General features: G+C 72.5%; 56 protein-coding genes, 2 pseudogenes and 2 riboswitches (2 of these 60 running past the window's edge). Of the genes and pseudogenes, 24 read left to right on the top strand and 34 right to left on the bottom strand.

Annotated elements, in window-relative coordinates; translation table 11 throughout:
* On the top strand, positions 1-1,435 hold the 3' end of the coding sequence (locus RKD05_RS08315) for a choice-of-anchor I family protein (protein ID WP_424709313.1). Its footprint begins 2,057 nt before the window's first position; the window shows 1,435 of its 3,492 coding nt (coding positions 2,058-3,492); its start codon lies off the left edge, out of view; the stop codon is at positions 1,433-1,435.
* A 118-nt stretch (positions 1,436-1,553) separates the two neighbouring features.
* On the opposite strand, the gene RKD05_RS08310 is transcribed toward RKD05_RS08315, so the two are convergent.
* The gene (locus RKD05_RS08310) at positions 1,554-2,747 is read right to left on the bottom strand and encodes a thiolase family protein (RefSeq protein WP_424709311.1); all 1,194 of its coding nucleotides are present in this window, start codon (positions 2,745-2,747) and stop codon (positions 1,554-1,556) included.
* A 305-nt stretch (positions 2,748-3,052) separates the two neighbouring features.
* On the opposite strand from RKD05_RS08310, the gene RKD05_RS08305 reads away from it, so the two are divergent.
* From RKD05_RS08305 to RKD05_RS08295, 3 genes are read left to right on the top strand one after another with little or no spacing between them, the layout of a single operon-like run.
* The gene (locus tag RKD05_RS08305) at positions 3,053-3,946 is read left to right on the top strand and encodes an ATP-binding cassette domain-containing protein (protein ID WP_424709309.1); all 894 of its coding nucleotides are present in this window, start codon (positions 3,053-3,055) and stop codon (positions 3,944-3,946) included.
* A complete protein-coding gene (locus tag RKD05_RS08300; protein ID WP_424709307.1) occupies positions 3,943-5,070 on the top strand; it encodes a hypothetical protein in 1,128 nt (375 codons plus the stop codon). The genes RKD05_RS08305 and RKD05_RS08300 overlap by 4 nt, the downstream gene beginning before the upstream one ends.
* 22 nt (positions 5,071-5,092) lie before the next feature.
* Complete coding sequence (locus RKD05_RS08295; RefSeq protein WP_424709306.1) at positions 5,093-5,566, top strand: hypothetical protein; 474 nt, start codon at positions 5,093-5,095, stop codon at positions 5,564-5,566.
* A gap of 129 nt (positions 5,567-5,695) precedes the next feature.
* Here the strand turns inward: RKD05_RS08295 and RKD05_RS08290 are convergent, their stop codons facing one another.
* On the bottom strand, positions 5,696-6,274 hold the full coding sequence (locus RKD05_RS08290) for a TetR/AcrR family transcriptional regulator (protein WP_424709304.1): 579 nt from the start codon (positions 6,272-6,274) through the stop codon (positions 5,696-5,698).
* Positions 6,275-6,343: 69 nt separating this feature from the next.
* On the opposite strand from RKD05_RS08290, the gene RKD05_RS08285 reads away from it, so the two are divergent.
* Positions 6,344-7,318 carry a zinc-binding dehydrogenase gene (locus tag RKD05_RS08285; protein WP_424709303.1) on the top strand — a complete coding sequence of 325 codons (975 nt, stop codon included), beginning with the start codon at positions 6,344-6,346 and terminating at the stop codon, positions 7,316-7,318.
* A gap of 324 nt (positions 7,319-7,642) precedes the next feature.
* Here the strand turns inward: RKD05_RS08285 and RKD05_RS08280 are convergent, their stop codons facing one another.
* The 4 genes from RKD05_RS08280 to rlmN form a co-directional block, all read right to left on the bottom strand.
* A complete protein-coding gene (locus RKD05_RS08280; RefSeq protein WP_424709301.1) occupies positions 7,643-8,107 on the bottom strand; it encodes an NUDIX domain-containing protein in 465 nt (154 codons plus the stop codon).
* Positions 8,107-9,738 carry a DUF4407 domain-containing protein gene (locus tag RKD05_RS08275; protein ID WP_424709300.1) on the bottom strand — a complete coding sequence of 544 codons (1,632 nt, stop codon included), beginning with the start codon at positions 9,736-9,738 and terminating at the stop codon, positions 8,107-8,109. Before RKD05_RS08275 ends, RKD05_RS08280 begins: the two co-directional genes overlap by 1 nt.
* Positions 9,739-9,816: 78 nt before the next feature.
* Positions 9,817-10,830, bottom strand: coding sequence for an aldo/keto reductase family protein (locus RKD05_RS08270; RefSeq protein WP_424709298.1), 1,014 nt, complete (start codon positions 10,828-10,830; stop codon positions 9,817-9,819).
* Between the two features lie 75 nt (positions 10,831-10,905).
* Positions 10,906-12,204 (bottom strand): 23S rRNA (adenine(2503)-C(2))-methyltransferase RlmN, encoded by a 1,299-nt coding sequence (gene rlmN / locus RKD05_RS08265; protein WP_424709296.1) that lies wholly within the window; start codon positions 12,202-12,204, stop codon positions 10,906-10,908.
* Positions 12,205-12,546: 342 nt separating this feature from the next.
* On the opposite strand from rlmN, the gene RKD05_RS08260 reads away from it, so the two are divergent.
* On the top strand, positions 12,547-13,392 hold the full coding sequence (locus tag RKD05_RS08260; protein ID WP_424709294.1) for a Cof-type HAD-IIB family hydrolase: 846 nt from the start codon (positions 12,547-12,549) through the stop codon (positions 13,390-13,392).
* Between the two features lie 125 nt (positions 13,393-13,517).
* Here RKD05_RS08260 and RKD05_RS08255 read toward each other — a convergent pair whose 3' ends face one another.
* From RKD05_RS08255 to RKD05_RS08240, 4 genes are read right to left on the bottom strand one after another with little or no spacing between them, the layout of a single operon-like run.
* Positions 13,518-14,351 carry an SDR family oxidoreductase gene (locus RKD05_RS08255; RefSeq protein WP_424709292.1) on the bottom strand — a complete coding sequence of 278 codons (834 nt, stop codon included), beginning with the start codon at positions 14,349-14,351 and terminating at the stop codon, positions 13,518-13,520.
* The gene (locus RKD05_RS08250; protein ID WP_424709290.1) at positions 14,348-15,124 is read right to left on the bottom strand and encodes an enoyl-CoA hydratase/isomerase family protein; all 777 of its coding nucleotides are present in this window, start codon (positions 15,122-15,124) and stop codon (positions 14,348-14,350) included. The genes RKD05_RS08255 and RKD05_RS08250 overlap by 4 nt, the downstream gene beginning before the upstream one ends.
* Positions 15,121-15,882 carry an SDR family NAD(P)-dependent oxidoreductase gene (locus RKD05_RS08245; RefSeq protein WP_424709289.1) on the bottom strand — a complete coding sequence of 254 codons (762 nt, stop codon included), beginning with the start codon at positions 15,880-15,882 and terminating at the stop codon, positions 15,121-15,123. Before RKD05_RS08245 ends, RKD05_RS08250 begins: the two co-directional genes overlap by 4 nt.
* A 45-nt stretch (positions 15,883-15,927) precedes the next feature.
* On the bottom strand, positions 15,928-16,899 hold the full coding sequence (locus RKD05_RS08240; protein WP_424709287.1) for a hypothetical protein: 972 nt from the start codon (positions 16,897-16,899) through the stop codon (positions 15,928-15,930).
* Between the two features lie 114 nt (positions 16,900-17,013).
* Between RKD05_RS08240 and RKD05_RS08235 the strand changes: the two genes are divergently transcribed.
* The gene (locus RKD05_RS08235) at positions 17,014-17,508 is read left to right on the top strand and encodes a GNAT family N-acetyltransferase (protein WP_424709286.1); all 495 of its coding nucleotides are present in this window, start codon (positions 17,014-17,016) and stop codon (positions 17,506-17,508) included.
* Positions 17,509-17,529: 21 nt separating this feature from the next.
* On the opposite strand, the gene RKD05_RS08230 is transcribed toward RKD05_RS08235, so the two are convergent.
* From RKD05_RS08230 to RKD05_RS08220, 3 genes are all read right to left on the bottom strand, one after another.
* On the bottom strand, positions 17,530-18,318 hold the full coding sequence (locus RKD05_RS08230) for an energy-coupling factor transporter transmembrane component T family protein (protein ID WP_424709284.1): 789 nt from the start codon (positions 18,316-18,318) through the stop codon (positions 17,530-17,532).
* The gene (locus RKD05_RS08225) at positions 18,315-19,766 is read right to left on the bottom strand and encodes an ABC transporter ATP-binding protein (protein ID WP_424709282.1); all 1,452 of its coding nucleotides are present in this window, start codon (positions 19,764-19,766) and stop codon (positions 18,315-18,317) included. Before RKD05_RS08225 ends, RKD05_RS08230 begins: the two co-directional genes overlap by 4 nt.
* The gene (locus RKD05_RS08220; RefSeq protein WP_424709281.1) at positions 19,766-20,395 is read right to left on the bottom strand and encodes an ECF transporter S component; all 630 of its coding nucleotides are present in this window, start codon (positions 20,393-20,395) and stop codon (positions 19,766-19,768) included. Before RKD05_RS08220 ends, RKD05_RS08225 begins: the two co-directional genes overlap by 1 nt.
* A riboswitch (TPP riboswitch) is annotated at positions 20,387-20,496 on the bottom strand. (Overlaps the previous gene by 9 nt.)
* A gap of 37 nt (positions 20,497-20,533) precedes the next feature.
* On the opposite strand from RKD05_RS08220, the gene RKD05_RS08215 reads away from it, so the two are divergent.
* The 4 genes from RKD05_RS08215 (at position 20,534) to thiD (ending at position 25,163) form a co-directional block, all read left to right on the top strand.
* A complete protein-coding gene (locus tag RKD05_RS08215; RefSeq protein ID WP_424709279.1) occupies positions 20,534-22,192 on the top strand; it encodes a D-alanyl-D-alanine carboxypeptidase in 1,659 nt (552 codons plus the stop codon).
* 19 nt (positions 22,193-22,211) lie between these two features.
* A riboswitch (TPP riboswitch) is annotated at positions 22,212-22,303 on the top strand.
* On the top strand, positions 22,295-23,077 hold the full coding sequence (gene thiM, locus RKD05_RS08210) for a hydroxyethylthiazole kinase (RefSeq protein ID WP_424709277.1): 783 nt from the start codon (positions 22,295-22,297) through the stop codon (positions 23,075-23,077). Its footprint overlaps the riboswitch before it by 9 nt.
* Positions 23,074-23,715, top strand: coding sequence for a thiamine phosphate synthase (thiE, locus tag RKD05_RS08205; RefSeq protein WP_424709275.1), 642 nt, complete (start codon positions 23,074-23,076; stop codon positions 23,713-23,715). Before thiM ends, thiE begins: the two co-directional genes overlap by 4 nt.
* Positions 23,712-25,163, top strand: coding sequence for a bifunctional hydroxymethylpyrimidine kinase/phosphomethylpyrimidine kinase (gene thiD, locus RKD05_RS08200; RefSeq protein WP_424709274.1), 1,452 nt, complete (start codon positions 23,712-23,714; stop codon positions 25,161-25,163). Before thiE ends, thiD begins: the two co-directional genes overlap by 4 nt.
* 681 nt (positions 25,164-25,844) lie before the next feature.
* Here the strand turns inward: thiD and RKD05_RS08195 are convergent.
* The 7 genes and pseudogenes from RKD05_RS08195 to RKD05_RS08165 form a co-directional block, all read right to left on the bottom strand.
* Positions 25,845-26,036, bottom strand: a complete 192-nt coding sequence (locus tag RKD05_RS08195; RefSeq protein WP_424709273.1) for a DUF5302 domain-containing protein — start codon at positions 26,034-26,036, stop codon at positions 25,845-25,847.
* A gap of 80 nt (positions 26,037-26,116) precedes the next feature.
* Positions 26,117-27,628: an SPFH domain-containing protein gene (locus tag RKD05_RS08190; protein WP_083896638.1), complete on the bottom strand. Its 1,512-nt coding sequence runs from the start codon at positions 27,626-27,628 to the stop codon at positions 26,117-26,119.
* A gap of 147 nt (positions 27,629-27,775) precedes the next feature.
* The gene (locus tag RKD05_RS08185; protein ID WP_424709271.1) at positions 27,776-28,699 is read right to left on the bottom strand and encodes a DnaJ domain-containing protein; all 924 of its coding nucleotides are present in this window, start codon (positions 28,697-28,699) and stop codon (positions 27,776-27,778) included.
* Positions 28,700-28,919: 220 nt separating this feature from the next.
* The gene (locus RKD05_RS08180) at positions 28,920-29,441 is read right to left on the bottom strand and encodes a hypothetical protein (RefSeq protein ID WP_424709270.1); all 522 of its coding nucleotides are present in this window, start codon (positions 29,439-29,441) and stop codon (positions 28,920-28,922) included.
* Positions 29,438-30,283: an LssY C-terminal domain-containing protein gene (locus RKD05_RS08175; RefSeq protein ID WP_424709268.1), complete on the bottom strand. Its 846-nt coding sequence runs from the start codon at positions 30,281-30,283 to the stop codon at positions 29,438-29,440. Before RKD05_RS08175 ends, RKD05_RS08180 begins: the two co-directional genes overlap by 4 nt.
* Positions 30,284-30,287: 4 nt before the next feature.
* The gene (locus tag RKD05_RS08170) at positions 30,288-30,527 is read right to left on the bottom strand and encodes an enoyl-CoA hydratase/isomerase family protein (protein WP_424711798.1); all 240 of its coding nucleotides are present in this window, start codon (positions 30,525-30,527) and stop codon (positions 30,288-30,290) included.
* 73 nt (positions 30,528-30,600) lie between these two features.
* A pseudogene (locus tag RKD05_RS08165) lies at positions 30,601-31,353 on the bottom strand (enoyl-CoA hydratase/isomerase family protein); the annotation flags it as partial.
* A gap of 87 nt (positions 31,354-31,440) precedes the next feature.
* On the opposite strand from RKD05_RS08165, the gene RKD05_RS08160 reads away from it, so the two are divergent.
* Positions 31,441-32,640, top strand: a complete 1,200-nt coding sequence (locus RKD05_RS08160) for an ABC transporter ATP-binding protein (RefSeq protein WP_424709266.1) — start codon at positions 31,441-31,443, stop codon at positions 32,638-32,640.
* Positions 32,637-33,455 carry an ABC transporter permease gene (locus RKD05_RS08155; protein ID WP_022879334.1) on the top strand — a complete coding sequence of 273 codons (819 nt, stop codon included), beginning with the start codon at positions 32,637-32,639 and terminating at the stop codon, positions 33,453-33,455. The genes RKD05_RS08160 and RKD05_RS08155 overlap by 4 nt, the downstream gene beginning before the upstream one ends.
* 154 nt (positions 33,456-33,609) lie before the next feature.
* Here the strand turns inward: RKD05_RS08155 and RKD05_RS08150 are convergent, their stop codons facing one another.
* Positions 33,610-34,101 (bottom strand): hypothetical protein, encoded by a 492-nt coding sequence (locus tag RKD05_RS08150; RefSeq protein ID WP_424709264.1) that lies wholly within the window; start codon positions 34,099-34,101, stop codon positions 33,610-33,612.
* 123 nt (positions 34,102-34,224) lie between these two features.
* On the opposite strand from RKD05_RS08150, the gene cofG reads away from it, so the two are divergent.
* From cofG to cofC, 4 genes are all read left to right on the top strand, one after another.
* Complete coding sequence (cofG, locus tag RKD05_RS08145; protein WP_424709263.1) at positions 34,225-36,780, top strand: 7,8-didemethyl-8-hydroxy-5-deazariboflavin synthase CofG; 2,556 nt, start codon at positions 34,225-34,227, stop codon at positions 36,778-36,780.
* On the top strand, positions 36,777-38,240 hold the full coding sequence (locus RKD05_RS08140; RefSeq protein WP_424709261.1) for a flavin-containing monooxygenase: 1,464 nt from the start codon (positions 36,777-36,779) through the stop codon (positions 38,238-38,240). The genes cofG and RKD05_RS08140 overlap by 4 nt, the downstream gene beginning before the upstream one ends.
* Positions 38,241-38,279: 39 nt before the next feature.
* The gene (fgd, locus tag RKD05_RS08135) at positions 38,280-39,290 is read left to right on the top strand and encodes a glucose-6-phosphate dehydrogenase (coenzyme-F420) (RefSeq protein WP_424709259.1); all 1,011 of its coding nucleotides are present in this window, start codon (positions 38,280-38,282) and stop codon (positions 39,288-39,290) included.
* 153 nt (positions 39,291-39,443) lie between these two features.
* Entirely contained in the window at positions 39,444-40,082 is a 639-nt protein-coding gene (gene cofC / locus RKD05_RS08130) for a 2-phospho-L-lactate guanylyltransferase (RefSeq protein ID WP_063258553.1), read from the top strand.
* A 141-nt stretch (positions 40,083-40,223) separates the two neighbouring features.
* On the opposite strand, the gene cofD is transcribed toward cofC, so the two are convergent.
* The 13 genes and pseudogenes from cofD to hemE form a co-directional block, all read right to left on the bottom strand.
* Positions 40,224-41,189 carry a 2-phospho-L-lactate transferase gene (cofD, locus tag RKD05_RS08125; protein WP_424709258.1) on the bottom strand — a complete coding sequence of 322 codons (966 nt, stop codon included), beginning with the start codon at positions 41,187-41,189 and terminating at the stop codon, positions 40,224-40,226.
* A 38-nt stretch (positions 41,190-41,227) separates the two neighbouring features.
* Positions 41,228-41,704 carry a DUF2231 domain-containing protein gene (locus RKD05_RS08120; protein ID WP_424709257.1) on the bottom strand — a complete coding sequence of 159 codons (477 nt, stop codon included), beginning with the start codon at positions 41,702-41,704 and terminating at the stop codon, positions 41,228-41,230.
* Positions 41,705-41,946: 242 nt separating this feature from the next.
* A complete protein-coding gene (gene hemL, locus RKD05_RS08115; protein WP_424709256.1) occupies positions 41,947-43,287 on the bottom strand; it encodes a glutamate-1-semialdehyde 2,1-aminomutase in 1,341 nt (446 codons plus the stop codon).
* Between the two features lie 58 nt (positions 43,288-43,345).
* The gene (gene hemB / locus RKD05_RS08110) at positions 43,346-44,329 is read right to left on the bottom strand and encodes a porphobilinogen synthase (RefSeq protein WP_424709255.1); all 984 of its coding nucleotides are present in this window, start codon (positions 44,327-44,329) and stop codon (positions 43,346-43,348) included.
* Positions 44,326-45,129 (bottom strand): uroporphyrinogen-III synthase, encoded by an 804-nt coding sequence (locus RKD05_RS08105; protein ID WP_424709253.1) that lies wholly within the window; start codon positions 45,127-45,129, stop codon positions 44,326-44,328. The genes hemB and RKD05_RS08105 overlap by 4 nt, the downstream gene beginning before the upstream one ends.
* On the bottom strand, positions 45,126-46,124 hold the full coding sequence (gene hemC / locus RKD05_RS08100; protein WP_424709251.1) for a hydroxymethylbilane synthase: 999 nt from the start codon (positions 46,122-46,124) through the stop codon (positions 45,126-45,128). The genes RKD05_RS08105 and hemC overlap by 4 nt, the downstream gene beginning before the upstream one ends.
* Positions 46,121-46,792, bottom strand: coding sequence for a hydrogen peroxide-dependent heme synthase (hemQ, locus tag RKD05_RS08095; protein ID WP_424709249.1), 672 nt, complete (start codon positions 46,790-46,792; stop codon positions 46,121-46,123). Before hemQ ends, hemC begins: the two co-directional genes overlap by 4 nt.
* Positions 46,793-47,075: 283 nt before the next feature.
* Complete coding sequence (locus RKD05_RS08090; protein WP_424709248.1) at positions 47,076-47,354, bottom strand: hypothetical protein; 279 nt, start codon at positions 47,352-47,354, stop codon at positions 47,076-47,078.
* Positions 47,344-47,754 (bottom strand): phage holin family protein, encoded by a 411-nt coding sequence (locus tag RKD05_RS08085; RefSeq protein ID WP_022879347.1) that lies wholly within the window; start codon positions 47,752-47,754, stop codon positions 47,344-47,346. The genes RKD05_RS08090 and RKD05_RS08085 overlap by 11 nt, the downstream gene beginning before the upstream one ends.
* A 2-nt stretch (positions 47,755-47,756) precedes the next feature.
* On the bottom strand, positions 47,757-48,158 hold the full coding sequence (locus RKD05_RS08080; RefSeq protein WP_022879348.1) for a hypothetical protein: 402 nt from the start codon (positions 48,156-48,158) through the stop codon (positions 47,757-47,759).
* 117 nt (positions 48,159-48,275) lie between these two features.
* Positions 48,276-49,016 (bottom strand): FAD-dependent oxidoreductase, encoded by a 741-nt coding sequence (locus RKD05_RS08075; protein ID WP_424709246.1) that lies wholly within the window; start codon positions 49,014-49,016, stop codon positions 48,276-48,278.
* A 217-nt stretch (positions 49,017-49,233) separates the two neighbouring features.
* A pseudogene (locus RKD05_RS08070) lies at positions 49,234-49,671 on the bottom strand (protoporphyrinogen/coproporphyrinogen oxidase); the annotation flags it as partial.
* 107 nt (positions 49,672-49,778) lie between these two features.
* Positions 49,779-50,816 carry a uroporphyrinogen decarboxylase gene (gene hemE, locus RKD05_RS08065; protein WP_424709245.1) on the bottom strand — a complete coding sequence of 346 codons (1,038 nt, stop codon included), beginning with the start codon at positions 50,814-50,816 and terminating at the stop codon, positions 49,779-49,781.
* Between the two features lie 100 nt (positions 50,817-50,916).
* On the opposite strand from hemE, the gene RKD05_RS08060 reads away from it, so the two are divergent.
* From RKD05_RS08060 to RKD05_RS08030, 7 genes are all read left to right on the top strand, one after another.
* Entirely contained in the window at positions 50,917-52,239 is a 1,323-nt protein-coding gene (locus RKD05_RS08060; RefSeq protein ID WP_424709244.1) for a glutamyl-tRNA reductase, read from the top strand.
* Between the two features lie 686 nt (positions 52,240-52,925).
* Entirely contained in the window at positions 52,926-53,207 is a 282-nt protein-coding gene (locus tag RKD05_RS08055; protein ID WP_424709242.1) for a hypothetical protein, read from the top strand.
* A 19-nt stretch (positions 53,208-53,226) separates the two neighbouring features.
* Complete coding sequence (locus tag RKD05_RS08050) at positions 53,227-53,799, top strand: HhH-GPD-type base excision DNA repair protein (protein WP_424709241.1); 573 nt, start codon at positions 53,227-53,229, stop codon at positions 53,797-53,799.
* Between the two features lie 134 nt (positions 53,800-53,933).
* The gene (locus RKD05_RS08045) at positions 53,934-54,254 is read left to right on the top strand and encodes a hypothetical protein (protein WP_231901847.1); all 321 of its coding nucleotides are present in this window, start codon (positions 53,934-53,936) and stop codon (positions 54,252-54,254) included.
* A 20-nt stretch (positions 54,255-54,274) separates the two neighbouring features.
* The gene (locus RKD05_RS08040) at positions 54,275-54,586 is read left to right on the top strand and encodes a pore-forming ESAT-6 family protein (RefSeq protein WP_022879355.1); all 312 of its coding nucleotides are present in this window, start codon (positions 54,275-54,277) and stop codon (positions 54,584-54,586) included.
* 95 nt (positions 54,587-54,681) lie between these two features.
* A complete protein-coding gene (locus RKD05_RS08035; protein ID WP_424709239.1) occupies positions 54,682-55,026 on the top strand; it encodes a DUF6507 family protein in 345 nt (114 codons plus the stop codon).
* A protein-coding gene (locus RKD05_RS08030; protein ID WP_424709237.1) for a hypothetical protein crosses the window boundary here: on the top strand, positions 55,026-55,465 show its 5' end (the start). Its footprint extends 2,881 nt past the window's final position; the window shows 440 of its 3,321 coding nt (coding positions 1-440); it begins with the start codon at positions 55,026-55,028; the stop codon falls past the right edge of the window. Before RKD05_RS08035 ends, RKD05_RS08030 begins: the two co-directional genes overlap by 1 nt.

The following is a 55,465-nucleotide window of genomic DNA, read 5'->3' as shown; positions in this document are numbered from 1 at the left end:
CACCAAGACCCCCGCCCTGAAGCCGTACACGATCAAGGACGTCAACGGCACGAAGGTCGCGTTCGTCGGCACCGTCACCGAGCAGACGGCCGGCATGGTCGACCCGTCGAAGATCACCGACATCGAGTTCGGCGACCAGGTCGAGGCGGCCAACCGCGAGGCGAAGAACGCTCGCGCGGCCGGCGCCGACATCGTGATCCTCCTCGCCCACGAGGGATCCGAGGGCACCGACTGCGCCAAGATCGCCACCGAGTCGGGAGACTTCGGCGACCTGGTCCGCAACACCTCGAGCGACGTGGATGCCATCGTCTCGGCGCACACGCACCAGAAGTACGCGTGCACCATCGGCGGGCGCTCGGTCATCCAGACGGGGCAGTACGGTACGAACCTCGGCACGCTCGACATCGACCTCGACGGCGCCGGCAAGCTCGTCTCGATCACGCCCGGCGTGCGGTCGCTGTACGACTCCACCGTCTCGCAGTGGGTCGCGTACCCGCAAACGGACGTCGCCAAGATCGTGGCGGATGCCAAGGCCACCGCCGATGTGAAGGGCCAGGTCGAGGTCGGCAGAATCACGGGCGACATCAAGCGCGCGGTGAACGGCACCGGCGGTGAGGACCGTGGCGCGTACTCGACCCTCGGCAACACCGTCGCCGACGTGTACCTGTGGGCCACGAGCGAGAACCCCTCCTTCAACGGCCAGGACGCGCAGATCGCGTTCATGAACCCCGGCGGGCTCCGCGCCGACCTGCTCTACGGAACCGACAACGGCTCGGTCTCGTACCGGGAGGCGGCGAACGTGCAGCCGTTCGGCAACACGCTCGTGACGCTCTCGCTCACCGGCGCGCAGCTGAGGGAAGTGCTGGAGAAGCAGTGGCAGCCCGCGGACGCGTCGCGTCCGGTGCTCGCTCTCGGCGTCTCGAAGGGCTTCACGTTCGAGTACGACCCGACGGCGGCGAAGGGTTCGCGGATCGGCTCCATCGCGCTGAACGGTACGCCCATCGACCCGGCAGCGTCCTACCGCGTCGTGACCAACTCGTTCCTCGCGGCGGGCGGCGACAACTTCGGCACTTTCGCGCAGGGCACCGGCAAGGCCGACTCGGGTCAGATCGACCTGCAGGCCACGGCGGACTTCTTCGCCGCGAAGGGCACGGTCGCACCGTCCCCGCTCGGCCGTGCGTACCTGAAGGGCACGCAGCCTGTCGACGAGGGCACCGGCCCGACCCCGACCCCGACGCCCGACCCCTCCGCGTCGACGACGCCCACTCCCACGCCGACCCCGGCGTCGACGTCAACGCCGGGCGCGACGGCCGGTCGCCCGGGTTCGCTCGCCACGACGGGCACCGAGCTGCCCTGGGGCCTCGCCCTCGGCGGAGCGTTCCTGGTGGTCGCCGGTGGCCTGGCCTTCGTCCTGCGCAAGCGCCGCACGGTCTGACGCTCCGGCCCGGCAACGGCCCTCACCCTTCGGGTGGGGGCCGTTCCGTTTCGCGTGAGGGGGTCAATTTCTGTCGCTTCGCGGCTCGCAAGGCGACAGAAATTGACCCCTCACGCAGCTAGAAACGCCGGAGCAGCGCGGCCAGGGCCTGGCCTCCCCCGATGCACATCGTCACCACGGCGTACTCCAGGTCGCGGCGCTGGAGGTCGAGGGCGGCGCGGACCGTCAGGATCGCCCCGGTCGCCCCGACCGGGTGCCCGAGCGCGATCGCGCCGCCGTACGGGTTGACCTTCTCGGGATCGAGGCCCGCATCGCGGATCACCGCGACCGCCTGCGCCGCGAACGCCTCGTTCAGCTCGATCACGTCGACGTCGGCGGGCGTGAGCCCGGTCTGCTCCCAGAGCCGCTGCAGCGCGAGGACCGGGGCATACCCCATGATCTCCGGGTCCACGCCCGCGGTCGTCACGGCTTCGAGGGTCGCGAGGCCGGCGAGACCGCGCTCCCGCACGTCCTCCTCGCGCATGAGCACGGTCGCGGCCGCTCCGTCATTGATCCCCGACGAGTTGCCCGCGGTCACGGATCCCTCCGCAGCGAACGCCGGCCGCAGCCCCGCGAGCACCTCGAGGGTCGTGCCGGGGCGCGGGTGCTCGTCCGTCGTGACCTCGACCGGCCGCTTGCCGCCGGTCGTCACGGGCACGATCTCCTCCGCGAACGCCGCACGGCTGGCATCCAGGGCCGCCCTGCGCTGGCTCTCGACGGCGAAGGCGTCCTGCTCGGCTCGGGACACGGAGTATCGGGATGCCACGGTCTCGGCGGTCGTGCCCATGTGCCGGCCGCTGAACGGGTCGGTGAGGATCGCGAGCGTGCCGTCGAGGAGTTTCCGGTCGCCGAGCCGCGCGTTGCCTCGGGCGCCGTACTCGAGGAACGGCGTGCGCGACATGCTCTCGTCGCCGCCCGCGACGACGACATCGACGCCGCCCCAGCGCAGCTCCTGCGCGCCGGACCAGATCGCCTGCAGCCCCGACCCGCACAGGCGATTGACGGTGAAGGCGGGCACCCGGGTGGGCAGCCCCGCGGCGAGCGCGACGCGGCGGGCGTTGTAGGCGTCGGGTCCGTTCTGCGCGATGCAGCCCATGATCACTTCGTCCACGGCATCCATCGACACGCCCGCGCGCTCGAGGGCGGCCGAGACGGCGATGGCGCCGAGCTCGTGCGCGTCGACGCCGGAAAGAGCTCCACCGAAGGAGCCGATCGGCGTCCGCGCCCCGGCGACGAGCACGATGCGGGGCGGGGTTCCGGTTGCTGCGTTCATCCTGGCCTCCGTGCACGACGTCGTGAGGCGTTCAGCCTACGCGGCGGGACGGGGCGGGGCCGGTCCCGCGCCCCCGCCTGGCGCCCCCACCCCGCGCCCCCGCCCGGCGCCTCCGCCCCGATCGCCGAGACTGCACGCCCCTGACAACTCCACTGCACGCTGCAACCGAGATGTCAGGCAGATGCAGTCTCGCGGTCTAGGGCCGCGACGCAAGGGTCGCGGTCTCGGGCCGCGACGCAAGGGTCGCGGTCGAGAGCCGCGCGCGAGGGTGGCAGCCGCGCGCCGGGCGGCGTAATCTCCGCGGCATGGACGCGGTGATCCGCACGGTGGGGCTGCGCAAGTCCTACGGTCGCACGAACGCCCTCGACGGTCTCGACCTCGAGGTGACGGCAGGGCAGATCCACGGCTTCCTCGGCCCGAACGGCGCCGGGAAGTCGACGACGATCCGCATCCTCCTCGGCCTCGCACGGGCGACCGGCGGGACCGTATCGGTGTTCGGAGACGACCCGTGGCGCGAGGCGGCGCGCCTGCATCGCCGCATCGCCTACGTCCCGGGCGACGTGAACCTCTGGCCGGGGCTGTCGGGCGGCGAAGCCATCGACCTGCTCGCGCGGCTGCGCGGTGACGGACGTTCCGTGGCCTACCGCGACGAGCGGGCGCGGCTCCTCGAGGCGTTCGACCTCGACCCGCGCAAGAAGGGCCGGTCGTACTCGAAGGGCAATCGGCAGAAGGTGGCGCTCGTCGCCGCGTTCGCCGCGCCCGCCGACCTGTTCGTCCTCGACGAGCCGACGAGCGGACTCGACCCGCTCATGGAGGTCGTCTTCCAGCGCGAGGTGCGGCGCGTCCGCGACCGCGGAGCGACCGTGCTGCTGTCGAGCCACATCCTGTCCGAGGTCGAGCAGGTCTGCGACCGGGTCAGCATCATCCGCGCCGGCCGGGTCGTCGACGACGGCACGCTCGACGACCTCCGGCACCTCACCCGCACGCAGGTCTCGTTCGCCGACGCGGGCGGCGACCTGCCGACCCTGCCCGGGGCGCACGAGGTTCAGCGACGCGACGGGCGCGTGCACCTCACCGTCGACACCGCCGACGTGGCATCCCTCCTCCCCGCGCTCGGCGCGTTGGGAGTCCAGGCGCTGCGCGTCGAACCGGCGTCGCTCGAGGAGCTCTTCCTCCGCCATTACGGGTCGAAGCCGTGACCGGATTTCGGCTGCTCCTGCGGGCGCGCTGGCGACGGGATGCCGTGCAGCTGACGATCTGGATCGCCGGCGCCCTGCTGCTCGCCGCATCGGCGGTGGTCGGGGTGCGCGGGACGTTCCCGGACGAGACCGACCGCGCCACGCTGCTGGCCACCGCGGTCGCGAACCCCGTGGTCCTGCTGTTCCGCGGCCTGCCATCGGGGACGGGCGAGGGCGCGTTCACGGCGTTCCTCATCCTGCCGTTCGTCGCGCTGCTCGCGGCGCTGATGAGCACGTTCCTCGCCGTGCGCCACACCCGCGGAGACGAGGATGCCGGCCGCGCCGAACTCATCGCCGCCACCCCGGCGGGCCGGGTCGTCCCGCTGGTGGCGACGGTGGTGCACGGCATCCTGGCGAACGTCGTCCTGGGGGTTCTCGTGACCCTGGCGTACCTCGCGATGGGGTTCGCCGGGGGCGGGAGCGTGCTGATGGGGGCCGCCTCGACGCTGACCGGCGTCGCGTTCCTCGGGGTGGGGCTCGTCGCGGCGCAGGTCGCGGCATCCGCGCGGACGGCGAACACGATCGGCGTGTGGGCCGTGCTGCTGAGCTACCTCGCGTGCGGCCTCGGGAACGCCCTCGGTACGCCCAGCGCCGACCTGCAGCGGATGACGAGCGCGCCCCTGGCGTGGGTGTCGCCGTTCGGGTGGGCGGAGAACACGCGCCCGTACGACTCGAACGCGGCCGGGACGCTCGCGCCGTTCGCCGGGGTCATCGTCGTCGCGCTCGTCGCGGCCTTCGCCCTGTCGAGCGCCCGTGATGTCGGCGGTTCGCTGCTGCCCGCGCGCCGGGGACACGCAACCGCCAGCGCCGCGCTGTCGGGACCGATCGGTCTGGTGTGGCGCGAAGCGCGGGGCTCGCTCCTCGGGTGGACCGTCGGCGGGGCGATCGTGGGCGTGATGTCGACGCGACTCGCGGCCGCGATCTCCGACATCGGCGACTCGATCGCGTCGGTGCAGGCGCTGCTTCAGGCGCTCGCGTCGCAGGGATCGCTCGCGCAGGGCGCCGTCGAGGTGTTCTTCACCCTGGCCGGGGTGCTGGCGGCGTGCGCCGGCATCCAAACGGGTCACGCGCGCCCGGCAGGATGAGGCCGCGGGCCTCGCGGAGCCCGTGCGTGCGGCGGGCGTCGGACCGGTGCGGTGGGTCGCGGCGTACCTGGTCGTGGCGGTGGTCGCCGTCGTCGCGTGCCTCGCCGCGGCGACCGCGGGCGCGGCCCTCGGCCAGCTCGCGACCGACGCCTCGCAGACCGATCTGATCCGGGATGCCGCGGTGGCGGCGGCAGGCCAAGCGGTGGCGGCTCTGACGCTCGTCGTCGTCGCCGCGCTGGTCGTCGCGGTCGCTCCCCGGCTGTCGCTGCCGGTGGGCTGGGCGCTGGTGGGCGTCGCGACCGTTGTGGGGCTGTTCGGTCCCCTGCTCGGACTCTCGGATGCCGCGGTCGACGCGTCACCCTTCGCCGCCGCACCCCGCATCGACGGGGATGCCCTGGATCTCCGCGGCGGCGCCTGGCTGGCCGTCGCGGTGGTCGCCGGGGTCGCGCTGCTCGCCGTGACGGCGCGGCGCCGCGAACTCGCCCCGGAGCGGTGAGGTGCCGCGAGGTCGTCCCGGGGCGAGGTCCGTCCCGGATCGCCGAGACTGCACGCGCCTGACAAGCCCACTGCAACCTGCAACCGAGATGTCAGCCGGATGCAGTCTCGCGGCCAACGGCCCGCGCGCCTACCCCCAGGTCTCCAGCGTCGGCGGGATGGATGCCAGGGTCGCCACGGCCGCGTCGCGGTCGGCGCGGGCGAGGGTCAGTGCCGCCACCACGAGCGACGCGCACACGGCGGACAGGGAGTCCACGGCATCCGGGGTCAGGTCGGGACGCCGGTCGGCGACGGCAGCACGGATCGCGGCGCGCATCTCGGCGGCGTACCCCGACACGAGCGCGCGGACCTCGGCGTCGTCCGACGCCAGGGGCGAAGACCCGGCGTTGAGCAGCAGGCAGCCGAGGCGAGCACGCGGGGTGTCGGCGGCGATGGCGGCGCGCATCTCCTCGACGTACGCCTCGAGCGCGCCGGGGTCGCCGCCGCCGAGGGGCCGGAGGCGCGTGCGCACGACGTCGTCGAGGTACGCGCCGAGCACCGCGTCGAAGAGGCCGCGCTTGCTGCCGAAGGCGTTGTACAGGCTCGACCGCGTGAGTCCGGTCGCGTCCTCGAGCTCGGTGATCCCCGTCTCGGCGTACCCGCGCTGCCAGAACACGTCGCGCGCAGCGTCGACGACGGCGCGGCGGTCGAACGTCGGCATCCTGCCCATGGGTTTCCTTCTTCCCGGTCGAGGACTATATTAGACCGGTCGTTACAAAATAACCACGCAAGGAGAGACATGCGCGCCATCGTGCACCCCCAGTTCGGCGAACCGACCGACGTCCTCGACGTCGAAGACGTCGAGACCCCCGAGCCCGGCCCCGGCCAGGTGCGGCTGCGCATCCTCCTGTCGCCGATCCACAACCACGACCTGTGGACGATCCGCGGCACCTACGGGTACAAGCCCGAGCTCCCCGCCCGCGCCGGAACCGAGGCCGTCGGCGTCGTCGACGCGCTCGGCGAGGGCGTCGAGGGGCTCGAGATCGGCCAGCGCGTCGCCACGGGCGGGACGTTCGGCGTCTGGGCTGAGTACGTCGTCGCCCCCGCCGCCGGCCTCATCCCCGTCGCCGACGCGCTCCCCGACGAGATGGCCGCGCAGCTCGTCTCGATGCCGTTCAGCGCGATCAGCCTGCTGCACTCGCTCGACCTGAAGGCCGGCGACTGGCTCGTGCAGAACACCGCCAACGGTGCGGTGGGGCGCATGGTCGCGCAGATCGCGAAGGCCCGTGGCATCCATGTCCTGGGTCTGGTGCGCCGCGAGAGCGCCGTCGACGAACTCGCGCAGCAGGGCATCACGAACGTCGTGTCGACCGACGCGGACGACTGGCGCGACAAGGCCCTCGCGATCATCGACGGCGGACGCGTCGTCGCCGGCGTCGACTCGGTCGGCGGCTCGGCGGCGAACGACGTGCTGTCGCTGCTGTCCGAGAACGGCACGCTCGTGATCTTCGGCTCGATGGGCGAGAGCAAGCTCGAGCTGTCGGCGGGCGACATCATCTTCCGCCAGGCGACCGTGAAGGGCTTCTGGGGCAGCGTCGTCAGCAAGACGATGGATGCCGAGACCCGCGGCGCCCTCTTCGGCGAGCTGTCGCGCTACCTCGCCGACGGCACCGTGACGCTCCCCGTCGCGGCGACGTTCGCGCTCGAGGACGTCCGCGACGCCGCCGCCGCGAGCTTCTCGCCGCGCGTCGGCAAGGTGCTGCTGCGCCCGTAAGCCCGGGGCGTCCGCGCGCCTCGCTCGAGTGTCCAGAACACGCCGTTGCGGCCCGCCCGCATGCGGCGTGTCCTGGACACTCGGCGTTTTGGGGCGGTACGTGCGGGAGTGCTCGGGTGGGCGGCGAGCGCGGGGCGTGGGCGGGCAGTTGAGTGTCCAAGACACGCGGACGGCGCCGCATGGCATCCGCGTGTCTTGGACACTCAAACCCCTCGCGACCCACCCGAGGCAGCGCCGCATGCTCGAGTGTCCAGGACACGCCGTTGCACCCCACCTGCACGCGGCGTGTCTTGGACACTCGGCAGGGGCGACGCGGCGCGAACCTCAGGCGAGGAGGCGCTCCAACGCGTCGAGCGCGGGGCGCTGACCCTTCACGAGCGCCTCGCGGGCGGCATCCAAGTCCCTCCACTCGGCGCGGTCGACCTCGGGGAACGACGCCGTCCGGCCCGACCGCGGCGGCCACTCCATCTCGAACTCGCCGAACACGAATCCGGATGCCTCGAACCCGGTGCCGTCGGCGGCGAACACGACGAGCTTCTTGCCGGACGCCGCGGCGAAAGTGCCGAGTTCGCCCCACTCCCCCGCCGGGGGTTCGAGGCCGAGTTCCTCGCGGAACTCGCGGCGCGCGGCATCCCGGGGCTCTTCCGCTCCGGGATCGAACTCGCCCTTCGGGATCGACCACGCGCCGGCGTCCTTGCGCGCCCAGAACGGGCCGCCCATGTGCGCGATGAGGACCTCGAGCGCGGGATGCCGCCGGTACAGCAGCAGTCCCGCACTCCAGGCGACCATCAGACGCCCGCCGGGACGCGCGCGGCTTCGTCGGCGATCACGTCCGCGCGTTTGCGGAACGTGCGGGCCGTGACCCGGTCGAGCGCGATCTGACCGCGCATCCGTTCGGCCTTCTCGTACAGCGACGGACCGCCGAACCCGGTGAGCACCTTCACCAGCACCGGCAGCAGCTCGATCATGAAGAACAGCGCGGCGATGAGCCAGTGCGCCCACCGGAGCGTCGGCTCACGCTCGGACAGTCGCTCGAGCGCCGAGATCTGGCTCAGGAGGCCCACGGCCCCGGCGTTGCCGTTCGCCACCGACGCAGCGCGATCGTTGTAGGCCGTGAGGGCCGACTCGTACTGCGCGCGGGCGGCGGGGAGCTGGTCCTGCGCCTGCTGCTTGTTCTGGTCGGCCGACGCGGCGGCGGCCTCGGCCCCCGCCGAGTTCGCGGTGGCCAACGACGTCTGCGCCTGCTGCAGCTGCGCCGCCAGGGCGTCGTACGACGACTGCGCCTGGGCGAGCTGCGCCTTCGCGGCCTCGGAGCTGGCGCCGTCACCGGCGACCCCGGTGCAGCCCGGAACCTGTCCCGCGCCCTGCCCGGTCAGCTCGCACTGGTACACCGCACGCGCCTGGTCGATCACGGTCTGCTGCGCGGCGAGCTGCTGCGTCAGCTGATCGACGGTCTGCTGCGCGGCGGCGGCCTCGGCCGACGTCGACGAGGTTCCAGCGACGATTCCGGTCGCGGCCTGGTTCTCCAGCGCGGCGACCTGGGCGCTCGCGGCATCCAGGGCCTGCTTCTCGGGACCGTTCGTCACGGCATCCTGATCGCTCAGCGCCTGCGTCACGTTGGTCGAGTTGACCTCGCGGACGATGTCGTTCTGGAACACCTGCAGCACCAGCGGCTCGGCGACCACGATGCCGATGAGCGCCGCCATGATCACGCGTGGGAACGCCAGGCCGAGCAGCCGGAAGACGTTCTTCGTCGACCGCATGGTCGAGGTGAGGAAGCGGTCGAGGTTGAAGATGATGAGGCCCCACACCAGCGCGAGCGGGATCGCGAGGAAGATGCTGATCCGCACGCCCGTGAGCAGCGCGAACATCATCGACAGCGACGAGACGAGCGCGGTCCCGGCGAGCACGAGGAACATCTGCACGAAGCGCGGAACCTCTTCGGGCACCTCGTCGAGCACGTCGTTGTCGGCGCCACCGAGGACCGCCATGCGGCGCACGAGCGACAGGCTGGGGCGGCGAGGATCGGCGCGACGCAGACGCGGCGGACGGGGATCGGATGCCACGGGCGCGGGGAACGGCGCGGCCTCGGGCAGCACGGGCTCGGGTTCTGCCGGGGCGGGCTCGGCCTCAGCGGCGAAGGGCTCAGCGGGCGTGGGCTCCGGAACGGGCGCCGACTCGGCCACGAACGGCTCGGGCTCGGGCCACTCGAACGGGGCGGTGTCGTCATCGCCGGCGGGCGGCGCGCCCCAGGGCTCGGTGGGGTCGTCGAGGGTCACGGCGTCGGCCGACGCGTCGGCGTCGTCACGCTGCTGGGCGAGGATGTCGTCGAGGTACTGAGGCTCGCGATCGTCGTCCGTCGTGAACTCGATACGGCCGTCGGAGCCGAAGCGACCGGGCCGGTGAGCGGAAAAGGACATTCGCACAGGGTACGACGCCGTTCCTGCTCTCTCCTGAGCGGGGCCTGAGGCAACCCCCAGGCCCCGCTCAGGTGGCGATCAGACCAGGCGGCTCTTCGGCGAGACCTCGTACGTGTTCTCCGGGTCGGAGAACACCGCGTCACCCAGGGCCGTGTCGATCGCCGCGAGGGTGTCGGCGTCGAGCGTCACGCCCGAGGCCTTCACGGTGTCGGCGAGCTGCTCGGGCCGCGACGCGCCCACGAGCGCGGCCGCGATGTTCGGGTTCTGCAGCACCCAGGCGATCGCGAGCTGCGGCATGCTGAGCCCGGCCTCGTCAGCGATGGGCTTGAGGCGCTGCACGGCCTCGAGTACGTCGTCGCGCAGGAAGCGCTTGATGAAGTTGGCGCCGCTCTTCTCGTCGGTCGCGCGCGAGCCGTCGGGCACGGGCTGACCGGGCAGGTACTTGCCGCTCAGCACGCCCTGCGCCATCGGCGACCAGACGATCTGCGAGATGCCGAGCTCTTCGCTCGTCGGCACGACCTTGCCCTCGATCACGCGCCACAGCATGGAGTACTGCGGCTGGTTCGAGATGAGCTGGATGCCGAGCTGCTTGGCGAGCGCGTGTCCTTCGCGCAGCTGCTCGGCGGTCCACTCGGACACACCGATGTAGAGCGCCTTGCCCTGACGGACGATGTCGGCGAAGGCCTGGAACGTCTCTTCCAGCGGGGTCTCGTAGTCGAACCGGTGCGCCTGGTAGAGGTCGACGTAGTCGGTGCCGAGACGCGTCAGGGAGCCGTTGATCGAGTCCATGATGTGCTTGCGGCTGAGACCGGTGTCGTTGGGGCCCATGGGACCGGTGGGGAAGTACACCTTCGTGAAGATCTCGAGCGACTCGCGCCGGTGACCCTCGAGGGCCTTGCCGAGGACGACCTCCGCCGCCGTGTTGGCGTACGTGTCGGCCGTGTCGAACGTCGTGATGCCCGCGTCGAGCGCGGCGTGCACGGTCTGGATCGCGGCGTCGTCTCCGACCTGCGAGCCGTGCGTCACCCAGTTGCCGAGGGTGATCTCCGAAATCTTGAATCCACTGTTGCCGAGGTAGCGATAACCGACCATGGGTCAACGCTATCGGCGGCATCCGACATCGAGGGCCGTCGCCGGTGAGACAGAAGTCGAACGCTGGGGAACCGCTCAGCCGACGGGCGTCTCCGCCGCGGCGGCCTCGTCCTCTTCCGTGGCGACGAGCTGACCGCACGCGCCGTCGATCTCTTTGCCACGGGTGTCGCGGAGGGTCGTCGGGATGCCAGCGTCGTTGAGGCGACGCACGAACTCGTTCTGCACGGGCACCTCGGACGCGGTCCAGATCGACCCGGGCGTCGGGTTCAGCGGGATGGGGTTCACGTGCACCCAGCCCCGGCCGCGGGCGTTCAGCTTCTCGGCGAGGAGATCGGCGCGCCAGGCGTGGTCGTTCATGTCCTTGATCAGGGCGTATTCGATCGAGACGCGGCGTCCGGTCTTGTCGAAGTAGGCGCGGGCGGCATCCAGTGCCTCGTCGACCTTCCAGCGGGAGTTCACCGGGATCAGCTCGTCGCGCAGACCGTCGTCGGGCGCGTGCAGCGACAGCGCGAAGGTCACCGGGATGTCCTCATTCGACAGCTTCGTGATCGCCGGGACGAGCCCCACCGTCGACACCGTGATGCCGCGGGCGCTCATGCCGAGGCCGTGCTCCTTGTCGACCATCACGCGCACGGCCTGCATGAGCCGCGCGTAGTTGGCGAGCGGCTCCCCCATGCCCATGAAGACGATGTTGGTGACGCGCTCGTCCTCGTGACCCACCTTGCGGGGGTCGCCGAGGCCGCCGGCGCGAATGAGCGCGTTCGCCCGGACCACCTGGTCGACGATCTCCGCCGCCGACATGTTGCGCGTGAGACCCGCCTGGCCGGTGGCGCAGAACGGGCAGTTCATGCCGCAGCCCGCCTGGCTCGAGACGCACAGCGTGATGCGCCCGGGGTACCGCATGAGCACCGACTCAACGAGCGCGCCGTCGTGCAGCTTCCACAGGAACTTGATCGTGTCGCCGCGGTCGGTCTCGAGGCGGCGCACTTCGGTGAGCAGCGGCGGCAGCAGCCCCGCGACGAGCTCTTCGCGACCGGATGCCGGCAGGTCGGTCATCGCGGCCGCGTCGGACGTGTAGTGGGTGAAGTAGTGCTTCTCGAGCTGCTTCGCGCGGAAGCCGGGGAGCCCGAGCTCCTTCACCTTGGCGACGCGCTCTTCGGCGGTGAGGTCGGCGAGGTGCACGGGCGGCTTGCCGCGCTTGGGGCTGGCGAACTGCAGGAGTGGGCGGCCCGTCTCGTCCTTGGCCTGCTGCCAGCCTTCGGTCTTCGGCCGCACCTGGCGGGGCTTCGTCTCGCGGATACCGGTGTCGGCCGGAGCCCCCGCGGGACGCCCCTGCCGGGGCTTGGTCTCGCGCACGGGGGTCTGATCGGTCATACCTCCCAGGGTACCGGCGCCCACCTGCGCCGCGGCTGGGCGCTCCGCCGGGCGCCGCGGCCGGCGCGCCGGGCGCCGCGGCCGGGTGGCGCGGCATGGCGCCGCGACGGCCGGGACCGCATCGCGGCACCGCACCGCACCGCTCCAGACACAACGCAGGAAAATACGGATGCCACGGACCCCGCGCCCGCGGCATCCCGCGGTTCCGCAGGAGTTGTGCCACCGGATTTCCTTCGTTGTGTCCGCGCACGAGCCGGATACCGGCGCCCGGTACGGTGGCAGTCGACCGCCGGGGCAGCCCGCGCCCCGACCGGCCGGTCCGGCGCCGACCCACGGAGAACCATGACCCGCATCGCCTTCCTCGACGTGGACGGCACGATCGCCGAGCACGGCTCGACGATCGCCCCCTCGACCGTGACCGCCATCCGCCGCGCCCGCGCGAACGGCCACCTCGTGTGGCTGTGCACCGGGCGGGCGGACGGCGACATCCACCCCGACGTGCGCGCGATCGGCTTCGACGGCGCGATCAGCAACGCCGGGGCGTACGCCACGAGCGGCGACGAACTGATCGTGGAGCACCCCATGCCCCGCGCGGACGTGGCGGCGATCGAGACGTACTTCGAGGCGCATGGCATCCACTACTTCCTGCAGACGCACGAGGCGGTGTTCGCTTCGCCGGGTATCGAGCCGATGATGCGCGAGTACGTGCGCGAGCGTCTCGCGAAGCGGGCCGCCGAGCTCGCGGCGCGGGGGCTCGACGGGGAGCCGACGACGTCGATCCCCCGTGCCCGGCCCCTCGCCGAGGTCGATCGCGGCCGGGTCGCGAAGGCGGTGTTCATCAGCCCCGTCGCCGACACGGTTGCGCACGCCGGTGCCGAACTGGGCGAGCGGTTCCACGTCATCCCCGGGTCGATCCCGCTCCCCGGCGGGTCGAACGGCGAGATCGGGCTCGCGGGCGTCACGAAGGGGTCGGCGATCCTCGAGGTGCTCGAGCACCTGGGCCTGGATCCAGCGGATGCCATCGGCATCGGCGACTCCTGGAACGACGTCGAGATGTTCCAGGTCGTCGGCACCCCCGTCGCGATGGGCAACGCCCCCGTCGAGCTGCAGCGCCTGGCCGGCCGCGTGACGACCGCGGTCCTGGACGACGGCGTGCACAACGCCTTCGCCGAGCTCGGGCTGCTCTGACCCGGCGCCCCTCACGCCTAAACGCTCCTGCTCGGCAGAAACGCCCGGCCGCAGCGTTTCCGCCGAGGCACAGCGTTTATGCCCACCTTGCGCCGCGCCCCGCGACCCCGAGCGGCCGCCCCGCCTCAGTCCAGGAAGATGTCGGGGTACATCGCGTCGTCGGGGGTCCCAGGGACCGCGGCGTAGCCGGAGAAGTCCGTCACCCCGGCGGCCTGCAGCACGTCCTCGACGATCAGCGTCTGTCCGGTGAGCTCGCGCGACGGGGACGTGAGCACTTCGTACGCGGCATCCGCGTAGATCTCCGGCGTGCGCGAGACGCGCATGAGCCGGTCGCCGCCGATGACGTTCTGCACCGCCGCGGTCGCGATCGTCGTGCGCGGCCACAGGGTGTTGGCCGCGATCCCGGCGTCGGCGAACTCCGCGGCGAGACCGAGCGTCGCCATCGTCATGCCGAACTTCGCGAGGCTGTAGCCCGTGTGCGCCCCCAGCCAGCGAGGCGTGACGTTCAGCGGCGGCGAGAGCGACAGGATGTGCGGGTTCTCGGCGTCCTTCAAGACGGGCACGGCCGCGCGCGAGAGCAGGAACGTCCCGCGAACGTTGACGTCCTGCATGAGGTCGTACTTCTTGGTCGCGAGGTCGAGCGACCCCGACAGGTCGATGACGCTGGCGTTGTTCACCACGATGTCGACGCCGCCGAACTCCCCCACCGTGCGGAGCACGGCCTCGGTGATCGACTCCTCGTCGCGAACGTCGCCGACGATCGGCAGCGCCTGCCCGCCCGCGGCCCGGATCGCGTCGGCGGCGGTGTGGATCGTGCCCTCGAGCTTCGGGTGCGGGGTGTCGGTCTTGGCCAGCAGCGCGACGTTCGCGCCGTCGCGCGCGGCGCGCAGCGCGATCGCGAGGCCGATGCCGCGGCTGCCGCCCGACATCAGGATGGTCTTGCCGGCGAGCGTGGTCATGAGCGTCCTTTCGCGGAGGCGGCGGCGAAGGCCGCGACCCGCGCCCGCGCCTCGGGGGTCTCGAAGGCCGCGCCGATCGTGGCAGCCTCATCGGCGAGGTTCTCGGCGAACGTGCGCCCGGCTCCGACGCGCACGAGCCGCGTCGCCTGACCGAACGCGGCGGTCGCCCCGGCGAGCCAGAACCGCGCGATCTCGTCGACCCGCGACGCCAGATCGGTGGATGCCACGACCTCGGCGACCAACCCCCACTCGAGGGCCTCCGCGGCGTCGATCATCCGGTCCTGGAGCAGCAGCTGCAGCGCGCGGCGCTGTCCGATCGCGGCCGGGAGCAGCGTCGAGACGCCGAGGTCGGGGGTGAGGCCGATGTTCGCGTAGCGGCTGACGAAGCGGGCGTTCTCGCTCGCGACGACGTAGTCCGCGGTGAGCATCAGCCCGAGCCCGCCGCCCGCGACCGCCCCCTGGACGGCGGCGACCATCGACAGCGGCGCTTCGACGAACGTGCGGATGCCGTCGTGGATCGCCTCCGCGGTCTCGGTGACATCGGCACCCGACGCGCCGGTCGTCGCCATGGCCACGACGTCGCCGCCGGCGCAGAACGCGGGGCCGGTGGCATCCAGGATCACGGCTCCGACGGAGGCATCGGACGTGACCTCGTGCGCGACCTCGCGCCAGCGGCGGGCCATCGGGAAGTCCATCGCGTTGAGCGAAGCGGGACGGTCGAACGTGACGCGGGCGAGCCCCGCGTCGACGGAGAGCAGGATGCCGTCGGTCATTTCGGTGCCATCCGGATCGCGCCGTCGAGGCGGATGGTCTCGCCGTTGAGGTAGCCGTTGTCGACGATCGCCAGCACGAGCCGCGCGTACTCGTCGGGGGCGCCGAGCCGCGAGGGGTACGGCACCTGCTGTCCGAGCGAGTCCTGCGCGGCCTGCGGCAGTCCCTTGAGCATGGGCGTCTCCATGATGCCGGGGGCGATCGTGACGACCCGGATGCCATGGCGCGCGAGCTCGCGCGCGATCGGGAGGGTCATCGCGTGCACGCCGCCCTTGCTCGCCGAGTACGCGGGCTGGCCGATCTGCCCATCGAAGGCGGCGACGCTCGCGGTGTTGACGATGACGCCGCGGTCCCCGCCCTCCGCCGGCTCGGACGCGGCCATGAGCGCCGACGTCTGCGCGATCACGTTGTACGTGCCGACGAGGTTGATGCGCACGAGCCGCTCGAAGTCGGCCAGGGGCGTGGGCTTCAGGTCGCGGTCGAGCACCTTGGCGGGCGGCGCGATGCCGGCGCAGTTCACCACGACCCGCAGGGAGCCCGCCTCCGCGGCGAGCGCCGCGGCCGCGGCGACCTGCTCGGCATCCGTGACGTCCGCCGCCGCGAACGTGCCGCCGAGTTCGTCGGCCACGGCCGCACCCGGCGAGGACGGCAGATCGACGATCGTGACGTGGGCGCCGGCGGCGGCAAGGCGACGCGCGGTGGCGAGACCGAGCCCCGAGGCCCCTCCGGTGACGAGGGCGGATGCTCCCGCGATGTCCATGCGTTCTCCTTCGAAGCAGAAACTCAGTGTCACTCTACCCGGGACTCAGGTTCGCGGCAGACGGCTCCGCGACCAGCCGATCCTGCGCCGCATGGGCGTCCGGATCGCCCCCGTCGAGGCCCCGTCCGCGAGCAGCGTGATCTCGTCGGCGCCCCAGCCGAACTGCGAGCGGAGGCAGTGCGCGAGGGCCGCCACGGGCTGCGCGACTCCCACCTCGATCCCGCGCGGGACGTCCGCGGCATCCGGGTCGAGCGTGCGCCCGGCCTCACGGAGGTCGCTCACCAGCCCGCGCATTCGATCCGTGCCGTAGGCGGCCGACGCGAGATCCCAGTCTCCGAGAACGACGATCGCTCCCGCGGGGCGACCCGCGGGACGCTCGGGTACGGCGCGGCGGGCCACGAAGAGGCGGACGACGGCGATCCCGATCAACAGAACCGCGAGGCATCCCGCGGCGGTCACCGGAGCGAAGGAGAACACCGCGGTGTAGACCGCCGAGTCCAGGCCCAGGAGGAGACCGACGAGAAGGCGGACGATGCAGAACACCGCGTACCCGCCGCACGTCACCATGAGCAGGCGCATCGGTGCCCACGGCTCGACGTCCGAACGCGCGGCCGCCACGCTGCACGCTGCACACACCACGGCGAGCATGGCGACCTTGACGATGCCCGAGGTAGAGAGGGGCGCGGTGGCCGACACGATCGCGACACCCAGCCCCACGGCGACGACGGCCACCGACCAGCGCCGCGCGCGATCACCCGACAGCACCCGGAGCGCGATGAAGAACACCGCCGGGGCGAGCACCATCGCGGTGTCGCCCACCACGCGCGGAACGATCCCGCCGCCGGCGATGAAGATGAGGTACATCACGCTCGACGCGACGGCCGCGAGGCCCGAAACCGCGGTCAGGCGCAGGAACAACGTCGGGGCTCCCGGCTTGCCGAGCCGCGGAAGCGCGACGAAGAGCACCGCGGCCGAAACGGCGACGCTCACGGCCACCAGGCCGAACGAGAATCCCATCGCGCCCCCGGACTCACCCAGCCCCGACGAGAAAAGCACTTTCCGATTAGGCAGGACGGGCGTCGGATGCGCAAGTGCCTATCGTCCCGCGGCCAGGTTCTTTACGCTCGTGCGGTGGGCGACCCCGGCTTCCGCATCGAGATCGTCGATCTCGACGATCCGCGCGCGATCGAGCTGCGCGGCATCCTGGATCTCGATCTCGACGAGCGCTACGGCGGTGCCGACGCCGACGATCCGCCGGGCAAGGCGGAGGAGCGCGCGGCGGCCCTGGCGGTCCACGCGGACGAGGTCGTGGCGACTTTTCTGGCGATGGATGCCGATGGCTCGGCGCTCGGCCACGTGCTGCTGCGCCGCCTCGGCGAGGAGTGGGAGCTGAAGCGCCTGATCGTGACGGGCGCCGCGCGCCGACGCGGCGTGGGCCGCGCGCTCACCGAGGCGGTCGTCGCGCGGGCGCGCAAGGGCGGTGCCGGACGCGTGATCCTGCAGAGCGGCCCGATGCAGCCCGAGTCGCTCGCGCTGTACGCGGGGACCGGATTCACCCCGATCCCGGTCTACGAGCCGTACGTCGCGACGATGCCGGAGTCGCTGTGCTTCGAGCGCGTCCTCTGACATCCGGCGCGCCGCCGCACCTCACCCGCCGACGAAGCGGAACGCGCCGGTCGACACGGCGACGGTGAGCGCGGCGGCGATCAGCACGATCGCGCCCGCGAGCGCCACGCCGTCGCGGGGGTGCAGGCGAGACGGGCGCGACCACGTGCGCTCGACGGGTGCCCCGAAGCCGCGGGCCTCCATCGCGGTCGCGAGGGTCGTGCCGCGCCGGACGGCGAAGACGAGCAGCACGAATGCCATCCCGAGGAACCGCCGCAGTGCGCCGTGGTCGCCGAGGCCGCGTGCGCGCCGCGCGAGCGTCATGGTGCGCCAGTCGTCGACGAACAGCCCGACCGTGCGCGCACCGGCGAGGATGCCGAGGACGAACCGACTCGGCAGCTTCGCGACCTGCGCCAGGCCGTCGGCGAGCTCGGTCGGGTCCGTGCGACCGAACAGCAGAATCGTGGGGAGGCCCAGCGCGACGACGCGCAGCATGACCGCCAGGGACAGGGCGATCGAGTCGTCGCTCACGATGGCGAACAGGAACTGTCCGTAGACGGTTCCGCCGGGCTTCGCGTAGAGCAGCATGCTCACACCGGCGACGGGCGCGAAAACGACCACCGGCACGAGCCGCCTCAGAACGATCCCCCACGCCAGTCCCGTGAGCGGCACGCACGCGAGTTCGAGCACGATCGCGACCGACGCGCTCACCGGGTCGAGCGTCGCGAACAGCGGCACCGACAGCACGAGCGCGATGACGATGCGCGTGACGGGGTTCACGCCGTCGAGCCAGGGCCGGGTGCGCTGGGGCACCGTGAGCGCAGCGGTCATGCGGCGCTCCCGAGGACGATGCGGTGCTGCCCGAGATGCCGGATCACGTCGGCGTCGTGCGTGACGGCCACCACGGTGCGTCCGCGGGCGATCTCGCGCTGCAGCAGCGCGACGAGCTCGCTCCAGCCGCGCCGGTCCTGACCGAACGTCGGCTCGTCGAGCACGATCACCGCGGGCGACGACGCGAGCACGGTCGCGACCGACAGCCGTCGCTTCTGTCCGCCCGAGAGGGTGAACGGGTGGGCCTCGGCGAGGGATGCCAGGTCGAGCCGCTCGAGCAGCTCGTCGACGATCGCGTCGACCTCGGCCGCCGGCATCCGGAGCGCCCGCGGACCGACGGCGAGTTCTTCGCGCAGCGTCGAGGCGAGGAACTGGTGCTCGGGTTCTTGGAACACCGTGCCGATGCGGGTGAGCAGTTCGGTCGACCGCCAGCGCGACGGGCGCCGCACCCCCCGCGCGGCCAGCGACGGCGCGGCGACGACCTCGCCCGCGAGCTCGGGCAGGAGCCCCGCGAGCGTCAGCGCGAGCGTCGACTTGCCCGCGCCGTTGGGTCCCGTGACGACTGTCCCCGCACCCTCCGGAACGACGACGTCGAGTCCCGCGCGCACGGGCGTGCGGCGTTCGCGACCGATCGTGAGAGCGGATGCCGAGAGCGTGGCATCCATCGACGAGGACGCCGGAGCGAGCACGGGCAGGTCGACCGGACGCCCCGGCACCCACACGCCCGCCGCGGCGAGCGCGTCGCCGTGCTCCGCGAACACCCATGCGGGCGGGCCGTCGGCGAGCAGCCCGCCGCCGGGCGCGAGGACGATCACGCGCGTGACGAGGTCGGCCCACACCGCGGTGCGGTGCTCGATGAGCACGAGGGTCGTCTCGTCGCGCGCAACCACACGTTCCACCGCGGCGCGCACTTCGCGCACCCCGTCGGGGTCGAGATTGGCGGTGGGTTCGTCGAGCAGCAGCAGCCCCGGGCGCATCGCCAGCACACCGGCGAGGGCGAGGCGCTGCTTCTGGCCGCCCGACAACGCTTTCGTCGGGCGGTCGAGCGGCACGTCGAGTCCCACGGATGCCAGCGCCTCGGCGACGCGCGAGGGAATGGCATCCGCCGGCAGACCGAGGTTCTCGCAGCCGAAGGCGACGTCGTCGCCGACCTTCGACAGCACGACGCCGGCCTCGGGGTCCTGCAGGACGAGACCGATGCGTCCGCGCTGCACCTCGGGCGGTTGCCCGTCGACGAGGATGCGCCCCGTGGCCTCGCCCTCGTCGCTGCCGCCGAGGAGGCCGGCGAGGCCGGCGAGCAGCGTCGACTTCCCGGCCCCGGAGGCGCCGAGGAGTAGCACCCGCTCCCCCGGTTCGATCGTCAGGTCGACGTCGCGGGTGGCCGGCAGCCGACGTCCGGCGTACCGCCACCCCCAGCCGTCGACGTCGACGCGCGCCGGATGCGGCATCAGACCTCTCGGCGGCGTTCGCGTCCCGCGGCGAAGCGGCTCAGCGCGCCGCTCGCGGCCAGCGCACGGACGAGCAGCCAGCCCACGACACCGCCGAGGACCGCGCCCGAGACGATGAGCGTGGTGAGGTACAGCAGGTTGAACTCGGCGGTCTTCGCGATATTGCCGGTGAAGAACTCCAGCACCCACGCACCGACACCCGCGCCCGCACCAGCGAGCATCGCGACCGGCAGCGAGAAACGCAGGTAGAGGAACGCGAGGAAGATCAGCTCGGCCCCGAGACCCTGCGCGAGGCCCGAGTAGATCGTGCTGATGCCCCACACGTTGCCGATGAGGGCCGACACGATCGCGGCGATGACCTCGACCAGCAGCGCCGCTCCGGGCTTGCGGATGATGAGGCCGCCGACGACACCGCCGAGCAGCCAGATGCCGACCGCGATGCCGCCGAGGCCGGGCGTCAGGCCGTCCATCGCGGTGAACCAGAGGCCGCCGACGGTGTTCCAGCCCCAGAAGACGAGACCGATCGCGACGCCCAGGACGGCGGTCACGACGATGTCGACGACCCGCCAGCGGAGGCGGTCGGACGTGGCGACGGCGGGGGCCGTCCGGGCAGACGTGGACGTGTGCATTTCTCTCCTCCCTGCGCCGGCATGATCCGGATCAGGTTCGACGGTCGAAGCGTGGGTCGCTTCCTCTCAGCCCGGCTCACCGGACTCCCGTGGTTGTGAAACCAGAGTATAGGCCGGTCCCCGGGGTAGCGTGGGCGAGTGCACGACCAGACCCCGGCCACACGGCGCGAGCTGCGTGACCGGGACGATCCGTCGCGCGAAACGGATGCCGACGACCCGGCGCCCGCGACTGCCTTCACCCCTGCGCCCTCCGCCGCGCCGTCCGGCGCCTTGCCCGCCGCCGCGCCGTCCACCGCCGGGCCTTTCGCCGCCGTGGGCGTGACAGAGGGAGGAGATGCGGCCGCGGGAGGACCGATCCCCGCCGTGGCATCCTCCGCTCCTCCCAAATCCTCCGCTCCTCCCGAGGTCGCGCCCGCAAACGCCCCGGCGCCCGCCACCGCCGCCGCCCCCGAGCGCATCCTCATCGGCGCACCGATCGCGCTGACGTGGGTCGACCCCGCCGCGGCGGCGGCCCCGCGCCCCGCGCCCGAGCTCGCGCTCACCGCGAAGGGTCCGCGCCCGCCCGACCTGCTCGCCGGACGCCGCCGCCGCGCGCTGCGTCCGGGCACGGTCGTGCCGCCGGTGGTCCTGCTGCTGCTCGTCGCGGTGTACGTCGCCGTCACGCTGCTGTGGCCGCTGAACGCCGTGGCGCCCCGCGTGACTCCACTCGTCGTGCAGACCGCCGCGGCGCCCGCCGCCGTCCCCGCGTGGCCCGCCCAGGGCGAGGCGGCGATCGCAGTGCAGGGCATGGGCGGCGTGCTGTCCTCGGCCGATGCCCCCGAGTCGATCGCCAGCATCACCAAGGTCGTCACGGCCCTGCTCGTGCTCGACCGACTGCCGCTCGCGCCCGGCGAGCAGGGGAAGTCGTACGCATTCACGCAGGCCGACAGCGACGACTACTGGCAGTACCGCTTCCGCGGGGAGTCCTCGCTCGACGTCCCGGTGGACGGCAGCCTCACGGAACTGCAGATGCTCCAGGGCATGCTGATCGCCTCCGCGAACAACTACGCCCAGCGACTGGCATCCGATCTCTGGCCGTCCAACTCCGACTTCGTCGCCGCCGCGACCGCGTACCTGGCCGACCGCGGCATCTCGGGCATCACGATCGTGAACCCCACCGGGATCGAGGCGGGCAACACCGCGACCCCGGCCGCCCTCATCACCCTCGCCGAGAAGGCGCTGCAGAACCCCGTGATCGCCGAGATCGTCCGCACGCCCGAGCTCACTCTGCCGGGCGCCGGCACGTTCAAGAACGGCAACCCGCTGCTCGCCGACCCGGGCGTCGTGGGCATCAAGACCGGGACCCTGGATGCCTGGAACCTGCTGTCCGCGAAAGACCTGACGGTGGGATCGGTCACGGTGCGCACGTACGCGTCGGTCCTCGGACAGCCGGGGCCCGACTCCCGCGACCAGGCGTCCCGCGACCTGTACGCGCGGCTGGCGGAGGAGATCCAGCTCCGCACGTCCGTGCCCGCGGGGACCGTCGTCGGCAAGGCGACGACGCTGTGGGGCGAGGACGTCGCGCTCGTCACCGCGTCCGACGCGCAGAACGTGCTGTGGAACGGCGCGAGCGCCACCGCCGACACCTCGTTCACGCTCGGGGATGCCCGAGACGCGGGCGAGAGCGTCGGCGAACTGATCGCGACGGGGCCGCTCGACGCCGCCACCGTCGACGTGCGGCTCCGGGACGACATCGACCCGCCGAGCCCGTGGTGGCGGCTGACCCACCCGCTCGACCTGCTGGGACTCAACGACTGAGCGCCTGTGCTACGGTCGCGGCAGTGACACGGGGTGCCCCACGGGGCTGAGAACACACCCGTCGAACCTGATCTAGTTCGTACTAGCGAAGGGATGTCGCGAATGGTCGTTCGCACGTCGCCGTCTCCGTCCACCGTCCTCGCCGACCTGCGGGACACCCCGCCGCTCGTGCAGTGCATCACCAATGCGGTGGTGACGAACTTCACCGCCAACGCACTGCTGGCCCTGGGCGCCTCGCCCGCGATGTGCGACATCCCCGGCGAGGCCGGGCTCTTCGCGGGGATCGCCGGGGGCGTGCTCGTGAATCTCGGCACCCCGACCGCCGAGCAACGCGACGCCGCCCGCGAGGCCGTCGCCGCGGGGACGCCGTGGGTGCTCGACCCGGTCGCCGTCGGCGCGCTGCCCGTCCGCACCGCGCTCGCCCACGAACTGCTCCAGGCTCGGCCCGCGATCGTCCGCGGAAATGCCTCCGAGATCCTCGCCCTCGCGGGGGCCGGGGCCGGCGGTCGCGGCGTCGACTCGACCGACAGCCCCGAGGCCGCGCTCGACGCCGCCCGCGCGCTCTCGGTCCGCACCGGCGGGACGGTCGCCGTGTCGGGCCCCGTCGACCTGATCGTGGATGCCGACCGCGTCGCGCGCGTGTCGGGCGGCAGCGTCCTGCTCACCCGCGTCACGGGCGGCGGCTGCGCCCTCGGAGCCGCGATGGCGGCCCTGCTCGCGGTGACCGACGGCTTCACGGCCGCGACGACGGCGAGCGCGATCTGGGCCGTGGCATCCGAGCGGGCCGAGGCGGCCTCGAGCGGACCCGGGTCGTTCGCGGTCGCGTTCCTCGACGCGCTCGCCGCGATCGTCCCCGCCGATCTCGACGGCCGGGTCGCCGCGTGAATCGGCACGACCTGTCTCTGCACCTCGTCACCGATCACCGGATGCCGTTCGCCGACGTCGTCGAGATCGTCGATGCCGCTGCCGCATCGGGCGCGAGCATCGTGCAGTTCCGCGACAAGGACGCGTGCGGCCGCGACCTGTTCGACCGGGTGACGGCCCTGGCGGACGTCATCGCGGGGCGCGTGACCTTCGTCGTCGACGACCGGGTGGACGTCGTCCTCGCCGCCCGTGCCGCGGGGGCGCGCGTCGACGGCGTCCACCTGGGCCAGGACGACCTCCCGGTCATCGCCGCGCGATGGGTGCTCGGCCCCGAGGCGCTCATCGGCCTGACCGCGAACACCCCGGCCCATTTCGTCGCCGCCGCCCACCTCCCGGCCGGGACCGTGGATTACCTCGGCGTCGGGGTGATCCGCGCGACCGCGACCAAGCCCGACCACCCGCGACCCCTCGGGGTCGACGGGTTCGCCGAGCTCGTGGCATCCGCTCCCCTGCCGTGCGTCGCGATCGGGGGCATCGAGGTGGACGATGTCGCTCCGCTGCGCCGGGCAGGGGCCGCGGGAGTCGCCGTGGTGTCGGCCGTGAGCGGTGCGGAGGATCCGGCGTCGGCGACCCGCGCGCTGCGGGAGGCGTGGGCATGATCCCCCGCGTGCTGAGCATCGCCGGGACCGACCCGACCGGGGGTGCCGGCATCCAGGCGGATCTGAAGAGCATCTCGGCGTTCGGCGGATTCGGCATGGCCGCCGTGACCGCGCTCGTCGCGCAGAACACCCTCGGCGTCCGCGAGGTGCACGTGCCGCCGACGGACTTCCTGTCGGCGCAACTGCGGGCGGTCAGCGACGACGTCGAGATCGACGCGGTCAAGATCGGGATGCTGGGCTCGGCCGAGGTCGTCGCGGTCGTGGCCGCGTGGCTCACCGAGGTCCGCCCGCCGGTGGTCGTGCTCGACCCCGTGATGATCGCGACGAGCGGCGACCGGCTGCTCGACGCCGACGCCGAAGCCGCCGTCCGCGACCTGTGCCGCCTGGCGGACCTCGTCACGCCGAACCTGCCCGAGCTCGCCGTGCTCGTCGACGCCCCGGTCGCCGACGACTGGGACACCGCGGTCGCGCAGGCGCAGACCCTCGCCGCGCGCGCCGACGTCGCGGTCCTGCTGAAGGGCGGGCATCTGCGGGGTCCGGAGAGTCCGGATGCCATCGTCGACACGGTCGGCGTCCATCCGGTGTCCGGCCGCCGCGTCGACACCCCGCACACGCACGGCACGGGATGCTCGCTGTCGTCCGCGATGGCGACGCTCGCCGCGCACGGCCTCCCCTGGCCCGCCGCGCTGGAGCGCGCGAAGCCGTGGCTCACCGGCGCTCTCGAGCATGCCGCCGCGCTGCACGTGGGCCAGGGCAACGGTCCGATCGACCATCTGCACGAGCTGCGGCCGCACCTCGACCTCGGACCGGCGTGGAGCGCCGCCGCGTGGGCCGAGGCGGCGCCGGTGCGCGCCGCCGTGGACGACTCCGCGTTCGTGCGGGGGCTGGCATCCGGTGGCCTCGAGCGCGCCGCGTTCACCTGGTATCTCGAGCAGGACCTGCTGTACCTGCGCGAGTACGCCCGCGTCCTTGCGGGCGCCGCCGCGCTCGCCCCGACCACCGAGGAGCAGCGCTTCTGGGCCGCGGCGTCGGCGTCGTGTCTCGCCGAGGAGGCGCGCCTGCACGAGAGTCACGTGGATGCCACCGCCCTCGACGCCGCGCCCGACACCGTCGCCTACACCGACCATCTGCACGCCGTGTCGGCGGGCGGCTCGTACGCGGTCCTGGTCGCGGCCGTACTGCCGTGCTTCGTGCTCTACACCGACATCGGCGCGCGCTGGCGCGGCACCTTCGCCCCGGACCACGCCTACGCCGACTGGCTCACGGCCTACGGCGACGAGGTGTTCGCGGCGTCGTCCGCCGAGGCGTCCCGGATCGCGGATGCCGCCGCCCGGTCGGCCTCTCCCGCCGTCCGCACCGCGATGTCGGCGGCGTACGCCCGGTCGATGCGGCTGGAGCTGGCGTTCTTCGAGGCGCCGCTGCGGCCCGGCGGTGTGCGGAACTCCTGAGTTCCGCTGGACCCGGCGCCCGTCCCGGCGGGGAGGCGGGCCGAACTCCTGAGTTTTCGTCGCCGCGGCCGTCTCCCGGCGTCGTGGGGACCGCGAGGGGTCCGGATCTCAGGAGTTCGGCCCGCCCGGCGGCGAGTCGGTCGGCTGATTCGAAACATCGGTCCGCATCGCCTGACGGCAGCGTGGCGAGCGGCAACTGCATCTGGTGTGTCACGACGTCTGGTCTTGAATTGAGACGGATGCGAACATGACAACATGCAGCGCCGCAGCGCCATACTCTCGGCAGTATCGGCACTGACCGTGCTCGTCGTGACGGGATGCTCATCGGCCGCCCTAGCCTCATGGGCTACCGACGCCTGCAACATCTCTGCATCGTGGGACAACTCCGACCGCCCTGAGTCTGATCGGGCCCGCGTCGCCAGGTCCCTCTCGGCGGCGGTGCCAGATGACGATACAAGCGCGATCGCGGAACTGTCGCGTGCGTTCGTCACAGCCGTTGCCGACAGAGACGATGCGGCCCTCCCTGATGCGGGGGAGCGTCTTCGCGACGAATGCGTAGCAAAGGGGTGGGAACCAGCCGAAGGCTGATCCCCACCCCGTTGCTTCCGGGCCGGTCTCCCGCTGCTCGACGCGCTGCTGCTGCAGCTCTGGGCGCCCGCCCCCTGCGATCCAGTCTGGAGGTCAGCCGCTCTTGCGGCGGAACTCCCGCTTGGTCACGGCTCCGTGGGTGCCCTGCACGGCCGAGTGACCGTCCAGGTGAGCCTGACCCGACCGCTGCTGCCCGTTCTTCTTCGCCAGGGCTTCCTTGAACTTGCGCTTCATCTCGTCGGATGCCGCGCCGGTGGCGGCATCCGGGGTCTCGTCGGTACTCATGTGCCCACCCTAGGCAGGTCCGGCCGCCCGCGCGCTGTTCGCCCGCTTCGGAACCCGGATGCCAGGCCCCCGGGCTCAGCTCACGTCGCCGCCGTGGTCGCTCCGTCGTCGGCCGCGTGGTGGCCGTTCTGGGCGTCGCCGACGGAGGCGACGCCGCGTCCGAACGCCTGCCCCTGCAGGATCGCGCCGAGGTCGACGCCGGTCGCCGACTTCACGCTGCTGAACGTGGCGGCGAGACCCGCGGCCTGCTCGCGGGCGATGTGCGTGCCGGCCGAGTCGCCGCCGACGAGCGTGACGCTGCCGACGTTCTGGTAGCCCTTCGCGAACTCGGCCATGAGCGCCGGAAGCTGACCGATGAGCTCGCGGCCGAGGATGGCTTCCTGGTTCTCGCGCAGCGCCTCGGCCTCGGCCTTGATCGCCGCGGCGCTGGCCTCACCCTTCGCGCGGATCGCTTCGGCTTCCGCGACGGCCTTCGCGCGCAGCGCCTCGGCTTCGGCGCCGGACTGGGCCCGGAGCGCTTCGGCCTCGGCCTCGGCCCGTGCCCGGACGGCGGCGGCTTCGGCCGCGGCGGACGCCTGCCGCGCCTCGGCCTGACGCTGCACCGCGTAGGCCTCGGCGTCGGATTCCTGCTGCGCCACCTGCCGGTCGGTCTCGGCCTTCTTCTGCCGCGCGTAGGACTCGGCATCCGCTTCGGTCTGCTTGCGGTACTTCTCCGCGTCGGCGACGCGCTTGACGTCGGCGTCGAGCTCGGCCTGGCGGTTCTCGGCCCGCTGCACGAGCACCGCCTGCTCGCGCTCGGCGCGGGCGAGGTTCTCGGCCTGCTCGGCCTCGGCGTTGGCGCGTCCGACCTCGGACTTCGAGGCGGCCGTGTTCTTGTCGAACGCGGTCTGCTCGACGAGGTTGGCCTCCTCGGTCGCCAGTTGGCGGGCCTTGACCTCGCGAGCGGCGTTGATCCGTGCGACCTCGGCCTCGCGCTTGACGCGCTCGACCTCCTGCGCACCGAGCGCCTCGATGTAGCCGTTGCGGTCGGTGACGCCCTGGATGGCGAACGAGTCCAGGACCAGGCCCTGGGCGAGCAGATCGCCCTTGATGCCCTCGGCGATCTCGTCGCCGAGCTTCTGCCGGTCCTGCATGACCTCCTCGACGCTGAGCTTCGCCACGACGCCGCGCAGGGCGCCCTCGAGCTGCTCGGTGGTGAAGACGTCGATCGCCTGGTCCTGCGACGCGAAGCGTTCCGCGGCGGCGCGCACCTGGTCGGGCAGGGAGCCGATCTTCACGAGCGCCACGCCCGCGAGGTGGATCGTCACCCCGTTCTTGGTCTGTGCGACGGGCTCCATCTTGATCTGGCGCGAGCGCAGCGAGATCCGATCGGACCGCTGCGTCAGCTTGTTGACGAACGCGCCGCCGCCGGTGATGACCGTCATGTTGGACGTCAGACCGTCTTCGCCGCGCTGCTTCTTACCGACGATGACGATGGCTTCGTCGGCCTGCGGCACCTGGTACCAGGCCCGGAAGAGGAACAGGCCGATCACGGCGATCACCAGGACCGCCACGATGGCGATCGTCACGCCGATGATTCCGAAAAGGTCGATTGGCACCGCAGCCCCCAGACGCTCGGTTCACGGGTGGCGGAACAGCCCCCTCCCTCCACGCTATCGGGCGAGCACGCGACACGACGAAGGAAATCGGATGCCGGTACCGGGCGCGGGGGCCGGGATCCCGGCATCCACTCCCCGCCGTCAGACGTGGCGGACGCGCTGCTGCAGGCGGGTGCGGATGTCGAACAGCTCGGTGCCGCCGACCTCACGTGCACCGGGGATGCCACGGCGCAGCAGCGTCGTGAGGGCGCTCCGCTGCACCAGCACCACCGGCGTGCCGCGGACCTTGCCGAGGTCGGTGACCGCGTCGAGGATCGCGTCGTCGGGCAGCACGACCATCGCGCCGCTGAACCGGACGCCGGCCGCCCGCGCGATCACGCGCGCCCGCGACACGAGCTGCGTCACGGGCGCTCCGATGACGTTCGGGCCCGTGATCTCGCCGCGGCGCACGCCCACCGGACCGCCGAAGTCCTCGCTCAGCATCGCGTAGAGGCCGCTGGGCCCGAGCACGAGGTGGTCGATCTTCTGCTCCGGATCGAGGCCGTCGCGGTCGGCGAAGACGTCGTGCCAGACGGTGTAGCCCATGCCGAGGTCGGCCACGAGGCGCGCGGTCTCCTCCTCGGCGAGCGCGTCGGCGAGGATGTGCCGGATCTCCGGCGGCGCCGACCTCACCAGCGCGGGGTCGTACGGGTCGGCGACCTCGACGCCGCGGCCCACCCACTCCCGGATCAGCGACAGGTACCGCTCGCGCCGCCACCCGCCGGGCTGCCCGTACGCGCGGGCGCGGGGGCGGGTGTCCGGACGGGGAGGAGGGGATGCCGCCGCCCCACCGCCCCATTCGGCCGACGCGTGTCCACGGCCGCGGTCGTACGCGGCGCGGGCCTCGGGCGTGCCGACGAGCTCCCACGCGCGCTGCACCTGCACGAACAGCGCGGCGTCGCCGCCGGTGTCGGGATGCGTCTCGCGGAGCCGGACGCGGTAGGCGCGGCGGAGTCCCTCGTCGTCGATGTCGACGTCGACGCGCAGCACCTCGTACGCCGAGGCCGACATGGGGCTGTCGAACACGTCCGTCATCCGTTCCGCCGCTCGGGTGCGGCATCCTTCAGGCTATCCGCCGCCGTCTGTGCAACCCCCGGGATGCGCCCGAGGTTTCGCTGACGGCGGCACGGCCCGATTCGTCGCGCACCGCCGCACCGTCCTGCGGAGATCCACCCCGACACGCCGCCCCACGGCATCCCCCACCGGCGCGTCGCCCGCCGAATCCGCACGACGGTACGCCCCCGGGTCAGCGGCGCTCGTTGCGGCGGGCGTAGGCGGCGGCATCCCGGCTGGAGAGGGCGAGGAGCACGAGGATGTCGAGGCTCACCGTGACGAGGGTCGTGCCGACCGTGATCTCCTGGCCGAGCTCCCACCAGCCGACGAACGCGGTGACGATCGACGACGTCGATACGAGCATCACGATCACGCGGGCGACGTTGCTCCCGCGGAGCAGCAGGATGCCGAACACCCCCTGCACGAGCGCGATCACGCCGAGCAGGCCGAAGAACAGTCCCGCGCCGACGCCGAGGTCGGAGAGGGTGAGACCCGACTCCGCACCGGAACCGTCCGCGGCGCCGGCGACCGCCTGCAACCACGGCGGGAGGTCGAAGGCGACGGCGACGCCCCACACGATCCCCGACAGCGCGCGCAGCAGCACGAGCACTCCCCCGGCGACCGTCGCGATCGGGCGGCGCATGGCCGGGTCGCGCGCGACCGGGGCGGCGATCGGTTCGAACGCTGCCCTCTTGGCTGGATGCCTCTCGCTCACGGCCGCCCCTCTCTCGAGGCGCTACGGGTGCTGGCATCCATCGACAGGCCCCGCACGTCGAGGATCGGGAGGTCGCCGTCCGTCGTGATGCTGTCGCCGCCGCCGTTGCGCGAGTGATAGCCGGTCGAGAAGTCGCGGATGACGTCGACCACCACCCCCGGCAACGGCTGCACGGTCGCGACGATGTGGTCGCGCTCGATGTCGGTGTCGGCGTCGATGCGGTGCGTGACCTGCAGCGTGAAGAGCGAGAGGCCGACGGCGCGGTCGAACGTTCCCGCGGCGAGCCAGTCGACGCGTCGCCCGCCGGGCAGCAGCCAGCCGTCGGGGCAGCGCCAGAGCCGCACGTGGTGCCGCTGCGCGGGCGACCCGTCGACCTCCTGCTGATACGCGAGGTCCTGCATGCGGCCGAACAGGAACAGCGGGCTGACCGGGGCGGTCGGGTAGCTGCGGCGCCGGAGCGTCGACACGATGATCCGCCACGACGAGCCGAGGCCGACGGGGTCGGCGGGGATCCATCCGGCCGCGGCCATGGCCGCCTCGACCTGTGCGCGCTCGCCCTGGAACGCGAGGTTCACCGGGTCGCCCAGCAGCCCGTCCGATGTGCGGGTGCGGCCCATGAAGTAGTCGGGCACGTAGATGGCGGTCAGGATGCGATGCAGCCGAGGGAGCACGAGGTACGCCAGGAGCCCCCAGAACACGACCGCCATGAGGATGCCGCCCCAGCCGAGAGTGAAGGTCTGGGTGAAGCTCAGGTACGCGAGCCAGACCGCGGCGAGACCCGCGAAGACGAAGAAGAACCCGTCGAGCAGCCGCCCGAACGACCAGCGCCTCCGCCTCGCCATGGCTCTACCAGAGCGCGGGTTCGGGCTCGTGGGCGAACGCCTCGGCCACGCGGCCCGGCGGCAGCTCGAAGCGGTGGGCGGGCGACCACGACGGCGAGCGATCCTTGTCGACGAGCTGCGCGCGGATCCCCTCGGCCAGGTCGGGCTGCGTCGTCGCGAACCACATGACGAGCCCGTACTCCTGCGCGAGCGCGGCACGCAACGACGGCAGGGCGCGGGCGCGCCGGACGGCCTCGAGCGTCACCGACACCGCCGTCGGGGCCGGACGCCTCGAGCAGGTCGGCGGTCGCGTGGGCCTCGGGCTCCCACCTCTGGCGGAGCCGATCCAGGATGCCGTCGAGGTCGTCGGCCGAGAAGGCGTCGTCGATCCACGGACGCCAGGTCTCCAGGTTCGACCGCTCGGGGCTCTCGTCGAACAGCAGCACGAGCTCGGTGGGGCTCGACGGATCGGCGCGGTACTCGAGCGCCTCGTGCAGCGCGGAGAGATGCGCGACGGGGACGAGGTGGTCGGCGAATCCCGCGTACAGGGCGTCCGCGGCATCCATCGTCGCTCCGGTCAGGCCGAGGTATTCGCCCAGGCGACCGGGCGCGCGCGCGAGGAGCCACGACCCGCCCACGTCGGGGGTGAACCCGATGCGCGTCTCGGGCATCGCGAGCTGCGAGCGCTCGGTGACGATGCGGATGCGCGCGTGTCCGGCGAGGCCGATGCCGCCGCCCATTGTCACGCCGTCGGCGATCGCGACGATCGGCTTCGGGTAGGTCGCGATGCGGTGGTTGAGCGCGTATTCCTCGCGGAAGAAGGTGTGCACCTCGTCCGTACGCCCCTGCACGACGAAGTCGTAGAGCGCCCGGACGTCTCCGCCGGCGCAGAAGCCGCGGTCGCCCGCGCCGTCGAGCAGCACGAGGTCGACGTCGGAGTCGTGCTCCCAGCGGTCGAGCGCCGCGGAGAGGAGCCGGATCATCCCGAGGTCGAGCGCGTTGATGGCGCGGGGACGGTTGAGCGTCAGGTGACCGACGCCCCGCCAGGCTCGCGCGATGACGGCGTCTTCGTCGGATCGCTGTGCGTTCACGCTGCCACGTTACACATCACCCCAGATGGGTTTTCGGCTCGGGATCGGGGAAGATGGGGCGAACGCCCGCCGAACGAGAGGTACTCGATGCCCGAAGGACAGGTGCTGGAATTCTCCGGGCTGACCAAGCGCTTCGGCGCCGTGTCGGCCGTCGACGGCCTGACCGCACGCGTGGAGCCGGGCCTGGTGACCGGCTTCCTCGGCCCGAACGGGGCCGGGAAGACCACGTCGCTGCGCATGCTGTTGGGGCTCGTCCGCCCCACCTCCGGCTCCGCGACGATCGGCGGCCGTCGCTACGCCGAGATCGATCGGCCGTTGCAGTCCGTGGGCGCCGCGCTCGAGGCATCCAGCTTCCATCCGGGTCGTTCGGCCGCGAACCACCTCAAGGCCTATGCCCGCGCCGCGCGACTGCCCCTGTCGCGTGTGGACGAGGTGCTCGGTCTCGTCGGTCTCGCCGACGTCGCGGGGCGCCGCGTCGGTGGCTACTCGCTCGGCATGCGGCAGCGCCTGGGCCTCGCGACCGCGCTGCTCGGCGACCCCGGTGTCCTCGTGCTCGACGAACCGTCGAACGGCCTCGACCCCGAGGGCATCCGCTGGATGCGCTCGCTGCTCCGCCACCTCGCCGAAGAGGGACGCACGGTGCTGATCTCGTCGCACCTGCTCGCCGAGGTGCAGCAGACCGTCGATGCGCTGCTCATCATCTCGCGCGGAAAGCTCGTCTTCCAGGGCGGCACCGAAGACCTCGCCGACCCCGACGAATACTCCACGGTCGTCGACTCCCCCGATCGCGAGGCGCTGTCACGGCTGCTCGAGGAGCGCGGCATCCCCTTCCAGCTGCTGCGCAACGGCTTCACGATCCGGCACGTCGAACCGCTCGAGATCGGCACCCTCGCCGCCGGCGCCGGCATCGTGCTGTCGCACCTGCAGAGCAAGGGCGCGAGCCTCGAGGACATCTTCCTCGAGCTCGTCAGCGGCGTGAGGACGCACGCGAGCGCGGCGGGCGTGGTTCCGGATGCCGTGGGCCCGGCGCCCGAGGCGGAGGCTGATGCGGCCGATGAGGGTGAGGCGGCTGAGGCGGCCTCCGCGGCGGAGCCCGCGCCCGCGCCCGCGGCGGAGCCCGCCCCGTCGACCGACCTCGTGGCGATCGTCCCCGCGCCGCAGAGCGCAGTCCCCCCGTCCGAGCCCGATCCCGGTCCGCGGTCCTCGTACGCCGTGGCATCCACGGGGGTCATCGACATCGTGCCGGCCGCAGATACCCGCGCCGAAGACACGGAGGTGCCGCGATGAGCCTGGTGGCATCCACTCGCTCCGAGTACACGAAGCAGTTCAGCACCGCCGGCTGGTGGGTGCTGGGCATCGTGCTCGTGGTCTACGTCGGCTTCACGGCGGGTGTGCTCGCGCTGGCGTTCGGGGGTGTGGCATCCGGCAAGCTTCCGGGCGCCTCCGGGCCGGCGCTCCCCACGGACGGTCTCGCCGCCCTGGTCTACAGCTCGGCGAGCACCGTGGGGTACGTCTTCCCGCTGCTGGCGGGGACGCTCATGGTCACGACCGAGTTCCGGCACAAGACGCTCACCCCGACGTTCCTGGCCACACCACGCCGCGGCGTCGTGCTCGGGGGGAAGTTCGTGGTCGGCATCCTGGTGGGGCTGCTGTACGGCGTCCTCGGCTCGATCGCCGCGATCGGCGCCGGAGCCGCGGTGTTCAGCCTGTTCGGAGTCGGCGCCGAGCTCGGCTCGTCGGACACGTGGGTGCTCGTCGGCCGGATGCTGCTGGCGTTCGCGCTGTGGGCGCTCGTCGGGATCGGCGTCGGTACCGTCGTGCGGAACCAGGTCGCCGCCGTCGTGATCGTGCTGGCGGTGACCCTGTTCGTCGAGCCCATCGTGCGGACGATCGCGGGCGTCGTCGACGGCCTCGGCGAGGTCGCGCGGTGGTTCCCCAGCGCCGCGAGCGACGCCCTCGTGGGCAAGACGATCTTCGGCGCCGTGGGCGCGGGCGGCGAACAGCCGCTCGAGTGGTGGCTCGGCGGCCTCGTGCTGCTCGGCTACGCCGTGGTGCTGGTGCTCATCGGCCTCGCCACCACCTGGCGTCGCGACGTCGACTGACCCGGGGCGGACGGGCTTCGGCCGGCGTGGGGCTGCGGCCGGCGCGGGCGCGCGGGCGGGCGAGTGCCCACGATCCGGTCGAGCGCTCACGTACCGGTCGACCCGATCATGAGCGCTCGACCCGATCGTGGGCGCTCGGCGGCAAGGACCCGCGTCAGGACACCAGGTCGGCGACGTCCTCGGGTTCGGATGCCACGTCCAGGCGCAGCGCCTTGAGCAACGCCACGCCGTGCTTGGTCGTGAGGACGAGGCGCTCGAACTCGTCGTGGCCGCTCAGGTCGATGACGACGCTCGATTTGCGGCGACGGATGACGACGAAGTCGTTGCCGCCGGCCGACTTCCACGTGCCCATCGCGACCGCGACGGGCAGGTTGGTCCCGGGGTTCGGAACGCCTCGCAACCAGGTCCACGCGTCGTCGGTCAACTGCACGCGGTCGATCGTCGCGCGCGGCACGACGATGTTGCGCTTGCGGAACGAGAGCGCACGCTCGGTCGGCGAGAGCACGACCTCGAGCTGCGTCGAATCGAGCAGCAGGGTCACCATGGCATCCATCCTGCCAGCGACGATGGATGCCGTCGGCCCCCACGCCTCACGAGACGGCAACGATCCGCTCGGCGGCAGGCCGTCCTGGCCGCGAGACTGCACGCGCCTGACGAAACCGCCGCAGCCTGCAGTGGGGGTGTCGGGCAGATGCAGTCTCGCGGCCGAGGCCGCTCGCGGCGCGGCCCGCACGGCCCGGGTGTCGGAGGGGAGGGATAGCCTGGAGCGATGAGTACGGGCAGCGCTGCGCCGCAGGCCGCACCGGCCCGGGGCGACTCGATCGACGACCTCCTCGCCCGCGTGCGCGACGGGCACCGGCCCGATGTCGACGAGACCGAGCGGCTGCTGCACGCTCCGCTCGACGTGCTGTCCCGCGCGGCAGCGCAGCTCCGCGACGAGGGGTTGGAGCGGGCAGGGCGGCCGCGGGTCATCACGTACTCGCGCAAGGTGTTCGTGCCGCTCACGACCCTGTGCCGCGACCGCTGCCACTACTGCATCTTCGTCGACACCCCCGGGCAGCTCGCGCTCCTCCGCAAGCCCGCGTACATGAGCCCCGAGCAGGTGCTCACGGTCGTGCGGCAGGGGCAGGCGCTGGGCTGCAAAGAGGCGCTGCTGACGCTCGGCGACCGCCCGGAAGAGCGCTGGCCCGAGGCCCGCGCGTGGCTCGACGAGCACGGTTTCGCCTCGACCATCGACTACGTCGCGCACATCGCACGGCTCATCACCGCCGAGACGGGCATGCTCGTGCACGCGAACCCCGGCGTGATGCACCCCGCCGAGCTCGCGACGCTCCGCCCGGTCTCCCCGTCGATGGGCATGATGCTCGAGACCACCTCACGCCGGCTGTACGAAGAGCCCGGTCAGGTGCATTTCGGGTCGCCCGACAAAGACCCCGACCTGCGTCTGCGCGTCATCGACGACGCGGGGGCCGCTGGCATCCCGTTCACGACCGGCATCCTGGTCGGCATCGGCGAGACCGTCCGCGACCGCGCCGAGTCGCTCATCGCCCTGCGCGACCTCGACGACCGGCACGGCCATGTTCAAGAGGTGATCGTGCAGAACTTCCGCGCGAAACCCCGCACCGCCATGCAGGGAGCCCCGGATGCCGACATGCACGAGTACCTCGCGACGGTCGCCGTCGCGCGACTCGTGTTCGGACCCGACATGCGCATCCAGGTGCCGCCGAACCTCTCCGACCCGCGCGAGCTGGGGCTGCTGATCGGGGCCGGGATCGACGACTGGGGCGGAGTCTCGCCGCTCACCGCCGATCACGTGAACCCCGAGCGCCCGTGGCCGCACATCGACGACCTCGCCGCGCAGACCGCCGCGCACGGCTTCGCGCTCCGCGAGCGCCTCACCGCGCATCCCGAGTACGTGAGCGACGCGGCGACGTGGATCGACCCCGCGTTGCACGTCCCCGTGCGGGCGTTGGCGGATGCCACGGGCCTCGCGGCCGACGTGATTCCCGGGGCAGCGCGGCCCGCCGCGGGAGGAGATCCCGCGACGGGAGGACAACCCGAGGCCGCGGCATCCTCCGCTCCCCGAATCCCCTCCGCTCCCGCCAGTGCCGCCGCACCCGGCAGCGCCACTCCGTCCGGACGCGCTGCGTCCACGGGAGGAGATCCCGCGACGGGAGGACAACCCGAGGCCGCGGCATCCTCCGCTCCCCGAATTCCCTCCGCCGCCAGTGCCCCTGCCGCGCGCAGCGCCGACCCCGGCGTGCTCCGTCTGGCGGAGGCCGCAGCAGACCCGCTCGCGCTCGACGACACCGACTGGACGCGGCTGCTCCACGCGACCGGCGCCGAACTCGACGCCCTCACCGCCGCGGCCGACGACGCGCGTCGCTACACGGTCGGCGAGCCGGTGACCCTCGTCCGCAACCGCAACCTCACCTCGAGCGGCTTCCGGCGCGCGGGCCGCGCGGGCGCCGGGGAGTTCGACCTCGCGGATGCCGAGGCGATCGCCGCGGATGCCGCCGACCTCGGCGCCACCGAGATCTGCATCCAGGGTGCGCTCCCCGCCGACGAAGACCCCTCGGGGTATCTCGACGTCGTGCGGGCCGTGAAGCGCGGGGCTCCTGGCATCCATGTCCACGCGTTCCGTCCGCTCGACGTGCGCGACCTCGCCGACCGCGGCGGACTCGGGCTCGAGGGCGCCCTCGCCGCCATGCGCGAGGCCGGCGTCGACACGGTCCCGGGCACGGGGGTCAAGGTGCTGAGCGAGCGCGTGCGCGGGCTCGTCGCGCCGGGCGACCTCGAGATCGACCGCTGGGTCGAGGGCATCACGGCGGCGCATCGGGCCGGGTTCCGCTCGACGTCGGTGCTGTTCTACGGGCACGTCGAGACCGCGGCCGAGCGCATCGCGCACCTGCGCCTGCTGCGCGGAATCCAGGCCGAGACGCGCGGCTTCGCGGAGTTCGTGCCGATCCCGCTCCCCGGCGGCGACGTGCCGCTGGTCGCCGGGCGTTCCGCGCTCGACGAGCACCGCGCGATGGTCGCGGTATCGCGGCTGCTGCTGTCGGGCGCGATCCCGCACGTGCAGATCCCGTGGACGCGCGTCGGCCGCGAGACCGCCGCCGTCCTCCTGCGCTCGGGCGGCGACGACCTCGGCGGCACGCTGTACGACGGTCGGGTGCTGCCCGACACGGGCATCGAGCAGGGGCTCGAGCTGCCGGTCCCGGATGCCGAGCGCCTCGCCCGCAGCCTCATGCGGCCGTTCCGCCTGCGCACGACCGACTACGGCGTGTCGCCCACCGCTCGCACCGCCGCCGGAGCGACCGCGTGAGCGTCGTCGACGTCGTCGTGGTCGGCGCGGGCTTCGCCGGACTCGGCATGGCCGGTGCCCTGCACCGCGCGGGCCGCGACGACGTCGTCGTCATCGAGCGCGCGGGCGACGTCGGCGGAACCTGGCGCGACAACACGTACCCGGGTGTCGCGTGCGACGTTCCCGCGCACCTGTACAGCTACGCGGCGCACCCCCACGCGGGATGGTCCCGCACGTTCGCCGAGGGACACGAGATCCAGCAGTACCTGCGCGACGTGGCCGCGGGCGTCGGCGAGCGCATCCGGCTGCACTCCCCGCTCGTGGGGGCGGAATGGGATGCCGAGACCTCCGTGTGGCACGTCGACACCGGTGCCGAGGTCCTTCAAGCGCGCTCGCTCGTCCTCGCGTGCGGACGCCTCACCGAGCCGCACGTCCCCGCGATCGACGGCCTCGAGTCGTTCGCCGGTCCGCTGTTCCATTCCGCGCGCTGGGACCACGACGTCGACCTCACTGGCAAGCGCGTCGCCGTCGTCGGCACCGGCGCGAGCGCCGTGCAGCTCGTGCCAGAGCTCGCGCAGCGCGCCGCCCACGTGACGCTGTTCCAGCGCACCCCGGCGTGGATCGTGCCCCGCGGCGGAGGCGAGATCCCCGCCACGGAGCGCGAACGCCTCGCCGAGAACCCCGGCGCCCTCGCGCGCCTGCGCGCCGAGCTGTACGCCGAAGGTGAGGCGCGCTTCGCCTCCCGCTCGGGCGACGCCGCGGCCTCCGCCGCCGCCCGCGACGCCGCCCTCGCGCACCTGCACGCCCAGGTCGCTGACCCCGCGCTGCGCGCCGCCCTGACCCCCGACTACGCCTTCGGTTGCAAGCGCGTCCTGCTCTCGGACGCGTTCTATCCGGCCGTGGCATCCGGTCGGGTGACCCTCGAACCCAGCGCGCTCGACCGGGTCGACGGGCCGACGCTCACCGCCGCGAGCGGGCGGCAGCACGAGGCCGACGTGCTCGTGCTCGCCACCGGCTTCGCCTCGACGCAGCAGCCGTACGCCGACCTCGTGCGCGGCGAGGACGGCACGCTCGCCGAGCACTGGTCCGAGGGCATGACGTCGTTCGGGTCCACCGTGGTCGCGGGCTTCCCGAACCTGTTCGTCCTCAACGGTCCGAACGCGAGCCTCGGGCACAACTCGGCGGTCCTCATGATCGAGGAGCAGGCCGCGTACGTCGTCCGTGCCCTCGCCGAGCGCGACCGCCGCCCCGATCGCGTCCTGCGCGTCCGCCCCGAGGCAGAAGCGGCCTACACCGACGAGATCGCCGCCGCCGCGGCATCCACGCCCTGGATGACCGGCGGGTGCCGCAACTGGTACGTCGACGAGAGATCCGGGCGGCTGACGCTGCTGTGGCCGGGCACGGTGCAGGCGTTCCACGAGAGACTGACCGGTACCGACGGGTCGGAGTTCGAACCCGCGCACACCCCCGTGCACGGCTGACGCAGGGCCCGCGTGGGCGGGTCACGAAGAAGGAGAATCATGGTCGTTCCGCTGCGATTCGGATACAAGGCCTCGAGCGAGCAGTTCGGGCCGAACGAGCTGCTCGACTTCAGCGTGCTGGCCGAGGAGGTCGGGTTCGACTCGGTCTTCCTCTCCGACCACCTGCAGCCGTGGCGGCACGAGGGCGGCCACGCTCCGAACGCCCTGCCGTGGCTCGGCGCGCTCGGCGCCCGCACGCAGCGCGTGATCCTCGGAACGTCGGTGCTGACCCCCACGTTCCGCTACCACCCGGGCGTCATCGCGCAGGTGTTCGCGACCCTCGGCGTGATGTTCCCCGGACGCGTCGCTCTCGGCGTCGGTACGGGTGAGGCGCTCAACGAGGTGACGCTCGGCCTCGAGTGGCCCGAGCCTCCCGAACGCTTCCAGCGTCTGAAAGAGGCGATCACCCTCATCGACAAGCTCTGGACCGAAGATCGGGTCACCTTCGAGGGCACCTACTACTCGGTGAAGGATGCCACGATCTACGACCGCCCCGAGCAGAAGGTGCCGATCTACATCGGCGCCTCGGGTCCCGCGGCGACGCGGCTCGCCGGGCGCATCGCGGAGGGCTACATCACCACGAGCGGCAAGGATCCGTCCCTGTACACGGAGACGCTGCTGCCCGCCCTCGACGACGGCCTCGCCAAGGCCGGCCGCACGCGCGACGACGTCGACACGCTCATGGAGGTCAAGGTCTCGTACCACCCCGACCGCGAGACCGCACTCGAGAAGACGCGTTTCTGGGCTCCCCTGGCCCTGTCGGCGGAAGAGAAGATGAGCGTCCACGACCCGATCGAGATGGCGCGCCTCGCCGACGAGTTGCCGATCGAGCGGGCGGCATCCCGGTTCATCGTCTCGACCGACCCCGACGAGCACGTCGAGCGCATCGCGCACTACGTCGACCTGGGCTTCCGCCACCTCGTGTTCCACGACCCGGGTCACGACCAGGAGGAGTTCCTGCGCACGTACGGCGCGGAGATCCTGCCGCGGCTGCGGGCGCGGTTCAGCTGAGGCCGGGGCGGGGCGGCGCGGCGGCGCACGCGGCGTCCCGCCCGGCGGCGCCCTGTCCCGCGCTCCGGAGATTCGCCGCCGCCGCAGCACGAATCGCGGGCGCACCGCTACCCCCGTCCGGAAATGTCCGGAGTCCGGCACACAATGGAGCCGATGAGCATTCCTGAGATCCGCGACGGGTGGACGATCATCGTGCCCGTGAAGCCCGCCGCGCTCGGCAAGACGCGGCTGACCGCCGTGACCGCCGAGCGCGAGGCCCTCGCGCGTGCGATCGCGCTCGACACGATCGCCGCCGCCGCCGCGACCCCGCGCGTCTCGCACGTGCTGGTGGTGACCGACGACGCCGAGGTGTCCGCTCTCGTGTCGCAGTGGCCCGCGGTCGACGTCGTCCCCGAGGGAGACGTGCGCGGCCTCGACGCCGCGATCGCCCTGGGTGCGGACGCCGCTGGTCGGGGCGCGCCCCGCGCGGCGCTGCTGGGCGATGTCCCCGCGCTCACGCCGCAGGATCTCGACGCCGCGCTGAAGCTCGCGGGCGGGGTCGAACGGGGCCTGGTCCCGGATGCCGAGGGCACCGGCTCCACCCTCGTCACCGCGCGTCCCGGTGCGGTGTGGGTGTCGGCCTTCGGCGCCGACTCCGCGGCCCGGCACCGGCTTCTGGGGTGCACCGATCTCGCGGTGCCGCGTGGCTCAACGCTGCGCCGAGACGTCGACACCGCCGCGCAGCTCGCGGAGGCCGTGGCGCTGGGCGTGGGCCCGCGGACCGCCGCGGTGCTCGCGGCAGCGGCGGCCTGACCGGCCCGCGGCGGCCTGACGCGGCCCGCAGCGGCCTGGACGCGGCCCGCGAATCTCGCAGAATCCCGTGAACCTCGCAGATTTCGGCCCGAATTCTGCGAGATCGGGGCGAATCTGCGACGTTCGCGCCGACCCCGCGCCCTACGCCTCGAGTGCCGCCTCGGCGATCGCGGCCGAAGCCTCTTCGTCGCGCATCCACAGCGGCGCGACCACCGCATGGATCCCCGCCGTCTCCACCTCCGCAGCCGCGGCGGCATCCTCCTCGGCGAGCAGCCACGCGTCGAGCAGGCCCTCCGCAGACCGCGCGCCGTAGTGCCGGGCGACGGCCGCGGCCGACGTCTCGACGCCGATCGCCGTCAGGCAGACGTCGGCCATGCCGCGCACGACCCGGCCGCCGATGATCGGCGAGACGCCCACGATCCGGGCCGCCGTGGACCGCAGCGCCGCCCGGATCCCCGGCACCGCGAGGATCGGACCGATCGAGACGACCGGGTTCGACGGGGCGAGCAGCACCACATCGGCCCGCGCGATCGCCTCGACGACGCCGGGGGCGGGTTCGGCATCCACGATTCCGGGGTTCTCGAATCGGGTCGGAGTCAGGGCGGCGCGGTAGCGCGTCCACCACTCCTGGAAGTGCAGGCGCCGACCGTCCTCGACGTGCACGTGCGTGTCGACCTCGCTGTCGGTCATCGGAAGCAGATGGATGCCGAGCGGCCACCGCTGCGCCATCCTGCCGAGGACCTCGGTAGGGGTGAGGCCCTCGCGCAGCCACCCGGTGCGCGCGAGGTGCGTGCCGAGGTCGAGGTCGCCGAGCGTGAACCACGGCCAGCCCGCGCCCCACGCCTGCAGTTCCTCGTTCACGCGCTCGGTGTCGCCCGCGCGCCCCCAGCCGCGGACGGTGTCGTTGACCTCGGCGAGCGCGTACGTGATCGAGTCGACGTCGGGCTGCAGCCGCACGCCCGAGAGCCACAGGTCGTCACCGGTGTTGACGATGACCGTCGCCTCCGGCGCTCCGAGCCTCCGCAGGGCCGCGCGGACGCCGAGGGTGAACTTCGATCCACCGACACCGCCGGCGAGCACGACGACGCGAGGCTGAGGGTTTGGCATCCGTCCAGTCTTCCACCGCCGCGACGCGGCGCGATGCGTCAGGCGCCGCCGAGCGCGGACCAGACCGCGCGGGCACCGCTGTCGCCCACGAGCACGAGGTCGACGGTCGTGCCGATCGCCACCGCGACCGCGACGACGGCGATGACGCCCGTGATGATCCGCGCGCCGGCGAGGGGACGGTCCGCGCGCCGGGCGCGCCACCAGAACCAGCCCCACTGCGCCACCGCGACCACGATCAGGAAGAACGCCCAGATCACGGGGCCGTCGCCCATCCGAGTGTGCGCCTCGACCAGAGCCGTCTCGGGCACCTGGCGCTCGAGGGCTTCGCCCGCCTGCTTCGCCAGCAGCGCGAACCCGCCGCCGACGATCGCGACGATGGGGGTCAGGATGCCGAGCCGGCGACGCGCGGCAGGCCAGACGCTGCCGACGATGAGCATGAGCGCCGCGAGCGGCAGCAGCACGACGGCGGCGTGGACGAGGAGGGGGTGAAGCGGGAGGCCCGCGAACTGCCACATGCGCTGATCACAGCACACCGGCGGCATCCCGGTCCAGGAAGGTGATGCTGCCCTTCCGCCGTGCGATGATGCGGCGTTTCGGGACGGTGGTGCGCCCCGGCGGCGCCGCCATAAACGCTCTCCCTCGGCAGAAACGCCCGGACAATGCGTTTCTGCCGAGCCGGAGCGTTTATCGGCGCCCGGGCGAGACGAAACTCAGCGCGCCGACCGGCGCCGAGCGAGATGCGCCCGACAGCTCCGCCCTACTGCGCGAGCAGCGTCGGGTCGGCCGCACCCGCCGCGGCACGCGCGGCCCCGGGCAGAGCCTCGAGCACCCGCTCGAGCGCGACGTCGTCGTGGGCGGCGGTGAGGAACCACGCCTCGAAGACGCTCGGGGGCAGGGAGATACCGGCATCCAGCATCGCGTGGAAGAACGGGGCGTAGCGCCACGACTGCTGCGTGAGCGCCGTGGCGTAGTCGCGCGGCACCTCGGGCAGGAACGCGACGCCGAAAAGCGACCCGGCGCGCGGGACGGCGTGCACGACGCCCTCGGCGGTCAACGCAGCGTCGAGGGCATCGGCGACACGGGATGCCGAGGCGTCGACCGCGGCGTACACCTCGGGGGTCGCCAAGCGCAGCGTCGCGAGCCCCGCAGCGACCGACAGCGGATTCCCCGACAGCGTGCCGGCCTGGTACACCGGTCCGAGGGGCGCGAGCTGGTCCATGACGTCGGCGCGGCCGCCGAGGGCGGCCAGTGGCATCCCTCCGCCGACGACCTTGCCGAACGTGAGGATGTCGGGCAGGTACGTCTCGCCCTGCGACGCCTGGAGGCCCCAGAAACCGGCCGGGTGCACGCGGAATCCGGTGAGCACCTCGTCCATGATGAGCAGCGCGCCGTGGCTGTGCGCGATGTCGGCGAGCGCCGCGTTGAAGCCGGGCAGCGGCGGGACGACACCCATGTTCGCGGATGCCGCCTCGACGATGATCGCGGCGATGTTCTCGCCGTGCACCGCGAACGCCTCGCGCACCGCGTCGAGGTCGTTGTAGGGGAGGACGAGCGTCTGCGCGGCGATCGGCGCGGGGACGCCCGCGGAACCCGGGAGCGCGAGCGTCGCGACGCCGGACCCGGCGGCGGCCAGCAGCCCGTCGGAGTGCCCGTGGTAGTGGCCCGCGAACTTGATCAGCAGGTCGCGGCCGGTCGCCCCGCGCGCGAGACGGATCGCCGTCATCGTCGCCTCGGTGCCCGTCGAGACCAGACGCACCTTCTCGACCGGCGCGAGATCCCCGACCCGCACGCGGTGGGCGATCAGGTCGGCGAGTTCGACCTCGGCGCCCGTCGGCGCACCGAAGGACAGACCCTTGGATGCCGCCGACTGTACGGCCCCGACCACTTCGGGGTGCGCGTGGCCGAGGAGTGCCGGACCCCACGAGGCGACGAGGTCGACGTATTCGCGGCCCGCGGCATCCGTGATCCGGGCGCCCGCGGCGGACTGCACGAACCGCGGCGTCCCGCCGACGGATCCGTACGCCCGTACCGGCGAGTTCACGCCGCCCGGGATGACGTCCTTCGCGCGCGCGAACCACTGGTCGTTGAGGTCTGTCATGGCATCCATTCTCCCGGGCGTGCGCGCGTGGCGGCGCGCAGGTGGCACCCGCGGAGGGTCAGAGGTCGGCGCGTAGCCAGTGCGCGGCCTCGAGGGCCCAGTACGTCAGGATCGCGTCGGCGCCGGCGCGACGGATGCCGAGGAGGCTCTCCAGCACGGCTCCGCGGCGGTCGATCCAGCCGTGGGCCGCGGCGGCCTCGATCATCGCGTACTCGCCCGACACCTGGTACGCCCACACCGGCACGTCGACGGCGGCGCGCACGTCGGCGAGGACGTCGAGGTACGGCAGCGCCGGCTTGACCATCACGACGTCGGCGCCCTCTTCGACGTCGAGCAGCGCCTCGCGCACGCCCTCGCGGCCGTTGCCGGGGTCGAGCTGGTACGTCCGACGGTCGCCCTTGAGCTGCGAGTCCACCGCCTCGCGGAACGGACCGTAGAACGCCCCCGCGTACTTCGCGGAGTACGCCAGGATCAGCGTGTCGGTGAAGCCCTCGGCATCCAGCGCCCGGCGCACCGCGCCGACCTGGCCGTCCATCATCCCGGAGAGCCCGAGCATCGCCGAGCCGGCGCGCGCCTGCGCGAGCCCCATCGCGGTGTACCGCTCGAGGGTCGCGTCGTTGTCGACGGTGCCGTCGGCCGCGAGCACACCGCAGTGGCCGTGGTCGGTGAACTCGTCGAGGCACAGGTCGGTCTGGACGACGAGCGCGTCACCGACCTCGGAGATCACGGTCTCGGTCGCGACGTTCAGGATGCCATTCGGGTCGTCGGCACCGGAGCCCACCGCGTCGCGGGTCTCGGGCACCCCGAAGAGCATGACGCCGCCGATGCGGGCGGCCGCGGCCTCGGCGACGACCCGGCGCAGCGAGTCGAGCGAGTGCTGCACGACGCCCGGCATCGAGCCGATCGGCACCTGTTCGCTGAGGCCCTCGCGGACGAACAGCGGCAGCACGAGCTGCGACGGGACGAGGTGCGTCTCGCGCGCGAGGCGGCGGATGGCGGGGGTGCGGCGCAGGCGCCGCGGGCGGTACTCGGGGAAGCTCATGCGGGGGTCTCGGACTCCGGGGGAAGGGTGAATCGGGCGACGGCCTCGATCAGGGAGTCGACGGTCTGCCGCTCGGCGACGACGTCGACGGTGAGGCCCGCGCGCTTGGCATCCTTCGCGGTGCGCGGACCGATCGCGGCGATGACGGTGGATGCCGGGATCTCGGGGAACTGTTCGACCACCTGTTCGGCGACCGAACCGCTGGTGATGAGGATCGCGTTGATGCGTCCGGAGTGGACATCCCCGGCGATCTTCTCGGTGACGGGGACGCCGACCGTGCGGTACGCCACGACGCTGCGGACGTGGTGTCCGGCCTCGATCAGCAGACGCGTGAGCACGGGCTTGGCGATCTCGCTGCGGAGCGTGAGGACGCTGCGCGGCTCGGTCTCCAGCGCGATCATCTGCTCGGCCATGCCCTGCGCCGAGTTGTCGCGCTCGGGCACGAGATCGACGCGGTACCCGACGGCCTGCATCGCGGCGGCGGTGGTCTCACCGACGGCGGCGACCTTCGTCCGGGCGGGGATGACGGCCCGGTAGGCGTACAGCACGTCGACCGTGGTCGCGCTGGTGAGCGTGAGCCAGTCGAACGCTCCGTCGGCGAGGTCGGCGAGGGCCTGGTCGAGCGTCGCCTGGTCGTTCGTCGGCGCGAAGTTGATCAGCGGCGCGATGACCGGAACGGCCCCGCGCTGGCGGAGGCTCGCGGCGACACCGTCGCCCCACGGGCCACCGCGGGGCACGAGGACGCGCCGGCCGGCGAGCGGCTTGTCTGGGGTCGGCATCTGCCGGTGGCCTTCATTCATGTGGTCGACTCTCGTGGTACCAGGTCGGCCGCCCCGCGTTCGAGCAACCGACGCGCGGCTTCTTGGCCCGCTCGCGTCGCGTGCGCGATGGGTCCCCCGTCGTCGGCAGCATTCGCACCATTGCCACTGCCAGTTTCCCCACCATACCCCGGCTCTACACGCACGGTCCGATCGATACCGATCCGATGCGAGCCGTCCAGGGCGTACACGATGGCCCGCAGACGGAGATCGCCGTCGACGAGCGCAGCGTGCGTCGCGACGGGCGCGTGGCAGCCGGCATCCAGGACCGAGAGCACCGTGCGCTCCGCGGTGATCGCGATGCGCGTCGCCTCGTCGTCGAGCGCCGCGAGGGCGGCGAGGATCTCGGGATCGATGTCGGCGCGGGTCTCGATCGCGAGCGACCCCTGCCCCGGCGCGGTCGGCCATTCGGCGAGGCCCAGGTACTCGGCCTCCAGGCCGCCCAGGTCGCCGCCGAGCCGCGAGATGCCCGCGGCCGCGAGGATGACGGCATCCAGGTCTCCGTCGCGGACGCGCGCGAGGCGCGAATCGACGTTGCCGCGGATGTCGCGGACGTCGACGCCCGGATTGTGCCGCAGCACCTGCGCGATGCGGCGCGGAGACCCCGTGCCGACGCGCGACCCGCTGGGGAGCTCGGACAGCGGCGTGCCGTCGCGCGTCACGACGACGTCGCGTGCGTCCTCGCGGCGGGGAGTCGCGGCGATCACGAGCCCCTCGGGCTGCAGCGTCGGCAGATCCTTGAGCGAGTGCACAAGGAAGTCGCAGCGGTCGGCGGCGAGCGCCTCGCGCAGACCGTTGGCGAACACGCCCCGACCGCCGAGCTGCGACAGCGACGCACGGTTGACGTCGCCCTCGGACACGATCGGCACGAGTTCGACCTCGCGACCGGATGCCTCGGCCACCGCATCGGCGACCATCTGGGACTGCGCCATGGCGAGCGCGCTGCGCCGGGTGCCCAGGCGCAGGGCGGCGCTCACTGGAGGATCTCGGGGATCTCGTCGAGGGTGACGCGGCGACCCGTGTAGAACGGCACCTCTTCGCGGACGTGGCGGCGGGCCTCGGTGTAGCGGAGGTCGCGCATCATGTCGACGAGGTCGGTGAGGTCGTCGGCCTCCATCGGCAGCAGCCACTCGTAGTCGCCCAGAGCGAAGGATGCCACGGTGTTGGCGATCACGCCCGTGTACTGCGAGCCCTTCTTGCCGTGCTCGATGAGCATCTCGCGGCGCTCGGCCTCGGGCAGCAGGTACCACTCGTAGCTGCGGACGAACGGGTACAGGCAGAGCCAGTCCTTCGCGTCGATACCGCGGAGGAAACCGGGGACGTGCGACCGGTTGAACTCGGCATCCCGGTGCACGCCCATGGCGTTCCACGTCGGGAGCAGGTTCTTCAGCAGTTCGGTGCGGCGCAGGCGCCGCAGGTCGCGCTGCAGCGCCTGGGGGTCGGCGCCGTGCAGCCAGACCATGAGGTCGGCGTCGGCGCGCAGGCCGCTGACGTCGTAGAACCCGCGGATCGTGACGCCGTCGGCCTCGATCAGGTCGACGAGGTCGCCGAGCTCGGTGGCGTCGGCCTCGGTGACGGGGTTCTCGGGGTCGCGGCGGAGGACCGCCCACAGGGTGTAGATGGAGGAGGAGTCATCGTGGGCCATGCGTCAATCCTCACCCTCGCGGCGCGCCGCTCCAAACCCGTTGACTCACCGCCGAACCACCGGCGGCGTCCTTCGGGTTAGCGGGTGCCAGATCACGTGATCTGGCCGAGTGCACACGTCATGGCGGCGCACGAGCCGTACGCTCGACCAGATCACGTGAACTGGCCGACCAGACAGCGCACCGACGCGACACGACGAACGCCCGCGGCCCGAGCGCGGGCTCGGAACGCGGGCGTTCGAGGGAAAGGGATGCCAGGACGGCGACGCCGCGGCGGAGCGAAGGTCAGCGCGTGTAGGCGCGGACCAGGGCCCAAACGGTCAGGCCGACCGTGGTGGCGACACCGACGACCACCGCGGCGGCCGCGGCGGGGTTGCGGCGAGCGGACTCGCGCGCCTCGGCGACGCGCTCGTCGACGGCCTCGCTGAGCCGACGCGGCAGGTTCGCCTTGACCTCGATCGCGGCGAGCGCCGCCTTGAGTTCGGCGCGGGCCTGCTCGACGGGGTCGGCGATGCCCAGGGGCACGGCCGTCTTCGGCACGGGAACGGGACGCTCAATACTCATCGCCGGCCTCCTTCACGATGCGGACGTCCTGCGCGATGGCCTGGCCCGGGTTCTCGCGCTTCGACAGCTTCTTGAACCGCAGGTATCCCAGCAGGGCGAGGATCGCGGTGACCACGAGCATCACGCCGAAGACCACCAGCGCGGAGAGCCACACGGGCCACCACGACGACAGCCCGGCGATGACGAACGCGAAGAAGACGGGAACGGCCCAGAAAACGACGATCAGGGCACCGACGAACCAGCCCGCGCCGATCCCGGCATCCTTGGCGGTGCGGGCCGCCCAGGCCTTCGCTCCGTTGATCTCGGCGACGACGAGGTTGCGCACGAGCTCGGGGATGTCCCCGATCAGCGTGAACAGGCTGTCGTCGGCGCGATCGCGGAAACCGCGGGGAGTGGTCATCGTCAGCTCTCCGAGGACGTGGAGCTGTTCTTGTTGGCCTGGGCGCGCGTGGTGGCGGTCTTCTCGGCGCTCTTCGCGTCGTCGACGGAGTCCTCGACCGCGTCGGCGACCTCGTGAGCCGAGGCCTTCGCGGCGCGGCCGGCACGCTCGGCGCGCTCGGAGACGGTGCCCGACTGCGACGCGGCGCCGGTGACCGACTTCGCGCCCTTCCACACCACACCGGGCACGGACTTGAGGGCGGAGACGCCGAACGCCTTCACCTTCTCGACCTGCCCCTGGACAACGGGCTGGTCCCAGACCTTCTCGGCCTGCGCCTTGATCTGCTCGTACCGTTCGCGGCCCGCGCGTGCTCCGAGCACGTAGCCCGCCACGAGTCCGACGACGAGTGCTGCTTTGCCCCTCATGGGGTCTCCTCACGCTCGATCAGTGCTGGTCGAGTCTCACGATAGCGATGTATTCCCGTTCCGGCATCCGCCCTTGACATGATCGCGCCGGACACGGAGCATCGCGGTTCGTCCCGCTCAGCCGCGGTGCCACAGGGCCGCGCTGCGGACGCGGTCGGCCTCGGCGCGGGCATCGGGAATCACCTGCGCGAGACCCGTTCCCGAGAGCCAGGCACCCGTCGCCCCGAGCCCCGGGACCGCGCGCACCGCGCCGCGCGCCGCGGCGGTCTGCGCCGCCCGCCCGATCGCCGCGCCGGGCTGCGACTGGACGTACCGGGCGCGGTGCGCCGCGCGCAGCGCGGTCGGGGCGAGTTCCACGCCGAGGAGCGCCGCCGCCTCCGACAGCGCGAGCGCGGCGGCGGCATCGTCGTCCAGCGCCGCCGTCGCGGGCTCTTCACCCTGCGCTCCGAACGACACCCGGACGACGTGGATGCCGGGCTCAGTGGCATCCCGAACCCAGTCCCATTTGGCCGTGGAATGCGTGAGCGCCTTCGCGACGTGGCTGCCGGGAACCGTGAGGACGCCGGTTCCGCGCGGGGCGGCGTCGAGCGCCGGAGCGTGCACGACGAGCGTCACGACCTCGACGACCGGCGCGATCGGTTGGGAGTCGTCGAGGTTCGGGACGACCGGGGCGAGCAGCCGGCGCGCGACGCCCTCGGGGAGCGCGACGATCACGGCGTCAGCGTCCATGGGCTCGTCATCGGTGTGGACGGTCCAGCCGCCGTTGCGCGGCGCCAGTTCGGTGACCGCGACACCGGTGCGCAGCTCCGCGCCGAGCTCGCCGAGCCGCGCGACGAGCGCGTCGACGAGCCGCGACATCCCGCCGACGATCCCCTCGACCGCTCCGCCGGGGCGCCGGAGTGCGCGGCGCGGCACCCTCCACGACCGGGACATCGGATGCCGGGGCGTCGGTCGGCGCGGGAGTGTTCCGGGCCGCCCGCAGCTCGGCCACGGCACCGCCCAGCGAGCCGGTACGGGTGAGCGCGGCGTTGAGGCCGGGGGCGGCGAGATCGACGTCGATGTCGTCCGGGCGCGCCGAATACACGCCGCTCGTCACGGGCGCGACCAGCCGATCGAGCACCCGCGCACCCATGCGCTGACGCACCAGCGCGCCGAGGCTGTGCTGGTGGCCGATGGTGAGCGGCGGCCGCAGGCGGTCGACGTACGCGCGCCACGCACCGGCCCAGCCGATCACGCGGCGCACGTCGGGTGCCCAGGGATTGTCCGGGATGCCGAGCACCCCGCCCTTCGGCAGAGGGGCCGCCCCGACACCCGGCACGCCCGCGACCCACGCGCCCGCGCTGTTCGGGGGCACGACCTGGTCGACGAGGCCGAGCTCGGCCAGCAGCGCACGGACGGTGCCGCCGCGCGTCGCGAAGCTCTCGGCGCCGACGTCGAGAGTCAGCCCGCCGACCTCGGCGGACCGCACGACTCCCCCGAAGACGCCGGATGCCTCGAGCACGGTCACCCGCATGCCGACCTTGGCGCACTCCAGGGCCGCGACGAGCCCCGAGACGCCGCCGCCGGCGACGACGACGTGGCTCTCATGAGCGTGCTTCGCGAGACGCTCGAGCGGATCGCTCACTCCGCCTCCCCGTGCGCGCGGGCGACGATGCGCGTGAGCACCGTCGGATCGGTGTCGGGCGGCACGCCGTGGCCGAGGTTCAGCACGTGGGCGCGGGCCGCACGGCCGCGCGCGAGGACGTCGTCGACGTGCGCGCCGAGCACCGGCCACGGCGCACCGAGGAGCGCCGGGTCGATGTTGCCCTGCAGCGTGGTGTCGGGGCCGACGATCGCGGCCGCCTCGTCGAGCGGCATCCGCCAGTCCACGCCGACCGCGTCGGCGATCCCGCCGAGGCGCATGTCGGCGAGGAACGGCCCGGTGCCGACACCGAAGTGGATGCGCGGGACGTCGACGCCCTCGAGGGCCGCGCGCGAGTGCGGCGCGACGTACTCGAGGAACGCCGCGCGCGAGAGCGAACCCGCCCACGAATCGAACAGCTGCACGGCCTGCGCTCCACCGTCGATCTGCGCGGCGAGGAACGCGCGCGAGACCTCGGCCAACCAGCCCGCGAGACGGTGCCAGGACTCGGGGTCGGCGTGCATCATGCCGCGGGCGCGCAGGTGCTCCTTCGACGGGCCGCCCTCGACGAGGTACGCCGCGAGGGTGAACGGCGCCCCCGCGAAGCCGATGAGCGGCACGGCGTCGTCGAGCTCGGCGGTGACCAGGCGCACGGCCTCGCGGATCGGCTCCGCCGCGGCCGCCACGTCAGCGGGGTCGATCCCCGTGACACGGGCGACGTCGGCGGCGGTGCGCACGGGCTCGGCGAACACCGGGCCGCGTCCGGGTTCGATCTCGACGGCGACGCCCGCCAGCCGCAGCGGCACGACGATGTCACTGAAGAAGATCGCGGCATCCACCCCGTGACGGCGGATCGGCTGCAGCGTGATCTCGGCCGCGAGGTCGGGGGTGAGGCACGCGTCAAGCATGCGCGTGCCCACGCGGAGGTCGCGGTACTCCGGCAGCGAGCGCCCGGCCTGCCGCATGAACCACACCGGCTGCCGCTCGGGGCGGTCGCCGCGGAGGGCACGGAGAAGGGGCGCGTCGGGGGAGGCCATGGCATCCATCCTCCCATTCGCGTTCTGTGAAGAACGGGGATGCCTCGACGTCGAGGAGCGACCCGGAGGACCCCGAGGAAGCCGGGCGTAGAATCTTTCCGTGCTGCTCTGCGTGAGCGCGAGTCACAAGACCGCGTCCTTCGACCTCCTCGAGCGGCTCAGCGTACCCACCACCCCCGTCGCCCCCCTGATCGCCGCGCACGACGAGTGCGTGCAGGGAGCGGTCGTCGTGGCCACCTGCAACCGCTTCGAGGCCTACGTCGACATGGACGAGCCCGTCACGGCCGCCGTCGCGGTGGGCGTGGAGGCCACGCTGAGCGCCATCGAGGCGGCCACGGGCGTGCCCGCGAGCGAGCTCGAAGGCTCCTACACCGTGCTGGGCGGCGGCGACGTCGCCGAGCACCTGTTCTCGGTGGCATCCGGTCTCGAATCCGTCGTCGTCGGCGAAGGCGAGATCGCCGGGCAGGTGCGCCGCGCGCTCACCGAATCGCGGCAGCTCGGCACCACGTCGGGCGAACTGGAGCGCCTGTTCCAGCGCGCGTCCGAGGCGCAGCGCGGCGTGAAGAACGCCACCGCCATCGGCCGCGCCGGGCGTTCGCTCGTGCGCCTCGGCCTCGAGCTCGCGGACAGCCGCATCGCCGACTGGTCCACGCAGCGCGTGCTGCTCGTCGGCACGGGCGCGTACGCCGCGGCGACCGTCGCGGCCCTCCGCGACCAGGGCGCCGAGAACATCTCCGTCTACTCCCCCTCGGGCCGCGCCGCGAAGTTCGCCACGAAGCACGGGCTGCGTGCCGTCTCGGCCGAGACCTTCCCGAGCGCCGTCGCGCACGCCGACCTCGTGATCACGTGCACGACGAGCGAGAACCACGTCGTCAGCGCCGCGACCTTCGCCGCCGGACGCACCGCCGCCGAAGCGACCGCGCCCGCCTCGGCCGGCTGCCCCGTCGACCACACCGGCCGCCGCCTCGTCATCGACCTCGGCCTGCCGCGCAACGTCGACCCTGATGTCGCCACGGTCCCCGGCGTCGACCTGCTCGACCTCGAGACCATCCGCCTCCACGCCCCGCTCGAGGAGCTCCAGGCGACGGATGCCGCGCGCGACCTCGTCCGCGACGCCGCCCGCCGCTTCGCCTCGGTGGGCGAGCGCAAGAACATCACCCCCGCCGTCGTGGCGCTCCGCGCTCACGTCTTCGGCGTCCTCGACACCGAGGTCGCCCGGGTCCGCGCCCGCGGCGACGAGGGCGGACAGACCGAGGCGGCCCTCCGGCACCTCGTCGGCGTGCTTCTCCACACCCCCACGACCCGCGCGCACGAGCTGGCCGAAACCGGCCGCGGCGACGAGTACGTGGCCGCGCTGTCCGCGCTGTTCGGCATCGAGGTGCCGCCGGAGGCGCCCGCCGCGCGCATCGCCGACGCCGGCTGACGCTGCGGCTTTCCGCTGCTGCTTCGCGCTGCTACTTCGCGTTGCGGCGCGCGGTGACCAGCGGAGGACTTGCGACGAGCGGAGGACCAAAACCCCGGCATCCACCCTCCCCTCCCCGAATCTCCTCCGCTCATCACCGGGGCGGCGCGGGTCGAGGGCCTTCCGCCGCGGCGCGCGGTGACCAGCGGAGGATTAGGGGCGAGCGGAGGACCAGAACCTCGGCATCCGTCCTCCCCTCCCCGAATCTCCTCCGCCCATCACCGGGGCGACGCGGGTCGCGGGCCTTCCGCCGCTGCACGCGGTGACCAGCGGAGGACTTGGGACGAGCGGAGGACCGACACCCCGGCATCCACCCTCCCTTCCCCGAATCTCCTCCGCCCATCACCGGGGCGACGCGCAGGTCGCTGTCCCTCCGCCGCGGCGCGCGGTGACCAGCGGAGGGCTTGGGACGAGCGGAGGACCGAAACCCCGGCATCCATCCTCCCCTCCCCGAATCCCCTCCGCTCATCACGACGATCGCTGACCTCCCGCCGCGGCGCGCGGTGACCAGCGGAGGGCTTGGGACGAGCGGAGGACCGAAACCCCGGCATCCACCCTCCCTTCCCCGAATCTCCTCCGCCCATCACCGCGCACCTCCGCCCGCCGCCGCCCCGCGAACCACCCCGCGGACCCGGCAGGATGTACGCATGAGCACTCCCGCGTCCGAGGTGTACCGCGTCGCCGGTGAGGACCGCCGCCGCAACGGTCTGCGGTGGGTCGCGACCGTCGCGATGGGACTGCTCGACGCGGGCTCGGATGCGCCGTCGACCAGCGAGGTCGTGATCCGCCGCGCCGACGGATCGGTCGTGCGACGGTTGAAGCCCGGCAGCGTCGAGGACTTCGAGCGCCAGCTCAGCGAGATCACGGACGATCTGCACGACCTGGATGCCGTGTCCTTCGCAGAGAAGTGGATCGCCGCCCCCGCTTGACCCGCGGGAGAATGGCCGCATGAGCCTGCACATCACCGACGACCCGGCCGCCGACGAGTTGCTGTCGACGAATCCCCTCGCGCTGCTGATCGGCATGCTGCTCGACCAGCAGGTGGCGATGGAGACGGCGTTCGCGGGACCGCTCAAGATCCAGCAGCGGATCGGATCGGTGGATGCCACGACCCTGGCGCACGAGGATCCCGAGGCGTTCGCCGCGGCGTTCTCGCAGTCGCCCGCGGTGCACCGCTTCCCCGGGTCGATGGCCGCGCGGGTGCAGTCGCTGTGCACCGCCATCGAGGAGGACTGGGGCGGGGATGCCGCGCAGCTGTGGACACGTGACGACCCGGACGGCGCGACCGTGCTGAAGCGGCTCAAGGCGCTGCCGGGCTTCGGCGAGCAGAAGGCCAAGATCTTCCTCGCGCTGCTGGGCAAGCAGTACGGGTACAACGGCGCGGGGTGGCGCGAAGCGTCGGGACCGTACGGCGAGGACGGCTCGTTCCGGTCGGTTGCCGACATCACCAGCCCGGAGTCGCTGACGAAGGTCCGCGAGTACAAGCGCGCCGCGAAAGCAGCGGCCAAAGCGGGCAGCTGACCCCTCCTACACCATGGGGGAGAAAAAGGAGAGTTCTCTCATCTTCGTTCCGCGACGGTTGCCTCGTGGTTAGTGTTTCAGGGTTCGTTGCAGGTTGATTCGCGATCGAAGGGTGGGCTCTCGTGAAGTTCGCAATGGGTTCCGACACTCTGGGTGTGCTGGGTAAGGCCACCTCGGGTTCGAGTGATGAGCTGTCGCTGCTGGTCCGCCAGCTGCTCGAGGCGGCCGAGCCGCTCGAGGGACAGTTCCAGGGCGCGGGTCGTGCCGCGTTCGACCGTTTCAAGTCGCGTACCGACGCCATCTCGGCCGAGTTGAAGCTCGCCCTCGACGGCGTGCTCGGCGGCATCTCGGGCATGGACCGCTCCTTCCAGGAGGGCGAGTCGTCCATGGTCGACCAGACCACGAGCCTCGAAGCCGGATCGTCGTTCGACGCCGCGCGCTTCGGCAGCCGTTGAGAATCGGAAAGGACTGACTCATGGTGAACCAGGGAGACCGTCGCGATTACTCGATCGCGGCCTCGCAGAACGCTCAGGACAACTTCAACCGCGTCGCTTCGCAGCTCGAGTCGCTGATCGACCAGCGCGACCGCGACGTCCAGGCCGCGATGTCCGACTACTCCGCCGACGGGGTGTCCGAGGACTACCGCGGCAAGGAACTCCGCTGGAAGAACGCCGCCGCCGAGGTGCGCGGCATCATCCAGACGCTCCGTTCGTCGCTCGAGCGCAACGACGAGTCCGCCCAGACCGCGCTGAGCAAGGCTCGCGCGGCGGTGGAGTCGATCGGCTGACGATTCGCCGCTGAACGCCGGGTGCACCGCGCACCCGGCGTCGGTGGTGGCCGCGCGCGGGGCCGCGCGGATGAGGACATGAAGGGGTTCCGGCGATGACCAGTTGGAGCATTCAGCCATCCGGCGTCGTGGCCGTGCTGAAGGACGTCAACGTGGATGCCGAGGCACTCGGCGCCGCGCTGCAGTCCCTCGGTCCGGCACTCGAGGGGGCCGTGACCGCGACGCAGTCGGGCGCGATCTCCGAGGCGGTGCAGAGCTACTTCCAGCAGGAGGAGAGCCCGCGCATCCAGGGGATGAGCGCCCGCATCGGTGCCGCCGCCCAGGGCGTCGTCTCCGCCACCGAGGCCTACGTCGCGGGCGACATGGAGATGGCCGCGAATGCTCAGTCCGCGGCCGTCGCCGCCGTTTACCCGCCCGCTCTTCCGCACGGGGTGATGTGATGCCGGATCCGATCGACTACACCGCGATTCCGGGCGAGAAGATCGACCCGGATGCCATCGAGACCAACGCCGCGACCGTGAGCACGATCTCCGGCCAGGTGTCGGAGCACGGCTCCAACGTGCAGTTCAAGTGGCAGGGCATGGCGGGGGTCTATGAGGCGCCCGAGTCCCCGACCCTGCTGGGGCTGATGGCCCCCGTCAGCTCGCAGGCCACCCAGGTCAGCGACAACCTCGCCGAGGTCTCCGCTGCGCTGACCGCCTTCGCCGCGGACGTGCGTCCGATCAAGGCCGAGCTCGACTCCCTGCGCGCGCAGGCGAAGACGTTCGTCGACTCGATCCAGGGCGGCGTCCGGGTGCAGGAGATCAACCCGGCGTGGACGGCGGCGCAGTCCCCGTACGGCGGGGCGACGGCGACACCGACCTACCAGGGTTCGTGGGG

Origin of the sequence: Microbacterium sp. SLBN-111 (genome assembly GCF_049739645.1) — a bacterium.
Classification (GTDB): domain Bacteria; phylum Actinomycetota; class Actinomycetes; order Actinomycetales; family Microbacteriaceae; genus Microbacterium.
This window is presented reverse-complemented; position numbering and strand designations above follow the sequence as displayed.

Bases quoted from the DNA above. Each gene is read 5' to 3' on its own strand.
- RKD05_RS08310 (WP_424709311.1), bottom strand. From the start codon at position 2,747: ATGAACGCAGCAACCGGAACCCCGCCCCGCATCGTGCTCGTCGCCGGG.
- RKD05_RS08305 (WP_424709309.1), top strand. From the start codon at position 3,053: ATGGACGCGGTGATCCGCACGGTGGGGCTGCGCAAGTCCTACGGTCGC.
- RKD05_RS08290 (WP_424709304.1), bottom strand. From the start codon at position 6,274: ATGGGCAGGATGCCGACGTTCGACCGCCGCGCCGTCGTCGACGCTGCG.
- RKD05_RS08285 (WP_424709303.1), top strand. From the start codon at position 6,344: ATGCGCGCCATCGTGCACCCCCAGTTCGGCGAACCGACCGACGTCCTC.
- RKD05_RS08280 (WP_424709301.1), bottom strand. From the start codon at position 8,107: ATGGTCGCCTGGAGTGCGGGACTGCTGCTGTACCGGCGGCATCCCGCG.
- RKD05_RS08275 (WP_424709300.1), bottom strand. From the start codon at position 9,738: ATGTCCTTTTCCGCTCACCGGCCCGGTCGCTTCGGCTCCGACGGCCGT.
- RKD05_RS08270 (WP_424709298.1), bottom strand. From the start codon at position 10,830: ATGGTCGGTTATCGCTACCTCGGCAACAGTGGATTCAAGATTTCGGAG.
- rlmN (WP_424709296.1), bottom strand. From the start codon at position 12,204: ATGACCGATCAGACCCCCGTGCGCGAGACCAAGCCCCGGCAGGGGCGT.
- RKD05_RS08260 (WP_424709294.1), top strand. From the start codon at position 12,547: ATGACCCGCATCGCCTTCCTCGACGTGGACGGCACGATCGCCGAGCAC.
- RKD05_RS08255 (WP_424709292.1), bottom strand. From the start codon at position 14,351: ATGACCACGCTCGCCGGCAAGACCATCCTGATGTCGGGCGGCAGCCGC.
- RKD05_RS08250 (WP_424709290.1), bottom strand. From the start codon at position 15,124: ATGACCGACGGCATCCTGCTCTCCGTCGACGCGGGGCTCGCCCGCGTC.
- RKD05_RS08245 (WP_424709289.1), bottom strand. From the start codon at position 15,882: ATGGACATCGCGGGAGCATCCGCCCTCGTCACCGGAGGGGCCTCGGGG.
- RKD05_RS08240 (WP_424709287.1), bottom strand. From the start codon at position 16,899: ATGGGATTCTCGTTCGGCCTGGTGGCCGTGAGCGTCGCCGTTTCGGCC.
- RKD05_RS08230 (WP_424709284.1), bottom strand. From the start codon at position 18,318: ATGACCGCTGCGCTCACGGTGCCCCAGCGCACCCGGCCCTGGCTCGAC.
- RKD05_RS08225 (WP_424709282.1), bottom strand. From the start codon at position 19,766: ATGCCGCATCCGGCGCGCGTCGACGTCGACGGCTGGGGGTGGCGGTAC.
- RKD05_RS08220 (WP_424709281.1), bottom strand. From the start codon at position 20,395: ATGCACACGTCCACGTCTGCCCGGACGGCCCCCGCCGTCGCCACGTCC.
- thiM (WP_424709277.1), top strand. From the start codon at position 22,295: ATGGTCGTTCGCACGTCGCCGTCTCCGTCCACCGTCCTCGCCGACCTG.
- thiD (WP_424709274.1), top strand. From the start codon at position 23,712: ATGATCCCCCGCGTGCTGAGCATCGCCGGGACCGACCCGACCGGGGGT.
- RKD05_RS08195 (WP_424709273.1), bottom strand. From the start codon at position 26,036: ATGAGTACCGACGAGACCCCGGATGCCGCCACCGGCGCGGCATCCGAC.
- RKD05_RS08175 (WP_424709268.1), bottom strand. From the start codon at position 30,283: ATGGCGAGGCGGAGGCGCTGGTCGTTCGGGCGGCTGCTCGACGGGTTC.
- RKD05_RS08160 (WP_424709266.1), top strand. From the start codon at position 31,441: ATGCCCGAAGGACAGGTGCTGGAATTCTCCGGGCTGACCAAGCGCTTC.
- RKD05_RS08155 (WP_022879334.1), top strand. From the start codon at position 32,637: ATGAGCCTGGTGGCATCCACTCGCTCCGAGTACACGAAGCAGTTCAGC.
- cofG (WP_424709263.1), top strand. From the start codon at position 34,225: ATGAGTACGGGCAGCGCTGCGCCGCAGGCCGCACCGGCCCGGGGCGAC.
- fgd (WP_424709259.1), top strand. From the start codon at position 38,280: ATGGTCGTTCCGCTGCGATTCGGATACAAGGCCTCGAGCGAGCAGTTC.
- cofC (WP_063258553.1), top strand. From the start codon at position 39,444: ATGAGCATTCCTGAGATCCGCGACGGGTGGACGATCATCGTGCCCGTG.
- cofD (WP_424709258.1), bottom strand. From the start codon at position 41,189: ATGCCAAACCCTCAGCCTCGCGTCGTCGTGCTCGCCGGCGGTGTCGGT.
- RKD05_RS08120 (WP_424709257.1), bottom strand. From the start codon at position 41,704: ATGTGGCAGTTCGCGGGCCTCCCGCTTCACCCCCTCCTCGTCCACGCC.
- hemL (WP_424709256.1), bottom strand. From the start codon at position 43,287: ATGACAGACCTCAACGACCAGTGGTTCGCGCGCGCGAAGGACGTCATC.
- hemB (WP_424709255.1), bottom strand. From the start codon at position 44,329: ATGAGCTTCCCCGAGTACCGCCCGCGGCGCCTGCGCCGCACCCCCGCC.
- RKD05_RS08105 (WP_424709253.1), bottom strand. From the start codon at position 45,129: ATGAATGAAGGCCACCGGCAGATGCCGACCCCAGACAAGCCGCTCGCC.
- hemQ (WP_424709249.1), bottom strand. From the start codon at position 46,792: ATGGCCCACGATGACTCCTCCTCCATCTACACCCTGTGGGCGGTCCTC.
- RKD05_RS08090 (WP_424709248.1), bottom strand. From the start codon at position 47,354: ATGAGTATTGAGCGTCCCGTTCCCGTGCCGAAGACGGCCGTGCCCCTG.
- RKD05_RS08085 (WP_022879347.1), bottom strand. From the start codon at position 47,754: ATGACCACTCCCCGCGGTTTCCGCGATCGCGCCGACGACAGCCTGTTC.
- RKD05_RS08080 (WP_022879348.1), bottom strand. From the start codon at position 48,158: ATGAGGGGCAAAGCAGCACTCGTCGTCGGACTCGTGGCGGGCTACGTG.
- RKD05_RS08075 (WP_424709246.1), bottom strand. From the start codon at position 49,016: ATGTCGCGGCTCGTCGACGCGCTCGTCGCGCGGCTCGGCGAGCTCGGC.
- hemE (WP_424709245.1), bottom strand. From the start codon at position 50,816: ATGGCCTCCCCCGACGCGCCCCTTCTCCGTGCCCTCCGCGGCGACCGC.
- RKD05_RS08055 (WP_424709242.1), top strand. From the start codon at position 52,926: ATGAGCACTCCCGCGTCCGAGGTGTACCGCGTCGCCGGTGAGGACCGC.
- RKD05_RS08050 (WP_424709241.1), top strand. From the start codon at position 53,227: ATGAGCCTGCACATCACCGACGACCCGGCCGCCGACGAGTTGCTGTCG.
- RKD05_RS08045 (WP_231901847.1), top strand. From the start codon at position 53,934: ATGGGTTCCGACACTCTGGGTGTGCTGGGTAAGGCCACCTCGGGTTCG.
- RKD05_RS08040 (WP_022879355.1), top strand. From the start codon at position 54,275: ATGGTGAACCAGGGAGACCGTCGCGATTACTCGATCGCGGCCTCGCAG.
- RKD05_RS08035 (WP_424709239.1), top strand. From the start codon at position 54,682: ATGACCAGTTGGAGCATTCAGCCATCCGGCGTCGTGGCCGTGCTGAAG.